Origin of the sequence: Chromobacterium sp. LK1 (genome assembly GCF_001043555.1) — a bacterium.
GTDB classification, from domain to species: domain Bacteria; phylum Pseudomonadota; class Gammaproteobacteria; order Burkholderiales; family Chromobacteriaceae; genus Chromobacterium; species Chromobacterium aquaticum.
In genome coordinates this window covers 1-56,093 of sequence record NZ_LDUI01000060.1, presented here as the reverse complement: position 1 = coordinate 56,093, position 56,093 = coordinate 1, and the positions used below count along the sequence as shown (strand labels likewise).

52 protein-coding genes and 3 tRNA genes (1 of these 55 running past the window's edge) are annotated in these 56,093 nt (G+C 65.0%); 28 read left to right on the top strand and 27 right to left on the bottom strand.

Features of this window, described 5'->3' with window-relative positions:
- A protein-coding gene (locus VI26_RS21845; RefSeq protein WP_048411874.1) for a GNAT family N-acetyltransferase crosses the window boundary here: on the bottom strand, positions 1-189 show its beginning. It extends 945 nt beyond the left edge of the window; the window shows 189 of its 1,134 coding nt (coding positions 1-189); its start codon is at positions 187-189; its stop codon lies off the left edge, out of view.
- Between the two features lie 74 nt (positions 190-263).
- On the opposite strand from VI26_RS21845, the gene VI26_RS21840 reads away from it, so the two are divergent.
- The 5 genes from VI26_RS21840 to VI26_RS21820 all read left to right on the top strand — a co-directional run bounded on the left by VI26_RS21840 (position 264) and on the right by VI26_RS21820 (position 5,765).
- On the top strand, positions 264-1,856 hold the full coding sequence (locus tag VI26_RS21840; protein ID WP_048411873.1) for an NAD+ synthase: 1,593 nt from the start codon (positions 264-266) through the stop codon (positions 1,854-1,856).
- 108 nt (positions 1,857-1,964) lie between these two features.
- The gene (locus VI26_RS21835) at positions 1,965-3,074 is read left to right on the top strand and encodes a hypothetical protein (RefSeq protein ID WP_048411872.1); all 1,110 of its coding nucleotides are present in this window, start codon (positions 1,965-1,967) and stop codon (positions 3,072-3,074) included.
- 257 nt (positions 3,075-3,331) lie between these two features.
- Positions 3,332-3,955: an outer membrane lipoprotein chaperone LolA gene (gene lolA / locus VI26_RS21830; protein WP_231581085.1), complete on the top strand. Its 624-nt coding sequence runs from the start codon at positions 3,332-3,334 to the stop codon at positions 3,953-3,955.
- Between the two features lie 288 nt (positions 3,956-4,243).
- Positions 4,244-4,903 carry a PadR family transcriptional regulator gene (locus tag VI26_RS21825; RefSeq protein ID WP_082151203.1) on the top strand — a complete coding sequence of 220 codons (660 nt, stop codon included), beginning with the start codon at positions 4,244-4,246 and terminating at the stop codon, positions 4,901-4,903.
- 55 nt (positions 4,904-4,958) lie between these two features.
- Positions 4,959-5,765 (top strand): siderophore-interacting protein, encoded by an 807-nt coding sequence (locus tag VI26_RS21820; protein WP_156183993.1) that lies wholly within the window; start codon positions 4,959-4,961, stop codon positions 5,763-5,765.
- 66 nt (positions 5,766-5,831) lie between these two features.
- On the opposite strand, the gene VI26_RS21815 is transcribed toward VI26_RS21820, so the two are convergent.
- The 4 genes from VI26_RS21815 to VI26_RS21800 all read right to left on the bottom strand — a co-directional run bounded on the left by VI26_RS21815 (position 5,832) and on the right by VI26_RS21800 (position 11,230).
- A complete protein-coding gene (locus VI26_RS21815; RefSeq protein ID WP_048411869.1) occupies positions 5,832-6,380 on the bottom strand; it encodes an RNA 2'-phosphotransferase in 549 nt (182 codons plus the stop codon).
- Positions 6,381-6,440: 60 nt separating this feature from the next.
- Complete coding sequence (gene ushA, locus VI26_RS21810; RefSeq protein WP_048411868.1) at positions 6,441-8,087, bottom strand: bifunctional UDP-sugar hydrolase/5'-nucleotidase UshA; 1,647 nt, start codon at positions 8,085-8,087, stop codon at positions 6,441-6,443.
- A 132-nt stretch (positions 8,088-8,219) separates the two neighbouring features.
- On the bottom strand, positions 8,220-9,905 hold the full coding sequence (locus VI26_RS21805) for a glutamine--tRNA ligase/YqeY domain fusion protein (protein WP_048411867.1): 1,686 nt from the start codon (positions 9,903-9,905) through the stop codon (positions 8,220-8,222).
- A gap of 470 nt (positions 9,906-10,375) precedes the next feature.
- Positions 10,376-11,230 (bottom strand): Kdo hydroxylase family protein, encoded by an 855-nt coding sequence (locus tag VI26_RS21800; RefSeq protein WP_048411866.1) that lies wholly within the window; start codon positions 11,228-11,230, stop codon positions 10,376-10,378.
- Positions 11,231-11,679: 449 nt separating this feature from the next.
- On the opposite strand from VI26_RS21800, the gene VI26_RS21790 reads away from it, so the two are divergent.
- The 4 genes from VI26_RS21790 to VI26_RS21780 all read left to right on the top strand — a co-directional run bounded on the left by VI26_RS21790 (position 11,680) and on the right by VI26_RS21780 (position 16,874).
- Positions 11,680-13,974 (top strand): YgiQ family radical SAM protein, encoded by a 2,295-nt coding sequence (locus VI26_RS21790; protein ID WP_048411864.1) that lies wholly within the window; start codon positions 11,680-11,682, stop codon positions 13,972-13,974.
- Positions 13,975-14,214: 240 nt separating this feature from the next.
- Positions 14,215-15,690 carry a YdiU family protein gene (locus VI26_RS21785; protein WP_048411863.1) on the top strand — a complete coding sequence of 492 codons (1,476 nt, stop codon included), beginning with the start codon at positions 14,215-14,217 and terminating at the stop codon, positions 15,688-15,690.
- A 521-nt stretch (positions 15,691-16,211) separates the two neighbouring features.
- Positions 16,212-16,433, top strand: a complete 222-nt coding sequence (locus tag VI26_RS24110) for a hypothetical protein (protein ID WP_082151202.1) — start codon at positions 16,212-16,214, stop codon at positions 16,431-16,433.
- Positions 16,434-16,619: 186 nt separating this feature from the next.
- Positions 16,620-16,874, top strand: coding sequence for a hypothetical protein (locus VI26_RS21780; RefSeq protein WP_048411862.1), 255 nt, complete (start codon positions 16,620-16,622; stop codon positions 16,872-16,874).
- A 108-nt stretch (positions 16,875-16,982) separates the two neighbouring features.
- On the opposite strand, the gene VI26_RS21775 is transcribed toward VI26_RS21780, so the two are convergent.
- Positions 16,983-17,492, bottom strand: a complete 510-nt coding sequence (locus VI26_RS21775; protein WP_048411894.1) for a GNAT family N-acetyltransferase — start codon at positions 17,490-17,492, stop codon at positions 16,983-16,985.
- 184 nt (positions 17,493-17,676) lie between these two features.
- On the opposite strand from VI26_RS21775, the gene VI26_RS21770 reads away from it, so the two are divergent.
- Both VI26_RS21770 and VI26_RS21765 read left to right on the top strand, forming a co-directional pair.
- Positions 17,677-18,456 carry an HAD family hydrolase gene (locus VI26_RS21770; RefSeq protein ID WP_048411861.1) on the top strand — a complete coding sequence of 260 codons (780 nt, stop codon included), beginning with the start codon at positions 17,677-17,679 and terminating at the stop codon, positions 18,454-18,456.
- A gap of 179 nt (positions 18,457-18,635) precedes the next feature.
- Positions 18,636-19,982: an HD-GYP domain-containing protein gene (locus VI26_RS21765; RefSeq protein ID WP_048411860.1), complete on the top strand. Its 1,347-nt coding sequence runs from the start codon at positions 18,636-18,638 to the stop codon at positions 19,980-19,982.
- A gap of 44 nt (positions 19,983-20,026) precedes the next feature.
- Here VI26_RS21765 and VI26_RS21760 read toward each other — a convergent pair whose 3' ends face one another.
- Positions 20,027-21,115: an agmatine/peptidylarginine deiminase gene (locus VI26_RS21760; protein ID WP_048411859.1), complete on the bottom strand. Its 1,089-nt coding sequence runs from the start codon at positions 21,113-21,115 to the stop codon at positions 20,027-20,029.
- Between the two features lie 182 nt (positions 21,116-21,297).
- Between VI26_RS21760 and VI26_RS21755 the strand changes: the two genes are divergently transcribed.
- Positions 21,298-22,122 carry an ABC transporter substrate-binding protein gene (locus VI26_RS21755; protein ID WP_048411858.1) on the top strand — a complete coding sequence of 275 codons (825 nt, stop codon included), beginning with the start codon at positions 21,298-21,300 and terminating at the stop codon, positions 22,120-22,122.
- A gap of 343 nt (positions 22,123-22,465) precedes the next feature.
- Here VI26_RS21755 and VI26_RS21750 read toward each other — a convergent pair whose 3' ends face one another.
- From VI26_RS21750 to VI26_RS21725, 6 genes are all read right to left on the bottom strand, one after another.
- A complete protein-coding gene (locus tag VI26_RS21750; RefSeq protein WP_048411857.1) occupies positions 22,466-22,966 on the bottom strand; it encodes a hypothetical protein in 501 nt (166 codons plus the stop codon).
- A gap of 291 nt (positions 22,967-23,257) precedes the next feature.
- Positions 23,258-23,650 carry a DUF4280 domain-containing protein gene (locus VI26_RS21745; protein WP_048411856.1) on the bottom strand — a complete coding sequence of 131 codons (393 nt, stop codon included), beginning with the start codon at positions 23,648-23,650 and terminating at the stop codon, positions 23,258-23,260.
- 61 nt (positions 23,651-23,711) lie between these two features.
- The gene (locus VI26_RS21740) at positions 23,712-25,418 is read right to left on the bottom strand and encodes a putative 2-aminoethylphosphonate ABC transporter permease subunit (RefSeq protein ID WP_048411855.1); all 1,707 of its coding nucleotides are present in this window, start codon (positions 25,416-25,418) and stop codon (positions 23,712-23,714) included.
- A complete protein-coding gene (locus tag VI26_RS21735) occupies positions 25,412-26,512 on the bottom strand; it encodes a putative 2-aminoethylphosphonate ABC transporter ATP-binding protein (RefSeq protein WP_048411854.1) in 1,101 nt (366 codons plus the stop codon). Before VI26_RS21735 ends, VI26_RS21740 begins: the two co-directional genes overlap by 7 nt.
- A 72-nt stretch (positions 26,513-26,584) precedes the next feature.
- Positions 26,585-27,607, bottom strand: a complete 1,023-nt coding sequence (locus VI26_RS21730; protein ID WP_156183992.1) for a putative 2-aminoethylphosphonate ABC transporter substrate-binding protein — start codon at positions 27,605-27,607, stop codon at positions 26,585-26,587.
- Positions 27,608-27,760: 153 nt separating this feature from the next.
- Entirely contained in the window at positions 27,761-28,459 is a 699-nt protein-coding gene (locus VI26_RS21725) for a DAPG hydrolase family protein (protein ID WP_231465212.1), read from the bottom strand.
- A gap of 97 nt (positions 28,460-28,556) precedes the next feature.
- On the opposite strand from VI26_RS21725, the gene VI26_RS21720 reads away from it, so the two are divergent.
- Positions 28,557-29,201, top strand: a complete 645-nt coding sequence (locus VI26_RS21720) for a TetR/AcrR family transcriptional regulator (protein ID WP_048411852.1) — start codon at positions 28,557-28,559, stop codon at positions 29,199-29,201.
- Positions 29,202-29,279: 78 nt separating this feature from the next.
- Positions 29,280-30,902, top strand: a complete 1,623-nt coding sequence (locus tag VI26_RS21715) for a GGDEF domain-containing protein (RefSeq protein ID WP_048411851.1) — start codon at positions 29,280-29,282, stop codon at positions 30,900-30,902.
- A 194-nt stretch (positions 30,903-31,096) separates the two neighbouring features.
- Here the strand turns inward: VI26_RS21715 and VI26_RS21710 are convergent, their stop codons facing one another.
- The 4 genes from VI26_RS21710 to phnF all read right to left on the bottom strand — a co-directional run bounded on the left by VI26_RS21710 (position 31,097) and on the right by phnF (position 33,555).
- A complete protein-coding gene (locus tag VI26_RS21710; protein ID WP_048411850.1) occupies positions 31,097-31,426 on the bottom strand; it encodes a hypothetical protein in 330 nt (109 codons plus the stop codon).
- 155 nt (positions 31,427-31,581) lie between these two features.
- Positions 31,582-32,151, bottom strand: coding sequence for a phosphonate metabolism protein/1,5-bisphosphokinase (PRPP-forming) PhnN (gene phnN, locus VI26_RS21705; RefSeq protein WP_048411849.1), 570 nt, complete (start codon positions 32,149-32,151; stop codon positions 31,582-31,584).
- Positions 32,141-32,833 carry a DUF1045 domain-containing protein gene (locus tag VI26_RS21700; protein ID WP_048411848.1) on the bottom strand — a complete coding sequence of 231 codons (693 nt, stop codon included), beginning with the start codon at positions 32,831-32,833 and terminating at the stop codon, positions 32,141-32,143. Before VI26_RS21700 ends, phnN begins: the two co-directional genes overlap by 11 nt.
- Positions 32,833-33,555 (bottom strand): phosphonate metabolism transcriptional regulator PhnF, encoded by a 723-nt coding sequence (gene phnF, locus VI26_RS21695; RefSeq protein WP_048411847.1) that lies wholly within the window; start codon positions 33,553-33,555, stop codon positions 32,833-32,835. Before phnF ends, VI26_RS21700 begins: the two co-directional genes overlap by 1 nt.
- Before the next feature lie 168 nt (positions 33,556-33,723).
- On the opposite strand from phnF, the gene phnG reads away from it, so the two are divergent.
- From phnG to VI26_RS21660, 7 genes are read left to right on the top strand one after another with little or no spacing between them, the layout of a single operon-like run.
- Positions 33,724-34,164, top strand: coding sequence for a phosphonate C-P lyase system protein PhnG (phnG, locus tag VI26_RS21690; protein ID WP_048411846.1), 441 nt, complete (start codon positions 33,724-33,726; stop codon positions 34,162-34,164).
- Position 34,165: 1 nt separating this feature from the next.
- Complete coding sequence (phnH, locus tag VI26_RS21685; protein WP_048411845.1) at positions 34,166-34,747, top strand: phosphonate C-P lyase system protein PhnH; 582 nt, start codon at positions 34,166-34,168, stop codon at positions 34,745-34,747.
- A 1-nt stretch (position 34,748) separates the two neighbouring features.
- Positions 34,749-35,837: a carbon-phosphorus lyase complex subunit PhnI gene (locus VI26_RS21680; protein WP_048411844.1), complete on the top strand. Its 1,089-nt coding sequence runs from the start codon at positions 34,749-34,751 to the stop codon at positions 35,835-35,837.
- Complete coding sequence (locus VI26_RS21675; protein WP_048411843.1) at positions 35,834-36,691, top strand: alpha-D-ribose 1-methylphosphonate 5-phosphate C-P-lyase PhnJ; 858 nt, start codon at positions 35,834-35,836, stop codon at positions 36,689-36,691. Before VI26_RS21680 ends, VI26_RS21675 begins: the two co-directional genes overlap by 4 nt.
- Entirely contained in the window at positions 36,688-37,461 is a 774-nt protein-coding gene (gene phnK, locus VI26_RS21670) for a phosphonate C-P lyase system protein PhnK (RefSeq protein ID WP_048411842.1), read from the top strand. Before VI26_RS21675 ends, phnK begins: the two co-directional genes overlap by 4 nt.
- Before the next feature lie 5 nt (positions 37,462-37,466).
- Positions 37,467-38,174 (top strand): phosphonate C-P lyase system protein PhnL, encoded by a 708-nt coding sequence (gene phnL / locus VI26_RS21665; RefSeq protein ID WP_048411841.1) that lies wholly within the window; start codon positions 37,467-37,469, stop codon positions 38,172-38,174.
- Positions 38,171-39,319 (top strand): alpha-D-ribose 1-methylphosphonate 5-triphosphate diphosphatase, encoded by a 1,149-nt coding sequence (locus tag VI26_RS21660; RefSeq protein WP_048411840.1) that lies wholly within the window; start codon positions 38,171-38,173, stop codon positions 39,317-39,319. The genes phnL and VI26_RS21660 overlap by 4 nt, the downstream gene beginning before the upstream one ends.
- Positions 39,320-39,589: 270 nt before the next feature.
- Here the strand turns inward: VI26_RS21660 and VI26_RS24745 are convergent, their stop codons facing one another.
- Both VI26_RS24745 and VI26_RS21655 read right to left on the bottom strand, forming a co-directional pair.
- Positions 39,590-39,736, bottom strand: coding sequence for a hypothetical protein (locus tag VI26_RS24745; protein WP_156183991.1), 147 nt, complete (start codon positions 39,734-39,736; stop codon positions 39,590-39,592).
- Between the two features lie 47 nt (positions 39,737-39,783).
- Entirely contained in the window at positions 39,784-40,056 is a 273-nt protein-coding gene (locus tag VI26_RS21655; RefSeq protein ID WP_048411839.1) for a hypothetical protein, read from the bottom strand.
- A 339-nt stretch (positions 40,057-40,395) separates the two neighbouring features.
- On the opposite strand from VI26_RS21655, the gene VI26_RS21650 reads away from it, so the two are divergent.
- The 3 genes from VI26_RS21650 (at position 40,396) to VI26_RS21640 (ending at position 42,396) form a co-directional block, all read left to right on the top strand.
- Entirely contained in the window at positions 40,396-40,620 is a 225-nt protein-coding gene (locus tag VI26_RS21650) for a hypothetical protein (protein WP_048411838.1), read from the top strand.
- Between the two features lie 625 nt (positions 40,621-41,245).
- Complete coding sequence (locus VI26_RS23450) at positions 41,246-41,953, top strand: winged helix-turn-helix domain-containing protein (protein ID WP_053074580.1); 708 nt, start codon at positions 41,246-41,248, stop codon at positions 41,951-41,953.
- The gene (locus VI26_RS21640) at positions 41,929-42,396 is read left to right on the top strand and encodes a hypothetical protein (RefSeq protein WP_156183990.1); all 468 of its coding nucleotides are present in this window, start codon (positions 41,929-41,931) and stop codon (positions 42,394-42,396) included. Before VI26_RS23450 ends, VI26_RS21640 begins: the two co-directional genes overlap by 25 nt.
- A gap of 206 nt (positions 42,397-42,602) precedes the next feature.
- On the opposite strand, the gene VI26_RS21635 is transcribed toward VI26_RS21640, so the two are convergent.
- The 5 genes from VI26_RS21635 to VI26_RS21615 all read right to left on the bottom strand — a co-directional run bounded on the left by VI26_RS21635 (position 42,603) and on the right by VI26_RS21615 (position 50,259).
- Positions 42,603-44,231 carry a lactate permease LctP family transporter gene (locus VI26_RS21635; RefSeq protein ID WP_156183998.1) on the bottom strand — a complete coding sequence of 543 codons (1,629 nt, stop codon included), beginning with the start codon at positions 44,229-44,231 and terminating at the stop codon, positions 42,603-42,605.
- Between the two features lie 238 nt (positions 44,232-44,469).
- On the bottom strand, positions 44,470-47,358 hold the full coding sequence (locus VI26_RS21630; RefSeq protein WP_082151201.1) for an FAD-binding and (Fe-S)-binding domain-containing protein: 2,889 nt from the start codon (positions 47,356-47,358) through the stop codon (positions 44,470-44,472).
- Positions 47,355-48,818 (bottom strand): LutB/LldF family L-lactate oxidation iron-sulfur protein, encoded by a 1,464-nt coding sequence (locus VI26_RS21625; RefSeq protein ID WP_048411835.1) that lies wholly within the window; start codon positions 48,816-48,818, stop codon positions 47,355-47,357. Before VI26_RS21625 ends, VI26_RS21630 begins: the two co-directional genes overlap by 4 nt.
- Entirely contained in the window at positions 48,815-49,522 is a 708-nt protein-coding gene (locus tag VI26_RS21620; RefSeq protein ID WP_048411834.1) for a lactate utilization protein, read from the bottom strand. Before VI26_RS21620 ends, VI26_RS21625 begins: the two co-directional genes overlap by 4 nt.
- On the bottom strand, positions 49,519-50,259 hold the full coding sequence (locus VI26_RS21615; protein ID WP_048411833.1) for a (Fe-S)-binding protein: 741 nt from the start codon (positions 50,257-50,259) through the stop codon (positions 49,519-49,521). Before VI26_RS21615 ends, VI26_RS21620 begins: the two co-directional genes overlap by 4 nt.
- Positions 50,260-50,422: 163 nt before the next feature.
- Here VI26_RS21615 and VI26_RS21610 point away from each other — a divergent pair, with 163 nt between their 5' ends.
- On the top strand, positions 50,423-51,190 hold the full coding sequence (locus tag VI26_RS21610) for an FCD domain-containing protein (protein WP_048411832.1): 768 nt from the start codon (positions 50,423-50,425) through the stop codon (positions 51,188-51,190).
- 376 nt (positions 51,191-51,566) lie between these two features.
- Here the strand turns inward: VI26_RS21610 and VI26_RS21605 are convergent, their stop codons facing one another.
- Positions 51,567-51,911, bottom strand: a complete 345-nt coding sequence (locus VI26_RS21605) for an H-NS family nucleoid-associated regulatory protein (protein ID WP_053074579.1) — start codon at positions 51,909-51,911, stop codon at positions 51,567-51,569.
- A 490-nt stretch (positions 51,912-52,401) separates the two neighbouring features.
- Here VI26_RS21605 and VI26_RS21600 point away from each other — a divergent pair.
- The 3 genes from VI26_RS21600 (at position 52,402) to VI26_RS21590 (ending at position 52,643) form a co-directional block, all read left to right on the top strand.
- Positions 52,402-52,477, top strand: a tRNA-Ala gene (locus VI26_RS21600).
- 7 nt (positions 52,478-52,484) lie between these two features.
- A tRNA-Glu gene (locus tag VI26_RS21595) sits at positions 52,485-52,560 on the top strand.
- 7 nt (positions 52,561-52,567) lie between these two features.
- A tRNA-Ala gene (locus tag VI26_RS21590) sits at positions 52,568-52,643 on the top strand.
- 56 nt (positions 52,644-52,699) lie between these two features.
- Here the strand turns inward: VI26_RS21590 and VI26_RS21585 are convergent.
- Both VI26_RS21585 and VI26_RS21580 read right to left on the bottom strand, forming a co-directional pair.
- The gene (locus VI26_RS21585; protein WP_053074578.1) at positions 52,700-54,322 is read right to left on the bottom strand and encodes a diguanylate cyclase domain-containing protein; all 1,623 of its coding nucleotides are present in this window, start codon (positions 54,320-54,322) and stop codon (positions 52,700-52,702) included.
- On the bottom strand, positions 54,319-55,758 hold the full coding sequence (locus VI26_RS21580) for a sensor histidine kinase (protein WP_231581084.1): 1,440 nt from the start codon (positions 55,756-55,758) through the stop codon (positions 54,319-54,321). Before VI26_RS21580 ends, VI26_RS21585 begins: the two co-directional genes overlap by 4 nt.
- Positions 55,759-56,093: the final 335 nt, after the last annotated feature.

The window sequence follows — 56,093 nt, the reverse complement described above, 5'->3', positions numbered from 1 at the left end:
GCGCAATTCTCCATCCAGCTCCAGGCTCAGCGGCAAGGGCAGCCAGCCGCTGGCCTCGCCCACGCAGCCGGCTTGTTCCAGCGCCTGCAGCCAGCGCCAGCCGGTGAACAGATTGCCGCCCGCCTCCAGCGCGGCCCATTGTTCCGCGCTCCAGGCGCCCACTCCCTCACGCAGTTGCAGTGACACCATGATTCCTCTCGGGCATTTGCGCCATCTATCAGGTAAAATTCCATCTATCTCGAAACATTCGGTTCCCTATCAAGATGCGTATCGCGCTCGCCCAGTTCAACCCCGTTGTCGGCGATATCACCGGCAACACCCGCAAAATCCTCGACCTCGCCCATGCCGCCATCGCCCAGGGCGCCGACGTGCTGGTCACGCCGGAACTGGCGCTGACCGGCTACAGCCCGGAAGACCTGCTGCTGCGCGACAGTTTTTACCGCGCCTGCGGACAGGCGTTGGACGAGCTGCTGGAACTGGACGGCATCACCCTGGTGATCGGCCACCCGGCGCGCATGGCCGCGGAACGCTTCAACGCCGCCACCGTGCTGCGCGACGGCAACCGCCTCGGCCAGTATCACAAGATGCAGCTACCCAATGACGAAGTATTCGACGAATGCCGCTACTTCACTCCCGGGGCCGCGCCGCTGGTGTTCCAGCAGGGCGATGCCAAGGTGGGCGTGCTGATTTGCGAGGACATCTGGTCGGTGGACCCGGCCGCCGAGGCCGCCGACGCCGGCGCCGACGTGGTGGTGGTGCTCAACGCCTCGCCCTTCCATCGCAACAAGATTGAAACCCGCCACGCAGCGCTGCGCTACCGCGCCGAGGAAACCGGCCTGCCCTTCGCCTACGTCAACCTGACCGGCGGCCAGGACGAACTGGTGTTCGACGGCGCCTCCTTCGCCGTCAACCGCGCCGGCGAAGTGGTGGCCCAGGCCGCAGCCTACGACGACGAACTGCTGATCGTCGATTTCGACGGCGGCGATCTGCTGCCCGGCGCCAAGGCGACGCTGCCCGGCCCGCTGGAAAGCGTCTACCGCACCCTGGTGACCGGCGTGCGCGACTACATCGGCAAGAACGGCTTCCCCGGCGCGCTGCTGGGCCTGTCCGGCGGCATAGACTCCGCGCTGACGCTGGCGGTGGCGGTGGACGCGCTGGGCGCGGACAAGGTGCACGCGGTGATGATGCCCTCGCGCTATACCGCCGATATCTCGGTGACCGATTCCCGTGACATGGTGAACCGCCTGGGCGTGAAATACGAGGAAATCGAAATCTGGCCGATGTATGAAAGCTTCGTGCAAGCGCTGGCGCCCAGCTTCGCCGGCCTGGCCGAGGACACCACCGAGGAAAACCTGCAGGCGCGCATCCGCGGCACCCTGCTGATGGCTCTGTCCAACAAGAGCGGCAAGCTGGTGCTCACCACCGGCAACAAATCGGAAATGACCACCGGCTACTGCACCCTGTACGGCGACATGGCCGGCGGCTTCGCCGTGCTCAAGGACGTGGCCAAGACCCTGGTGTTCGAACTGTGCCGCTGGCGCAATCTGCAAGGCGAGATCATCCCCGAGCGCATCATCACCCGGCCGCCGTCGGCCGAGCTGCGGCCGGACCAGACCGATCAGGACAGCCTGCCGCCCTATGAGGTGCTGGACGCCATCATGGCGCGCTATGTCGAGGAAAACCTGTCCGCCGACGCCATCATCGCCGAAGGCTATGCCGAGGCCGATGTGCGCCGCGTGGTGCGCCTGCTGAAGATCAACGAATACAAGCGCCGCCAGGCGCCGGTGGGGCCGCGCGTCACCCATCGCGGTTTCGGCAAGGACTGGCGCTACCCGATCACCAATAAATTCAGCTGAGCCCGTAGCGAAGCGCATGACATCGGCGATGCCGGATGCGTTAAACTGTCCGGCTCGCGCCGGTCCGCCACCCCGGAGCCGGCGCCGGACCTTCGCTTAGGAAATCGCATGCAACTAAAAAAAACGGGCCTCTGCGCCGCGCTGTGCGCACTGGCGCTGCTGGGCGGCTGCGCATCGCCGCTGACCAATAAGAGCGCGGACGAAGCCACCCGCAAAGTGGTGATCCAGAACTGGAACAGCCGCGGCTACAATATCGACGCCGACATCGGCTTCGACGAATTGCGCATGGCCAAGCCCAAGCACGCCGACGAAGAAGTCAGCGAGCTGGAAATGACCGAGGTGATGGATCAGGTCGCGCGCAGCATGCGCTTCAGCGTCAAGGGCGCGCTGGACGCGTCCGGCGGCAGACTGGAACTGATCCCGGCGCTGCGGCTGGAACGCCGCAATCTGCTGGTCAGCGTGCAACTGCCGCTGCAATTCCACGCCAAGGACATGTCGCTGCTGGTGGACCCGTCCGCCGCCTATCTGTTCCTGCCGGACCTGCGCCCCTATGAAGGCAAGTTCCTGCGCGTGCGCCTGCCGCAACGCGTGGCCGACAACTTCCCGCTCAAGGCCATGTACCAGGCGATGCCGAAGCTGCTGGACGAAGCCTACGCCAAGGTGGACAAGCAGGCGTTCAGCTTCCAGCCGCTGGATGAGCGCGCGCGCGAACTGGGCGCGCGCTACCAGCTGCGCATCGCCATGAACCATGCCCAGGAAAATCAGCTGGCCACCCATATCGTCGACGGCCTGATCAAGGTCGCGCAGCAGGAAGCCGCGCGCAAGCCGCAGCTCAAGCCCGGCCCGCTGGGCAGCGAAAGCCTGCTGCAGCTGATCAAGAGCCTGCTCAGCGTTACCGAGGCCAACCCGCTGAACAGCAATACCGTCAGCGATCTCTATGTCAGCCGTGGCGGCGACCTGCTCGCCATCCGCCAGACCATACGCTTCAACAGCCCGGACTTCCGCGGCCAGGCGCACGCCGACATCCGCTACAGCCATCTAGGCAAACCGGTGTTCGCCTTCCAGCCTGGCGCCGCCGACATCGTGGACCTGGAGCAGTTGGAGAAGCCGGAATGGCTGAAGCCGCTGGGCCTGGCGCTGCGCGCGCTCAACCAACCGCCGGCCGCCGCCGGCGAGGGCGCGGCCGAAACCTCCCCGGATGCGTCCGCCGCACAATAATCGCTAAGAACGTGTTTACGATCTCGCGAGCTAAGGCGAGACAAGGCGAAAACCGCTGAGAAAGCGGAATGTACAAGTGGTACATGAGCATTTCGAAGCGGTACTCACCGTGTCACGTCTCACGACGCGCAGCAGATCGTAAACAGGTTCTAACACAAAAGGCGCCGCCGCCGCGTCCACAACCGGAAACCGCGGCCGGCGGCGGCAGTCTCACCTGCTTTGCGACGGCCGCGCGCCGCGCCAAGGACCAGAACCGCATGAAGATGAAAACACTGATTTCCGCCTCTTTCGCCATCGCCGCGCTGGCCTTGCCCGCCGCCGGCCACGCCGCCGCCATCGCCCAGCTCAAGGCCTTCGTCAACGGCAACAAGACCCTGAGCGCCGACTTCAAGCAAGTGGTCAGCAACAAGGGCAAGCGCGAGGAAGCCAGCGGCCGGCTGGAAATCGCCCGCCCCGGCAAATTCCGCTGGGAATACAGCAAGCCCTACGAGCAATTGATCGTCGGCGACGGCAAGACGCTGTGGGTCTACGACAAGGACCTGGCCCAGGTCACCCGCAAGGCGCAGGGCGCGGCGCTGGGCTCCAGCCCGGCGGCGCTGCTGGCCGGCAGCAACGCCATCGAACAGAACTACCAGCTGAAGGAAGCCGGCAAGACCGGCGAGGTGGAATGGCTGTCCGCCAGCCCCAAGCAGGCCGACAACAGCTTCAGCGCCATCCGCATGGGCTTCAAGGCCAATATGCTGGTGGAAATGGAATTGACCGACAGCTTCGGCAACCACACCAAGGTCAGCTTCAGCGCGCCGCAGAAAAACCCGGCGCTGGCCGCCTCCCGCTTCGCTTTCGTGCCGCCCAAGGGGGTGGACGTGGTCAGCGGCGACTAAGCCGCCCCGCCGCCCTCCAGCCGCCTCCGGGCGGCTTTTCTTTTAGCGCCGCTTCATGCCCCCTTGCTCGCCGTGAGACGCTGCGCGGTGAGCAACGCCTTGAATGCTCATACGCCACCAGCGCCGTCCACCATCTCAGCCGTATTCCTATTGTCGCGCTCGCGAGAGCGTGGACAGATGCGGACATCGTGCCAAAAACGCCACAAATCATCGTTGTCCTTGCTGGGTCGGCTTGACTTTATCCTATCTAAAAACATATCTTAAGATATATTTTTCAGGAGAGCCGCCATGCATCACCCTCTTGGTACCCTGCTCCGCCAACTGAGCGGACGCAATGCACATCATCGTCTCCACGCGATGGCCCGCCACGGCCACGGCGGCGCTCATGGCCGGCATGGAGGCTTTGGCGGCTTCGGCGGCGGCGACGACGAGAACCTGACCCGCGGCCGCAAATTCAGCTCCGACGAATTGCAGCTGTTGTTGCTGGCCCTGCTGGAACAACAGCCCAGCCACGGCTACGAGCTGATCAAGGCGCTGCAGAGCCGCAGCAACGGCTTTTACAGCCCCAGCCCCGGCATGGTCTACCCGGCGCTGACCTATCTGGAAGAATTGGGCCGCATCTCGGTGAGCGAGGAAGGCAAGCGCAAATGCTATGCGCTGACGGCGGCCGGCCGCGACTACCTGGAACAGAACCGCGAGCAAGTGGAATGGATGATGGCGCGGCTGCAGCACATCGCGCGCAAGATGAACTCGATCCGCCGCGCGCTGACCGGTGAAATGCCGCCGCCGGACGATGCCGCCGGCAGCTGGATTCCAGAACTGACCCGGGCCCGCGGCGAACTGAAGCAGGCGCTGATGCGCACCGCCAACGTCGACGAAGACGAGCAGCGCCGCATCGCCGCCATTCTGCGACAGGCCTGTGAGCAAATTCTGGGCGATACTGGCTAGAGAGAGTGTTTACGGCTCCAAGCGCCCAGCCATGACTTCAAAGACAGGACTCCCGATGACCACATCCGATCTGACCGTTCAACGCCTGCGCCACCCGCTGCGCTTCCGCCTGCTGCAAGTGCGCGCCATCCGCCCGCTCGGCCCCACACTGCTCTGCGTCACCCTGGGCGGCGAGGAACTGGCCGGCTTCACCTCCGCCTCCTTCGACGACCACCTCAAGGTGTTTTTCCCCGAGCACCCGGACGGCAAGCCGGCGCTGCCGGCGCTGGTGGACGAAACCCTGATCTACCCGGAAGGCGAACCGCGCCCGACCGCGCGCGACTACACCCCCTGCCGTTTCGACCCGGAACGCCAGGAACTGGACCTGGAGTTCGCGCTGCACGAGGCCGGCCCCGCCACCAGCTGGGCGGCCCAGGCCAAGCCCGGCCAATACCTGGGCATAGGCGGCCCGCGCGGCTCCTTGGTCATTCCGGCGGCTTTTGACTGGCATCTGCTGATCGGCGACGAATCCGCGCTGCCGGCCATCCGCCGCCGCCTGGCCGAACTGCCGCCCACCGCCAAGGTCATCGCCCTGCTGCAAAGCAGCGAGGCGGGCCAAGACTGCGAACTGCCCGCCCACCCCAATGCCGACATCCATTGGGTGCACCAAGGCGCCGACGCCGAACCGGCGCTGCTCACCGCGCTCAAATCCCTGGCCTTGCCGGCGGGCGAAGGCTTTGTCTGGGCCGCCGGCGAATACCACGCCATCCGCGCGGTGCGCGTGCATCTGCGCGAGGAGCGCGGCATCGACAAGAGCCGCATCCGCGCCGCCAGCTACTGGCGCGAAGGCCGGGCCGCCAGCCACGAAACGCTGGAAGACTAAGCCGCGACCCAAACGACAAAGCCCCCTTGAAGGGGGCTTTGTCCAAGCCGCAACACAGAAGCCAGCTTATTTCGCCTGCAACATAATGAATTCGGCCGGCACCTCATCCGCCAGCCACACCATCTCATTGCCGTGATAGAACGCCGCTCCCGCCGCATAGGCGGCGGTGGCGTCCACCTTGAGCAAGACCGGCGCGGCGGCCTTGCGGCCACCCACCTGCATCGCGGTTGCCGTATCCACCGACAAATGCACATACTGCCGCCCCATCGGCCGCAGGCCTTCCCGCTGGATCAACTCCGCGACTTCCGGCGACGTTCCATGATAAAGCCACGCCGGCGGCGCGCTTTGCTGTTTTGACAATTTTCCCGGCAGCGAATGACCATAAAACGCACGGATGCGGTCACCATCGATCTCATGTCGCTTCTTCTCGGAGCGCGCGATCATTTCAAGCAGATCGGCAAGCCCCAGATCGCGCCACTCTCTACGCTCCACGCGCAGGGCCGCCAGCAAGGCTGTCAGCGGCACCCAGCCGGCATCGTCCAGTTCCAGTTCATATAGCCAAGGTTCGTGACGCAGCGCGTGTGACACGGTCCGGCTCAAGTTTTGGTAATCCATGATGCTCTTTCACATGGCAGCGACCAGGGCCGCGGCCTGACTATCCATGCAGGGCAGCACTCAGTTGCGCGTCACCGCGTCGCCCGGCGCATAAGCCGCAGCGTCGATGGGCGAATGCGCGGCGATGTACTCGCGCAGCATCTCGGCGTCGACGAAGCCGGTATTGACGAAGCCCGGATGCTTGTTCATCAGCGGGTAGCCGTCGCCGCCGGCGGCGATGAAGCTGTTGATCGCCATCCGGTAGGTCTTGGCCGGGTCGATGGGCTGGCCGCCGATCAGCGCCTGCTGCAACTGCCCACCGACGATGCGCAGCTTGACGCCGGCGAACTGGGCGAAGGCGCCGGCGCCGGGCGTCATGCGCGCGGCCGCTTTCAGGTAATCCAGCGCTTCCTGGCCGTTCAGGTCGACATAGACCAGGGTGCTGCCGAAGGGATACACCTTCAGCACATCGCGGTAATTGATCGCGCCAGCCGGCAGCGAATCGCGGATGCCGCCGGAATTATTGACCGCGAAGTCGGCCTTGACCTTGGCCATCATCACCTGGCCGATGAACACCCCCAGATTGGTGGGCTGACTGCGCACCGAGCCGCGGTCGCCGTCCAGCTTGGCGCTGCTCTGCCCCACCGGCACCTCCAGCGCCGCCTGGCCCTTGTTCTGATAATTCTGCAGGAAGTTGCGCAGCTTGCCGTCTTCCTCGATCAATTGGGTGTAGGGTACTTTCTGGTCCTTGCCGTCCGCGCCCTTGACCGTTTTCTTGAGGTTGACCGGCAGCAGACGGTACTGGGTCAGCTTGAGCGTGCCGTTGCGGAACTCGAAATCAGCGCGGCCCACGTATTTGCCCCATTCATGCGCCTGCACGATCCAGGCGCCGTTCTGGCGATCCGGCGCGCAGGGCATGCCCGGCACATAGGCGTCGTCGCGCAGGTTTTCCGCCTTCATGCACACCGGGTTCTGGCTATGGCCGCCAACGATCAAATCCAGCCCCTTCACCGCGCGCGCCATTTCCACGTCGCCCGGTGCGTTCACGCCGTGCTGGCCGTCGGTATAGTGACCCATATGGGTGGCGGCGATGACGATGTCGGCGCTCTGGCGCAGCTCCGGCACCAGCTTGCCGGCCTCGGCGATCGGGCTGCGGAACTCGATGCCCTTGACCTGCTCCGGGTTCACCATCTTGGCGGTGTCGTCGGTGGTCAGGCCCAGCACCGCCACTCGCACGCCGCCCAGGTTGAACATCGTGTACGGATCGAACATGCGCTGGCCGTCCTTGTAGATATTGGCGGACAGCATGGGGAAGTTGATCCACTGGCGCTGTTTCATCAGCACCGGCACCGGCTTGTCGAACTCGTGGTTGCCCACCGCCATCGCGTCGTAGCCGATGCGGCTCATGCCGCGGAAATCCGGTTCCGCGTCCTGCAGATCGGACTCCGGCACCCCGGTATTGACGTCGCCGCCGGACAACAGCAGGGTGTAGCCGCCAGCGGCCTTGACCTCGGCGCGCACCTGGTCCACCAAGGTTTTCTGCGCGGCCAGGCCGTATTCGCCGTCGCTATTGGGCCAGAAGCGGCCATGATGGTCGTTGGTGTGCAGGATGGTGATCTTGTAAGTCTTGTCTTCGACATAATTGCCCTTGCCGGGGGTGGCGGCGCAGGCGGAAAGCAGGCTGGCCGCCAGCAGGGACAGGGCAAGCGGTTTCACGGACAGTTTCATCGTTAATCCTTGATTTTTATTGGCATGCGGCGGCGCGGGTGCGGGCTGCAAAAATGGCGGACCCACGGGCCCGCCATTGCTGAAAGTCATGTCCTCGCCGAACGCACGGAACATCCGGCCAGGCGCTCGAGCTTACTTGCTCCAGCTGTCCTTCAGGCCCACGCTGCGGTTGAACACCGCCTTGACGCCAGGCTGGTGCTCGTAACGGTCGGTGACGAAATAGCCCAGGCGCTCAAACTGAAAGCGCGATTCCGGCGCCGCCTGCAGCACCGAGGCCTCGACATAGGTCGGCACCAGCTTCAGCGATTCCGGGTTCAGGAACTGGCGGAAGTCCACGTATTCGCCATCCTCGCCGCGCACCGCGTCCGGGCGCGGCTCGGTGAACAGGCGGTCATACCAGCGCACATCCGCCTCAATCGCGTGTTCCGCCGACACCCAGTGGATCACGCCCTTGACCTTGCGGCCTTCCGGGTTCTTGCCCAGGGTGTCGTGGTCGATCGAGCACTTCAGCTCGATGATCTCGCCAGCGGCGTCCTTCACCACTTCCTCGCACTTGATCACATAGGAGTAGCGCAGGCGCACTTCGCCGCCGGCGGTCAGGCGCTGCCACTTGGGCGGCGGCACTTCGGCGAAATCGTCGCGCTCGATCCAGATCTCGCGGGCGATGGGCACTTCGCGCTCGCCGAACTCCGGATGATGCGGATGGAAAGGCGCGCTGCGGCTGGCGGTGACGGCGGCGTCGTAATTGCTCAGCGTCACTTTCAGTGGATTCACCACCGCCATCACGCGCGGCGATTCGTTTTCCAACGTCTCGCGCACCGCGCCTTCCAGGATGGCCATGTCGATGATGTTCTCGCTCTTGGACACGCCGATGCGCTGAGCGAACAGCTTGATGCCGGCCGGGCTGTAGCCGCGGCGACGCATGCCGGCAACGGTGGGCATGCGCGGATCGTCCCAGCCGCTCACCGCGCCTTCGTTCACCAGCGCCAGCAGCTTGCGCTTGGAAGTCAGCGTGTACAGCAGCTCCAGCCGCGAGGATTCATACTGGCGCGGGTGGCAGCCGATGCTGATATTGTCCAGCACCCAGTCATACAGCGGGCGGTGATCTTCGAATTCCAGCGTGCACAGCGAGTGGGTGATGCCCTCGATGGCGTCGGAAATGCAATGGGTGTAGTCGTACATCGGGTAGATGCACCACTTGTCGCCGGTACGGTGATGGTGAGCGCGGCGGATGCGGTAGATGGCCGGATCGCGCAGATTGATGTTGCCGGAAGACATGTCTATCTTCAGGCGCAGCGTCTTGCTGCCGTCCGCGAACTCGCCGTTCTTCATGCGCGCGAACAGGTCCAGGTTCTCCTCCACGCTACGCTCGCGGTAGGGGCTGTTCTTGCCCGGCTCGGTCAGGCTACCGCGGTACTGGCGCATTTCCTCGGCGGACAGATCGTCCACATAGGCCTTGCCGGCCTGGATCAGCTCCACCGCGTAACCGTACAGGCGGTCGAAATAGTCGGAGGCGAAGCGCACGTCGCCATCCCACTTGAAGCCCATCCAGCTGATGTCGTCGATGAAGGACTGCACATACTCCGGCGACTCTTTCTCCGGGTTGGTGTCGTCCATGCGCAGATTGCACTTGCCCTGGTAGTCCTCGGCCAGGCCGAAGTTCAGGCAGATGGCCTTAGCGTGGCCGATGTGGGCGAAGCCGTTGGGCTCCGGCGGGAAGCGGGTGACGATGCTGCTGTGCTTGCCGGAAGCCAGATCCTCGTCAATGATGTTGCGGATGAAATTGCTGACAACCGGCGCGTTGTTTTCCGTGCTCATTCGTTTTGTGCCGTGCGATTTATGACTAATCGAAGATTGTAACCGATTTTTGCCCAATACTTGAGACCCCGCACGCCAACGTTTTTGCTACCTGGCAACGCGTCAATTCCGCCTATCGGCAAACATTGAATAATCGTAGTCGTCCAGGTTCAAACCGGATGCATCTCCCAATACCGACCCACCAAAACCGCAGTCCGGATTCGGGCAGATCGCGGAACGGCCATCATCCTGCCATCTCAGCACAGCAGAGGGAGGGAAGCGGAAGTAGCACGCGGTACAGATGCACTCCCGACTGGCCATCACTTCATCACGGTTGTCCCAAACGTGATCATCAGCAGCCTCCCCCAAACAACGCAGCCGCTCCTCACTGAACCCTTTCGGATTCGTTGACAGTTTGGTGGATATTTCGGATACAGGCACCGCACACCCACTCAACCATTCTTTCAGCCACCTAAACACCATTTTCATCCTCAAACCAGTGACTTGCCGATCATGCCTTCCAACAAACTCAGCGGGGAGCGTTTCGAATCGCTCATCGCCGCCGCCGGCAGCCAGAAGGTCTGCTCCAGCATGAACTGGCCGGACATCACCGCGTGCGACGCGTGGTCGGAAAAGCACACCCAGGCGCAGCCGGGTGGAAACGGCATGGTTTCCTGCGGACATTGGCCCTGGTACTCCAGATCCGCCTTCATCGCGTCGTGCAGATGCAGCATGATGTGATCGTAGGCGCTGCGCTTGCGCTTGGTGATTTTCAAGGCCGCCAGCAAGGCCGCCGAGCCCGGCCACTGCCGCGGCACCCTCGGCAGCATGCGCCGCGCCATGTCGGCGAAGGGCTCGCCCACCCGCCACACCCTGGGCTCGCCATCGGGATTGATATTGCAGAACACCCGCAGAATGCGCTCGCCGTAATTGGGACGCGATGGAAACGCGTCCACGTGCAGCCGGCTGTCGTCCTTGCGCCAGGAAGTCCGGCGCCCCTCCACCCGCAACAGCCGCAGGCTGGTGGGCGCCGCGCGCAGCCTGCCCTGGTACTCCGGCAGCAGCCGCGCGGCCAGATCGGCGGCGGCCCGCTGATAGCGCGCGATCAAGCCGCGCACCGCGGCCTCCCGCTCCGCGCCGCCCACCACCCCGTGCAGCGCGCCGTTGTCTGGCTCCAGGCTGATGTTCTTGCGCTTGGGATCGGCGATGGCCGGGTCCAACAAACCCCGCTCCTCGTCCAGCAGCCTGAAATCGAAACTGGGCAGATACAAGACCTTGCCCTGCTCCAGCTCATCCACATAGCGGCCTGGCGCCGCATCCTCCACCCATACGATCTGGCTCGCCATGATCGGCTCCCCGCTCCAACAATGGATCACAAGAAGCGGCTGCAAAGCTCGCCGGCCCACACCGGCGCAGCCATGAGAACCTGTTCAAAATCTTTTCCACGCCCGGCATCCGCACAAGCGACGGACGCCGACGAAACAAGACTTTGAATAGACTTTATAGCCGCCCACCTCCAGCGGCGCTCAGCGCCGCCGCCCTCGCCGGCCACGACCGCGGCAGCGAAATGGGCGGCCAGCATACGCCCGCGGCGCGGCAAAGTCATGCCGGCGGCGTCCGGCCAGTCCCTGTGGACAGGCGGCGCAGCGCCTTGATTTGACGGAAAAATCCGGCCGCCTGGCAAAACCCTACTCCAAACCCAGGCAATTCCCAATAAAAAACAAGCGCTTATTCCACAAGCAAGCCGCAACTATGGCATAATGTCGGGTTGCTCGAACTTCAGTCCATAGCCAGCATGACGACCGCACACGCCGCCAAACCGATCACCTCCTACCGCAAGTACTGGGCCAGCCGCTTCGGCGCCGCCCCGTTCCTGCCGATGACCCGCGCCGAGATGGACCAGCTGGGCTGGGACTCCTGTGACATCATCCTGATCACCGGCGACGGCTATATCGACCACCCCAGCTTCGGCATGGCGCTGGTGGGCCGGCTGCTGGAAGACCAGGGCTTCCGCGTGGGCATCATCGCCCAGCCGGATTGGCACTCCGCGGACGCCTTCCGCGAGCTGGGCAAGCCCAATCTGTTCTTCGGCGTCACCGCCGGCAATATGGACTCGATGATCAACCGCTACACCGCGGACCGCCGCCCGCGCTCGGACGACGCCTACACCCCGCACGCCGCGCCCAACAAGCGCCCGGACCGCGCCGTCACCGTCTACGCCCAGCGCTGCCGCGAAGCCTATCCCGGCGTGGGCGTGATGGTAGGCAGCATCGAAGCCAGCTTGCGCCGCATCGCCCACTACGACTACTGGAGCGAGAAAGTGCGGCCGTCGGTGCTGATCAACTCCAAGGCCGACCTGCTGCTGTACGGCAACGCCGAACGCGCGCTGGTGGAAGTGGCGCACCGCGCCGCCAGGGGCGAAAAGCTCAGCGAGATCCGCGATGTGCGCGGCACCGCCTTCATCGTGCCGCACGGCTGGCGCCCGGACGAAGAATGGCAGGAAATGGATTCCAGCGTGGTGGACCTGCCGGGCAAGGTGGACGTCCACCTCAACCCCTACCAGGAAATCCCGGAACAGGCGGCCGAAGCCACCAAGGACCAGGACCCGTCCAAGCCGCAGGTGATCCGCATCGAATCCCGCGAAGAACGCCTGGCCAAGCGCCGCGCCGAACGCGCCAAGACCGTGATCCGCATCCCGGCCTACGAGGCCGTGGCCCACGACCCGGTGCTGTACGCCCACGCCAGCCGCACCCTGCACCTGGAATCCAACCCCGGCAACGCCCGCGCGCTGGTGCAGATGCACGGTGAGCGCGACGTGTGGCTGACCCCGCCGCCGATTCCGCTCTCCACCGAGGAAATGGACCACGTCTACGGCCTGCCCTACGCCCGCAACCCGCACCCCAGCTACGGCGACGCCAATATCCCGGCCTGGGAAATGATCAAGTACTCGGTCAACATCATGCGCGGCTGTTTCGGCGGCTGTACCTTCTGCTCCATCACCGAGCACGAAGGCCGCATCATCCAGAGCCGTTCCGAGGAATCCATCCTCAAGGAAATCGAGGAAATCCGCGACAAGACCCCGGGCTTCACCGGCCATATCTCGGACCTGGGCGGCCCGACAGCGAATATGTACCGCCTCTCCTGCAAGGACCCGAAGATCGAGCGTTCCTGTAGGAAGCTGTCCTGCGTGTTCCCGGACATCTGCGAAAACCTGAACACCGACCACAGCCACCTGATCCAGCTTTACCGCAAGGCGCGCGCGCTGCCGGGCGTGAAGAAGATCAACATCCAGTCCGGCCTGCGCTACGACTTGGCCGTGCGCTCGCCCGAATACATCAAGGAACTGGTGCAACACCATGTGGGCGGCTATCTGAAGATCGCCCCGGAACACACCGAGGACGGCCCGCTGTCCATGATGATGAAGCCGGGCATGGGTGCATACAACAAGTTCAAGGAACTGTTCGAACGCTTCAGCCGTCAGGCCGGCAAGGAACAGTATCTGATCCCCTACTTCATCGCCGCCCACCCCGGCACCAGCGACGAAGACATGATGAACCTGGCGCTGTGGCTGAAGAAGAACAACTTCCGCCTGGATCAGGTGCAAACCTTCACCCCCACGCCGATGGCGATGGCCACCACCATGTGGCACACCCGCCGCAATCCGCTCAAGCGCCTGAGCCGCAGCTCGGAAAAAGTGGACGTGGTGCGCGACGGCTACCGCCGCAAGCTGCACAAGGCCTTCCTGCGCTACCACCACCCGGACAACTGGCAGATCCTCCACGACGCGCTGATCCAGATGGGCCGCAGCGACCTGATCGGCCACAGCAAGCACTGCCTGATTCCGCCGACGCCGCCGGGCGACAAGGCCGCCGCCGTGCGCCACCGCATGGGCGCGCCGCTGTCGCGCAACAAGGCTCCCGGCCAGCGCACCGCGGCCCCCGCCGGACACGGACAGCGCGGCAAGCCCGCGCAGGCCAAAGCCATGGCCAAGCCCGGCGCCGGCCAAGCGCCGGCCGGACGCGGCAAGCCCGCGAACAAACCGGGCAGCAAACCCGTCAGCAAACCGGCCGGCAAGGGCCGCAGCCGTTGAATCCAGCCGCCCACGGGCGGCTTTTTGCCGGCCGGCGGCCGGGCACTTTGCCGCGCCGCCGGCGTCTCAGAACGTGTTTACGATCTCGCGAGCTAAGGTGAGACAAGGCGAAAACCGCTGAGAAAGCGGAGTGTACACACGGTACATGAGCATTTCGAAGGGGGTTTCAACGCCGTATCACCGACGCGCAGCAGATCGTAAACAGGTTCTCAACCCCATACTCCGCCCAGCGAGCCCGCCATGATCCACATCGACTTCGACCACAGCTACGCCCGCGACCTGGCCGACGCCTGCGCGCCGGTGCAACCCGAACGCCCGCCCGCGCCGGCCCTGCTGTACTGGAACGCCGAACTGGCGCAAGAGCTGGGCCTGGACAGCGCCCAGGCCGACGCCGCCGAGCTGGCCGCCGCCTTCTCCGGCGCCGCCTTGCCGGCCGGCGCCAAGCCGGTGGCCCAAGCCTATGCCGGCCACCAGTTCGGCGGCCTGTCGCCGTCGCTGGGCGACGGCCGCGCGCTGCTGCTGGGCGAAATCATCGACCGCAACGGCCAGCGCCGCGACATCGCCTTCAAGGGCAGCGGCCGCACTCCGTTCTCGCGCCGCGGTGACGGCAAGGCCGCGGTGGGGCCGATGCTGCGCGAACTGATCATCGGCGAAGCCATGCACGCGCTCGCCATCCCCAGCACCCGCGCGCTGGCCGTGACCGCCACCGGCGAAACCGTCTACCGCGAACAAGCGCTGCCCGGCGCGGTGCTGACCCGCGTCGCCGCCAGCCATCTGCGCGTCGGCACCTTCCAGTACTTCGCCCTCCGCGGCGAGCGCGACATGCTGCGCCGGCTGGCCGACTACACCCTGGCGCGCCACTACCCCGAACTGGCCGGCGCCGAACAACCCTATCTGGCGCTGCTGCAAGCGGTGGCGGAACGCCAGGCGGAACTGATCGCCCGCTGGATGCACGCCGGCTTCATCCACGGCGTGATGAACACCGACAATATGGCGCTCAGCGGCGAAACCATAGACTACGGCCCCTGCGCCTTCATGGACGTCCATCATCCGTCCACCGTGTTCAGTTCCATCGACAGCGGCGGCCGCTACGCCTACGGCAACCAGCCGGCCATCGCCCAATGGAACCTGGCCCGGCTGGCGGAAACCCTGCTGCCGCTGCTGGACCCGGACGAACCCAAGAACGCGGTGCCGGCGGCCACCGCCGTCATCGAAGACTTCGCCGAACGCTACCAGGCGCATTGGCTGCGACAGGCGCGCCGCAAGCTGGGCCTAAGCCAGGCGCAGGACATCGACCAGGAACTGGCCGAAGACTGGCTGGCGCTGCTGGCGCGCCAGGACGCCGACCACACCCTGGCCTGGCGCCGGCTGGCCGACGCCGCCGAAGGCCAAGACCAAACACTGACTCAGCTCTTCAACGACCCGGCCGCCGCCGCGCCGTGGCTGGCGCGCTGGCGCCAGCGGCTGGACGCCGAACCGCAAGCCGGCGCCGAACGCGCCGCCGCGCTGCGCCAGGCCAACCCGCTCTACATCCCGCGCAACCACCTGGTGGAAGAAGCGCTGGCCGCCGCCAGCGATCATGGCGACATGGGCCCGACACTGGCGCTGCTGGACGTATTGCGCCAGCCCTTCACCGAACGCGCCGGCCTGAAGCGCTACACGCTGCCGGCCGCGCCGGAAGTGGCGCAGGGATATCGGACCTTCTGCGGCACCTAAGCAACTCCCTAGAACCTATTCCCGATCTTTGCGGCCCGAGGGTATTGCTCAAGGTAAGACATCGAATCCGCTACGCGGATGATGGTTTTCATTGCCGGGGCTGCCCGGCAAGCAGGAAGAGGGTATTTGCTTGGCCAAATATCCTCTTCACTTAAAGGCCACCCTGCAAGCCTGGCCTACGGCTACCCGCCGGGACCCGTCAGGTCCGAAGCGAGGCTGGACGCGCGATTTGCTAACGTCAAATCGCTCAAACAAAACAGCCGCTTAAAACCTCGGACCTGCCACCCGTCAGCAGGCATGAAGGGAGTTGGGCCACATCGAAAGCATGCCGTCCTTTGCGTTTAGCCTAGTTCATCAACCATGCAGCTGATCACCCACCTCTAAAAAAACGTGAGCGGGATGAACCTTCCGACCATCAAAATATGACAAAAAGCTTACCAAAGAGGTACCCTACCTCTAAGTGCACCACACTTTAAAACCAGCCTACTTAAACTTAGCCTCGTAAAAAATGGAGATGGTTTATGGCTCATCAAGTACTTTTAAACCTGAGTGAAAAAATTATTCTTCACAAAGACGTTGAGATCGAAGTTAAGGTTGATAGCACAAGACTTGGCAAGCTATTGATCAGCAAAGGCAACATCGAATGGCTTCCCTCAGGTAACTCGGTTAACAAACATCGTCTCTCGTGGACAAAATTTGCTCAACTAATGGAAACTCAGGGCAAGCCAACCAAGGTGAAATAGCTGCACCTGATGGAGGCGATAAAATATTGCCTCCCATCGCTTTACCCATTCCTATTCATTCTGCTAGATTCCCTCTTGGTGCTGAACACACCTGTCAGGCGGAACCCGCGCTCGTCAGTCGCGGCTTCTCAGTCATATTCCCCATCCCGCCAATGCGGACGAGGAATGCCATGCCAGGAGTTCATCATGGATAAACATCCCATCCCCACTGCCACTCTCTCCAAACTCGAAACCGCGGACGCGCTGGCCAATGGCCTGGAAGCGCTGAACCTGTTGCGCCCGCTGCTCGCCAGCATGCGCCAGCAGATCACCGTGCCGCAGCCGGACTTGGAACAGCTGAAAGGCTTGTGCCAAGCGGCCAGCTGGATCGCCGACGAATACCACAACTACCTGGACGCGATGTGGCGGGACGAAGCCCGCGCCAAGGCCACGGCGTCCTAGAACTAACCGTCACCGCGCCCCCAGCACCTAGGCGCTGAAACGCAAACAGCGCAAGGCCCATCGCCTTGCGCTGTTTTCCGATCCGCGTTCGCGACGAACGCTGGCGCCTCAAGCCAAGCGCTTCGCCATCACATAATCGTCCATCACGAAGCCGTTGCCGATATCGAACACCGCCTCCTCCCGCAAGGTAAAACCACGCTGCTTGTACACCGCGATAGCGCCGGCATTGTGCTTGTTCACCGTCAGCACCAAGGCATGGCAGCCGTGCCGGCGCGCCGCGTCTTCCGCCGCGTCCAGCATGTAAGCGCCCAGGCCGCGGCCACGCGTCTCCGCCAATAGATACAGCTGCTCCAGCTTCATCTCCCCCGGCGTCGCCGTCAGCGCGTAACTGCAATAGCCCACCGCCCGGCCATCCAGCTTCAATAGCCCGAACCAGCGGTCCGGCGCGTCCAGATAAGCGGACAGCTTTTCCGGGACATAACGGCCGGCCAGCATGTATTCGATCTGCTCGCGGCTGATCATGCTGATGAAATGCTGATGCCAGATCTCGCCGGCCAACTCGGCCAGCACGGGAAAATCGGCGGGGGTCAATGGCTCCAGACAAACGTTTTGGCTCATGCGCGGCATACTCCGGGTTTCATGGGATCACCTACAGACAATGCGGACAACTGCCGGCATTCACAAGCCCGCGGCCCGCCAGTTTGTCGCGGCGGCTTCACCCGAGCAGGTGAGACAGTTAGAATACAAACATCATAAAGCGGCGCTAAAACCCGCCGCCGCCACCTCCCCGCAGCGAGACCTCATGCACTTCATCTTCGATATCGACGGCACCATTTGCTTCAACGGCAGAACCATCAGCCCGGCCATCCAGGACGCGCTGGACAGCCTGCGCCAGCGCGGCCACCAGCTGGGCTTCGCTTCCGCCCGCCCCTACCGCGACATCCTGCCCTTGCTGGATGCCCGCTTCCACGACGCGCTGATCATCGGCGCCAACGGCGCGATGAGCCACCGGCAAGGCCAGCTGCACCGGCTGACCCCCATCCCGGACCCGGTGTTCGCCGACATCACCCAGTTGGCGCAACGCTTCGCCGCGTCCTACCTGGTGGACCTGAGCTGGAACTACCACTACAGCGGCGATGCCAGCCATCCCTTCCTCAACAAGGTGGACCCCGGCAAACTGGCCAGCCATGTCGGCGCCGAAGACATCCGCCAACCAACCAAGCTGCTGATCACCGCCTGCGCCGACGTCCCCGGCCTGCGCCAGGAGCTGGACGCCCACGCCGGCGTGGAGCTGCACCACCATTCCGACGAACAGATCTTCGACATCACCGCCGCCGGCGTCAGCAAGATGGCCGCGCTGCGCCAATGCGGCATCGCCGCCGAGGAGCTGATCTGCTTCGGCAACGATAGCAACGATGTCAGCATGTTCCTGGACGCCGGCCACTCGGTACAGGTGGGCGCCCATCCGCGGCTGGCGGAACTGGCCAGCGAGCGCTTGCCGCTGGACCAGGACATCGAAACGCGGCTGGTGGACGTCATCGCGCGGCTGAGCCGCGAACGCGCGCCGGCGCGGCGGGATTGAAAAAGCACGCGTCGCCGAGGATAAATAGGGTAGCGCCGCTCACAGAGATGCCGCGCGGCTCCGGCTTGCCGTACTCAATGTACTGTCCGCGCCAGCGCGGCTTGCCCCCGCGTCTCTGCAAGGTTTTGTGAGCGGCTTCGCCGCCCCTCCCCCGCCCGCCTCAACCCCATGGAGCACGCATGATCGCCACCCTGAAGCTGTCAGAACTGATCAGCTCGCTAAGCTACGCGCTGGACATCACCGAAGGCCAGCCGGAGGGCCACTGCGTCCGCAGTTGCTGGATAGGCATGCATATCGGCCAAGACATAGGCCTGCCGCCGCAACAGCTATGGGATTTGTACTACTCCATCCTGCTCAAGGACCTGGGCTGCAGCAGCAATGCGGCGCGCATTTGCGAGCTGTACCAAACCGACGATCGCAGTTTCAAACAGGACTTCAAGCAAGTGGGCGCCAGCCTGCCGCAGATGCTGGGCTTTGTGTTCAAGAACACCGGCACCCACAGCGAGGGCTGGACGCGGCGCGCGGGCTCCATTCTCAAAGTGCTGCGTCACGGCAAAGCCATGGCGGACGAGTTGATCAATATCCGCTGCCACCGCGGCGCCGACATCGCCCGCCAGCTGCGCTTCAATGAAAGCGTGGCGCAGGGCATCCAGTCTCTGGACGAACACTGGGACGGCTCCGGCCGGCCGCTGGGGCTGCGCGGCGACGCCATCCCGCTGAATTCACGCATCGCGCTGCTGGCTCAAGTGATAGACGTGTTCCACATCACCCACGGCCGCCACGCGGCACTGGAGCAGGCGCTACACCGCTCCGGCGGCTGGTTCGATCCGGAGCTGGTGGCCGCCTTCCGCCGGGTGAGCGCCCGGCCGGACTTCTGGCGGCAGTTGGAGGCCGACGACATCGACCAGGCGGTGCTGCGGCTGGAGCCGGCCCAATGCGCGGTGCCGCTGGACGAGGACTATCTGGACGAGATCGCCGAAGGCTTCGGCCAGGTGGTGGACTCCAAAAGCCCGTTCACCGCCGGCCACAGCCAAAGAGTGGGCCATTACGCCGACCAGATCGCCGCGGAGCTGGAACTGGGCCTGGAGCGACGGCGCTGGCTGAAACGCGGCGCGCTTCTGCACGACGTGGGCAAGCTGGGGGTCAGCAACTCCATACTGGACAAGCCCGGCAAGCTGGAGGCGGATGAATGGGAGGCGGTCAAACGCCACGCTGGCTACACCGAGGCCATTCTGGGCCGCATCGAACACTTCGCCGAACTGGCCTGGGTGGCCGGCGCCCACCACGAGCGCCCGGACGGCGGCGGCTACCCGCGCGGCCTGTCCGGCGACGCCATCGCGCTGGAAACCCGCATCATCACCGCCGCGGACATCTTCGACGCCATCAACGCGGAACGCCCCTACCACCCGGCCACCCCGGCGCCGCAAACCCTGGACATCATGCGCCGGCACCTGGGCAGCGCCATCGACGCCACCTGCTTCGCCGCGCTGGAACAAGTGCTGCGCCAGGAAGGCGCGCTGTCTTGAGCGCGTGAAAAAGCCGGCCCCGCGGGGCCGGCTTCCACGCCGATTCAAGCCGGCTGCTGCTGTGTCGCGCAGTGGATGCCGCCGCCGCCGGCGGCGATGCCGTCTATATTCAGCTGCACCACCTCTCGCTGCGGAAACAGCTCGCGCAGCGCCGCGCGCGCGTTGCGGTCGGCCTTGGCGTCGCCGAACTCCGGCGCGATCACCGCGCCGTTGCAGACATAGAAATTGATGTAGCCGGCGGCCATCTCGTGGCCTTCGTACTCCGGCCGTACCCGCTCCGGCCCCGGCAACACCACCACCTCCAGCTTGCGGCCGCGCGCGTCGCGCGCCTGGCGCAGCAGGCTCAGGTGATGGCGAGTGACCGCGTAATCGTAGGACTGCGGGTCCGTGTCCAGCCCGGCCACCACCACGCCGGGACGGACAAAACGGGCGTAGAAGTCGGTGTGGCCGTCAGTGATGTCGCGGCCGGCGATGCCGGGCAGCCAGATCACTTTTTCCACGCCCAGCAAGCGGCGCAGCTCGCGCTCGCACTGCGCCTTGCTCCAGCCGGGATTGCGGTTGGCGTTGAGCACACAGCTTTCGGTGATGATGGCGCTGCCTTCGCCATCCACCTCGATGCCGCCTCCTTCCAGCACCAAGCGGGTAGACACGACGGGCACGCCGGCCTTGGCCGCCACCGCGGCGGCCACCTTGGCGTCCCTACGGTGCGCCTGCTTGCCGCCCCAGCCGTTGAAGTTGAAATCCACCGCCGCCGCCCCGTCCTTGCCCTTGACGAAGATCGGGCCGCTGTCGCGTATCCACAGATCGTCCAGCGGCTGCTCCACCAGTTCCACCTTGGGGCCGCACAGCTTGGCCGCCAGCGCCATGTCCTCGGCCCGCGTCAGCATGCGCACCGGCTCGTGGGCGGCGATGGCCTGGGCCACTCGCGCCAAATCCCGCCGCACCACCGGCAGCAAACTCGTGCCCCACACCTCCAGGCTGGGACCGAAGGCCATCCAGGTGGCGGCGTGGCCTTCTCCCTCGTCCGGCATGCGATAGCCGGCCGCGCTCGGCTCCGCGCTCCAAGCGCGGGCGGCCATCATGCCGCCCGCCGTCAACAGGCTTGCGCCCAGGAATTGTCGTCTAGTGCTCATCGCCGTGTCTCCAAGGCCGGTTTCCAGCCACATGGCCGTGCTTGGCATTGTGCAAGCGGACATGCATTTAAAAAAGCGATGAATTTTGCGGAAACCTATCAATTTCTATCATGCATTTGCCGCCGCCGCGCGCTGGCGGGAAGAATGACATAAGCTGAAGACGGAATACAGGAGGGACCGGCATGCGTCTCGCGCTTTGCATCATCATCGCCGTCATCGCGGCCCAGGCCCGCCTGGCCCTGGCGCAAGATCCGGAACTGGTGATGGGCTACCGCACCAATGAACGGCGTCCCTATATCGACGACGACAACGACGAAGGCATCTATAAAACCCTGTACAGCCGCGCCTGCCAAAGAATCGGCTGCACGCTGAAAGTGGTGCGCCTGCCAAAGAAGCGCTTGCTGCAAGCGCTGGCGCAGGGCGAGGTGGACTTCTATCCCGGCTACACCTACAACGCGGAGCGCGAGCCCATCGCCCTATTCCTGCCCAACGGCCTGCGCGAGCGCCATGTCGTCATTACCCGCGCCAGCCACCCCGCCGTACGCGGCTACGCCGATCTGGGCAATGGCGTGGAACTGCGCAACCTGGGCAACCCGGACCTGATTCCCCTGCTGTGGCAAGCGCGCATCAAGGTACTGCAAGTGCCCGAATTGGATGTGGAACGCGCCTTCCGTCTGATCAGCGCCGGCAAGGGAGATTTCTACATCTACGACGAACTCACGCTGCGTTTCTACTGGGAGCGGCTGCGGCCCACCGGGCTGACGCTGCACCCGTCGCTGGAGCCCTGGCAAGCCATGCATATGGGCTTTTCCAAACACTCCCGCTTTTACCGCGCGCAGCCCAATCCGGATTACCGCGCCGACCAGCCCTTAAGCCCGGACAACTATCCGCTGCGGCTGGACCCGGCCTCGCTGGCCGGCAGACTGACGGCCGCCTTGCAGGCGATGAAGCAGTCCGGCGAAACCGAACGCATCGTCGAGCGCTTTCTCCAGGCGCCGGCCCGTTGAGAGCGCCCGGGCTTCTGTTTGGACAAACGCCACGGACAAAACCCCTGACGCCGTCTTGCGATGCGCAGGGGTTTTCCGGTAACGGAGAGCCTATTCAAAGTCCTGCACACTAGGGCATGACGAGGCGGAAACCGATGAGAAAGCGGAATGTACAAGCGGTACATGAGCATTTCGAAGCAGTACTCACCGTGTCACGTTTCACGACGCGCAGCAGATCGTAAACAGGTTCTAAGAGCCGCTAACAAAACCGCGCAGCGCACCTGAGCCAAGGCGCGCCGACGCAGGCAGTACAAGTAGTACGACAAGGAGGCGCAACGCAGGATCAGGGGTTTTGTTAGCGGGTCTAAGGCGTGACCCGCATATACGGCGTAGTACTCAGCGTCGCGCTGATGGTACAACCGCCGGACAACTGCGCCGCGTCCAGGCCGATCACGGTTTCACTGCCATTGTCGGCGACGCTGCCGACAATCTTGCTGGGCCCGCACAGGCCGCCGGCGATCGGCGATTTGACGTTCACCGCCACATTATCCAGCGTCAACTGGGTGGCGGTATCCACATGGCCGGTCCACGGCGCGATGACCGAGGCTGTGGGCTTGATCAGCTTGCACAGCGCGCCGCCGCTGAAGGAGGCACTGGTGATGGCGACATTGCCATAGCCGTCCACGGTGCCGCTGAACACCGCCTTGCAGTCCAGATCGATGCCGAACTTACCCACCTTGGCCGGCCCCACCGCGGAAAACGGCATAGGCGCGCCGCCGGGTCCGGGCGGAGTGATGGTGACGGCAAAGGCGGATGCGGTGGCCAGGCTGAGCGCGGCGATGGCGAGACGATGGGATAAGGTCATGATGGCTCCTTGCTTGAGAAGGTTGATTCATGCCAATCGGCAAGAAGCCAATAAATTAATATTCCAATTGAATTGAACGTTTGATTTCAATCAAGCCGCGGCCCGCGCCGGCCCTGGCCTATGGGCTGATGCACAAGCGTCAGCTGTCGGCGCCGACGCGCACGACCATGGGCAAGAACAAGACAAGGCCTTGCGGCTGAAGAAGCGGAATCTGCAAGTGGTACATAAGCATTCCGAAGCGGAGCTTACCGTATCGAATCTCACGAAGCGCAGCGGGCTTTGAACAGGCTCTCAGGGAATCATCACCGTGAACTGGCCGGGCGCGTTGATCTTGATCACCCCGCCCCAGTTGCACATCAGCATGCTGTTGCTGTCCAGCGCCGGCATATTGGCGATCAGCACCGTGGGCGCGCCCGGGGTCCATGGCGCGGCGGTGACCGGGATGCAGGGCATGGGCGTCAGCACGCCCATCGCGGCGGCGGTGGCGGCCGCCACCATAGGGTTGGCCGGGCTTTGGCACATGCCGAAGGGCATGATGTTGAGCATGGGCACGTGGTCCATGATGTTGGCGGCCGGCACGCCGCCGGCCATCACTCGATTGACCGGCAACACCACCAGGCTGCTGGGGGCGACGCCGAAACTGCATTGCAGCATCGCGCCCATGCATACTTGCGGACATCCCATGCGGCGTCTCCTCGCTCTGGCGGAAAATGAAATGACATCGTCACGCCAAAGCCCAGTGCCGTCAAGCGCGGCCGCGCCAGCGCTGGCCGCGCCGGCCCAGCACTCGTTCCAGCCCCAACAGCAGCAGCGACACCGCGGCCGAGCTCAGCGCGATCAAGCTGGCCATCGCCGCCGCCGCCGCGGTGTCGCCGGCATCGTCCATGGTGACAATGGCCACCGCGGCCAGGCTGTTGTCCGGGCTGGCGATGAAGATCAGCGCCGACAACGTGGTCATCGCCGACACGAATAGATAGCGCATCACGTCCAGCAGCGCCGGCAGGCACACCGGCAGCGTCACCCGCCGCAGCGTCACCCAGAACGGCACTTTGAGCGAGGCGGCCACTGCTTCGAATTCGCCGTCCAGCTGTTTGAGCGCGGTGCTCATGGTCAGGTGGGCGGTGGTGTAGAAGTGGGCGATGGTGCAGGCCGCCATCAGCGTCATGCCGCCGTAGAGCGCATGCAGCGGATTGGCCGGGTGGTTGAAGAAGAACACATAACCCAGGCCCAGCACCAGGCCGGGCACCGCCATCGGCAGCATGGCGAAGAAGCGCAACAGCGCGCGGCCCAGCGGCGCCGCCGGCAGCTTCTCGCAGGCGTAGGCACCGGCGAACACCAGCAGGCTGCCGATGCCGGCAGTGATGGCGGCCAGCTTCAGGCTGTTGAAATAGGCGCTCCAGCCGCCGCCGTCTACGCTGTCGAACTGGTAGTGCGCCAGCGTCAGGCTCAAATCGTAGGGCCAGTATTTGATGAAGGAGGCGACGATGCCGACGCCGAGCAAGGCCAGCAGCGGCAGCGAGATCACCGCTAGCAGCAGCCAGGCGGCCAGGTCGCGCCATAAGCCGCGGCCCGGCGAAAACGGCACCGCGCGCGCGCTCAGCGCCGCCTGCTGGCGGCGCGCCATGCGCCGTTCGATGAAGAAGGAAAACACCGCCGGCAGCAGCAGCATCAGACCCACCACCGCGCCGCGCGGGAAGTTCTGCTGCCCCACCACTTGCTTGAAGGCTTCCACCGCCAGCACATTGTAGTCGCCGCCCACCACCTTGGGCACGCCGAAGTCGGTGATCACCAGGGTGAACACCACCAGGCCCGCCGACACCAGCCCATAACGCGCGCCCGGCAGGGTAATGGTGAGGAAGCGGCGCAGCGCGCCGGCGCCCAGCGCGCGGCCGGCCTCGTACAAGCGCGCGTCCGACGCCGACAGCGCGGTCAGCAGGATCAGCAGCGCGTGCGGAAAAGTGTAGAAGGCTTCGCCCAGCACCATGCCCCAGAAGCCGTAAATGCTGGCGCCGGCCAGCCAGGATTTGAGCAGACCCTGGTTGCCGAACAAATACACCAGCGAGATGGCCGGCATCAGGGACGGCGCCAACAGCGGCGACAGGGCGATCTGGCGGAACACGCCGCCGCCCCAAACGCGGCTGCGGCTCAGCCCCCAGGCGAAGGCGAAAGCCAGCGGCAGCACCAGCGCGGTGACAGTCAGCGCCAGCCACAGGCTGTGGCGGGCGGCGCGCATCAGGCCGGGGCTGTCCAGCACCTGGACGAAGTTGGCCAGGCCGACGAAGCCGTCGTCCATGTCCAACACCGATTTGCCGAAGATGAACAGCAGCGGCAGGCCCAAGGCCAGCGCCAGCAGCGCCGCCAACGTCCACACCAGCGCGGAAGCCAGCCGCCGTTCGCCATTGGCGGCGCCGGCCGGCGCGGCGCGCCATCCGTTCAAGGCGCGGCTCAGCATGCGCCCTCCCCGGCATAGGCCCGCAACAAGGCGGCCGGCAGTTCCACCGGCACCACTTCGCCCGGCGCCAGCGGCTGGCGCTGCAACATGGATGGGCAGATTTCGGCATGCAACACCAGGCCGGGCATGGCTTCCGGCTGCAGGCGCAGCCGGGTCATCGCACCGCCGAAGCTGACGTCGTCCACCCGCGCCAGCAAGGTGTTGGGCGCGCCGTCCCAGCGCGCCTTGACGATGATGTCTTCCGGCCGCAGAAACAGGGTCAGCGCCTCGCTGTGCGGCAGCCGCGTGTCCAGCCGCAGCAGGCAATTGCCGACGGCGGCGCTGTGCGCGTCCCGCCGCCGCGCCGGCAGCCAGTTGGCGGCGCCGACGAATTCGGCGACGAAGCGGCTGGCCGGCCGGCGGTAGATTTCGGCCGGCGTGCCGATCTGCTCGATGCCGCCGGCGTTCATCACCACCACCCGGTCGGCGATGGCCAGCGCCTCGGCCTGGTCATGGGTCACCATCAAGGTGGTGACGCCCAGGCGCTTTTGCAGGCCCTTGAGTTCGTCGCGCAGCTTGTCGCGCACCCGCGCGTCCAAGGCGGACAGCGGTTCGTCCAGCAGCAGCAGGCCGGGCGAGGTGGCCAGCGCGCGCGCCAGCGCCACCCGCTGCTGCTGGCCGCCGGACAGCTGGGCCGGGTATTTGTCCTCGGCGCCGGGCAGGCCCACCAGATCCAGGAGTTCGCGCACGCGGCGAGCGTGACGCGCGCCGCCGCCGCGCGGCTTGAGGCCGTAGGCGATATTGTCGGCGACATTGAGATTGGGGAACAGCGCATAGCTCTGGAACACGATGCCGTAATCGCGGCGCGCCGGCGGCTCGCGGGTGATGTCGCGCTCCAGCAGATGAACGCTGCCGGCGTCCGGCTGGTCCAGCCCGGCGATCAGGCGCAGCAAGGTGGTCTTGCCGCAGCCGGAGGGGCCCAGCAGGCAGACGAATTCGCCCTTGCGTATGGACAGCGATACGCCGTCCAGCGCGGTGAAGCCGCCAAAACGGCGGCTGAGGCCGCGGACGGACAGGTGTTCGGACAAGCCGCTGAGGCTATCGGCCGGTTTCATGCGCAACTCCAGGATGTCTTGCAATGGGACGACGCCGCCCGGCGGACGGGCGGCGTGACAGAGGAAGCCGGATCAGCTTTTGGGTTCGGCCTTGCTTTCATAGCGGCGCGACCATTCCTGCAGGATGGCCTCGCGCTGCTTGGCGGCCCAGGCGAAGTTGTTCTTGCTCAGGCGCTTGGCGTAGTCGGCGGGGATGAAGGGATTGGGCTTGGCCACGCCGGGCATGGCCAGCACCGCGTAGTTCTTTTCATACAGGCGCATCGCCGGCAGGCTGACCGAGAAGTCCGCCAGCTTTTGCGCGGCGGCCAGCTTCTTGCTGCCCTTGAGAATGGCGGTGGCCTCCAGGTCCCAGCCCAGGCCTTCCTTCGGGTAGATCAGGTCTATCGGCGCGCCCTTTTCCTTCAGTTGGGCGCCGCGGTATTCGAAGGAGATGCCTATCGGGTACTCGCCGGCGGCGGCCATCTTGCACGGCTTGGAGCCGGAGTGGACGTACTGGGCCATATTGGCGTGCAGCTTGTCCATATAATCCCAGCCCTTTTTCTCGCCCATCATCTGCAGCCAGGCGGACACGTCCAGATAGCCGGTGCCGGAGGACGCCGGATGCGGCATCACGATCTGGCCCTTATAGGCCGGCTTGGTCAGATCCGCCCAGCTCTCGGGCTTGGGCAGGTTCTTCTTGGCCGCTTCCACGGTATTGAAACAGATGGTGGCCGCCCACACGTCCATGCCGGTCCACTTGGGCGGCTTGGCCTTGTCCACGAAGGCCGGGCTCAGCTTTTCCACGCCCTTGGGCGCGTACGGCTGCAGCATGCCCTGCTGGTCCAGGATCATCAGGCTGGTGGCGGCCAGGCCCCACACCGCGTCGGCCTGCGGATTGTTTTTTTCGGACAGCAGCTTGGCGGTGATGATGCCGGTGGATTCGCGCACGAAGCGGATCTCGATGTCCGGGTTGGCCTTCTCGAAAGCCTCCTTGTATTCCTTGACCTGGTCCGCTTCCAGCGCGGTGTACACGGTCAGGGTGGTGGCGGCCTGCGCCAGCGGGGCCATCAGGCCGGCCAAGGCCAGGCCGGCGGCCAGGACAATCTGCTGTTTCATCGACATCGCTCCAATGGGTTTAGATGTATAGACCTTATGGTCCGCACACCATCCGTGAATCAGCCGCCACCTTACGACGCGTCGATGACAGCGCGGTGACGGCCGGGTGAAGCTTGTCTTGCGCAGCTGGATGTCCTGCCGCCGGCAAACAGCCTACCAGGCCAGCGGTCCTTTCTCGCCGTTGGCGTGCTCGCCGTAATACAGCGATGGCAAGAGCCGCGCCAGGCAGCTGAACTCGTTGTAGCAATGGCGCATCAGCTCCAGGCCCAGTTGCTCCGGCACCGCTTCGCCGCAGCCATCGGCCGCGCCCAGCAGAAAGCGGCTGCGCAGCACCGCGCCATGGGCGGTGTCGCGCGTCAGGTGCACCATCTCCCCGTCCAGCGGATCACCATCGGCGCTGAGCCGCGGCTCGTCGCCAAAGGCGATGCGCGCACACACCGCGGCCGAAACATCGCCGCAAGCGCGCGCCGCCTTGAGCAGGCCGGCGCCGAAAAAGCTTTCCGCCGGGTGGAATTTCAGCACCGCCGACACCGGCGGGATCTCGCCCAAGGCCTCCACCGCGCGCACCGTGGCGCCGACATAGCTGCCGCTCTGCCGGCGCGACTCGCTCCAGCCGTGCAATTGCACATGATCGTGCGGATGCCACCAGCGGATATGCTGGGTGGTGTCGAAGAAGTTAAACCACCAGTCGAACATGCGGCCGGCGCAGCCGGGCAGCTCGGTGCGCACCGCCACCAACAGCCTGCCGTCGTCCAGCCGGCGCACGCCGGTTTCCAGGGCCAGCGGGCCCGGCTGCAGCAATTCATCGTAAATGCCCGCATGGCGCGGGCGTGTTTCCGTAGTCTGATTCACAGTACACTCCTTGGACAGGTAAAGACCATGGCGCGGCGACGCGCCTCCACAAATTAAGAAACGTTATGCGTTTCCATATTGAGGAAAGCTCATTCAGATGTCAAGCCAGGACCAGGCGCCGCGCTCGCGCGGCCGCCCCGCCGTGCCGGAACAGGAATTGCGCCAACAGGTGCTGGACGCCGCCACTGAACTCTTGCTGAACCAGGGCTATCAGGCCGCCACCATGGCGGCGGTGGCGCAGCGGGCCGGTGTGGCCAAGAAAACGGTGTACCGTTTCGCCGACAACAGCGAGCAATTGCTGGGCGCGGTGATCCACGACTGGACCGATGACTTCGTCGCGCCGATGCAGGCGCCGCTGACGGACGCCGCCGATCTGCCGCAAGCGCTGGAAGCCTTGCTGAACACAGTGGCGGCCAAGGTGCTGTCGCGCGAAGCGGTGGGACTGTTCCGCTTATTGGTGGGCGATTTTCCCGGCAAGGAGCGGGCGCTGGAACAATACGCCGAGCACGGGGTGCGGCGCTGCGCCGCCTTGCTGGCCGGCTGGCTGGAGCAGCAGGCCGCGCGCGGCCTGATCCGCTGCCCGGACCCGATGCAGACCGCCGAACTGCTGCTGGCGCTGACCATCGCCGAGCCACTGCGCCAGATGGCGCTGGGCCTGACCCCGCCGCTGCCGGACAGCGACCTGGGCGCGCGCACCCGCGCGGCGGTGGCCTTGTGCTGCGTCGGCCTGCTGCCGCGCTGATCGCCAGCGGCGCATGTCCAACATACAAAACGCAAAGTCTGGCCTAGACTATGCTAATGACTACCATATTTTGCGACCATGAATCTGCGCAGCATCTTCGCTAGCATCGTGACCCGCCTGCTGCTGCTGGCGCTGTGCATCGTGACCCTGGGCGCGGTGGCGCGTTACTACGCGCTCAGCCATTTCCTGCGCGAAGATCTGAGCTCGGTGGTGCAGAATCAGCAGATGGCGCTGGCCAGCTATGTCGCCCGCGACCTGGACTTCAAGATAGAGCAGCGCCAGGCGCTGCTGCGGCGCCTGGCGAGTACCCTGCCCGCCGCGCTGCTGCAACGGCCGGCCGAGCTGCAAGCCTGGCTGCGCCTGCATTGCGATTTCCAGTGCCCGTTCTCCCAAGGTTTGTTCGTGGTGACGCAGGAGGGCCGCGCCATCGCCGATTACCCGCCCTTGCCCGGCCGTGTCGGCAGCGACTTTTCCGACCGCGACTATATCAGCGCCGCGCTGTCCGCCCCGGCCAGGCTGGACCGCATCGTCATCGGCCGCCCCGTCATCGGCCGCGCCAGCAAAAAACCGGTACTGCCCATGGCCGCGGCCTTGCCGTGGCGCGATGGCCGCCCGCAAGGCGCGTTGGCCGGCATCACCGCGCTGGCCGCGCCGGGCTTCATGGATTTGCTGCTGGCTTCCCACATCGGCAGGCCGAATAGCGGCTTTTTGCTGATCTCGCCGCAGGACAAGCTGTTCGTCGCCTCCTCTCAGCCGGACATGGTGCTCAAACCCACGCCGCCGGCGGGCATCAATCCCTTGCACGATCGGGCGATGGCCGGCTTCCGCGGCGTGGGCATCACCATCAACGCCAAGGGACGCGAGGAAGTGTCCGCCATCGCCTCGGTGCCCAGCACCGGCTGGTTCGTGGTGGCGCGGCTGCCCAGCAGCGAGGCCTTCGCCACCGTGGGCAGGGCGCAAGCCTTTCTGCTGAAAAACGCGGTGATCGCCATCCTGATCTTCGGCGTGGCGGCAGGCATCGGCCTCTATTTACTGTTCCGCCCGCTGTTCCGCGCCGCCAGCCACGCCGATCGCATGACCCGCGGCGAGCTGCCGCTGGAGCCACTGCCGCTGACGCGCAACGACGAGGTCGGCCATTTGATCGCCGCCTTCAACCGGCTGTTGAACAAACTCAACCAGCAACAGACCGAGCTGGCGCGCATGGCCCACCACGACGCGCTGACCGGGCTGCCCAACCGCGCGCTGCTGTCGGACCGCCTGAACATGGCGCTGGCGCGCGCGCAGCGCAATGAGAGAAAGCTGGGCCTGCTATTCCTGGACCTGGACGGTTTCAAGCTGATCAACGACAACTATGGCCACAAGGCCGGTGACAAGGTGTTGTGGCAGGCGGCGCAGCGGCTGAGCGGCATCGTGCGCCAGACCGATACGCTGGCGCGCATCGGCGGTGACGAGTTCGTATTGTTGATAGGCGACCTGGGCGCGGACGCGGAGGACGTGGCGCGCATCGTCGCCGCCAAATGCCTGGAAGCGATGCAGGAGCCGTTCGACATCGGCGGAGAACAGCGTCAGCTGGGCATCTCGATCGGCATTGCGCTGGGCGGCGGCGCCAGCAGCGCGGACAGCCTACTGCAGGCGGCGGATCAGGCGATGTATCGGGCCAAGAAGTCCGGGCGCAGCGGCTGCGAAACCATCACTCTGTAAGAACCAGTTTACGATCTCGCGAGCTAAGGCGTGACAAGGCGAAAACGGGCGAAAAAGCGGAATGTACTCGTGGTACATGAGCATTTTGAGCTTGGTTTCAACGCCCATTTCTATCCATCCCGCCGACGCGCAGCAGATCGTAAACAGGTTCTAAGCACCCGGCGGTCCTGCCAGGCCGCCGGAACAAGCCGTGGCTACACGATTTCCGGGATGTGCTCGATAAAGGCCACCCGCTCATTATTGTGCAGCACTTCCACCGATTTGTACGGCGGCGCGCCCGGCGGCAATACCCGGTCATAACGGGCGTGCGCCACCGCCAGCACCTGCGGCCACATGCCGGGTTTCTGCACCAGGTGCAGGTCAAGCATCAGGATGGCGGGGTTGATGCCCTGCGGCTCGCGCATGGTCAGCACCGCTTCCACCCCGGGATTGGCCACCACCACGTCACCTGCCACATGCAAGCTCTTGGGGTGGCCCGGCATCGCGTTCAGCCAGGCATGCCAGTTTCTTGATTGCAAAGCCATGTCCATTCTCCAGCCAATGGCGGAACGCGCTAGAGCGGCTGCGCCGGCCCAGGCGTTCCGCGGCGGGACCGGTGCGCGGTCCGCCGCGACGCTGCCGGCGAACTGCCCCGGTTATAGCAAGCGGCGGCGCCGACGCCGACGCCGTTTTCCCATCATTAAGTACAGTTCTCACTTAAACTGTCCGTCAGTAGCCGCAGCAGCCGCTCGCCGGCCTCGGCCAATTCGCCGTCGTTGCGCAACACCGCCGCGCCCGGCGGCGCTTGCAGCGCCGCCGCTTCTTCCAGCCGCGCGGCGATGCGCTCGGCCGATTCGCGGCCGCGGCCGGCCAGCCGCGCCGCCAGCACCTCGGGGCTGGCGACTATCCACACCGGGCGCAAGCCGGGAAAGCGCCGCGCCGCCAGCGGCAGCGCCGAACGCGAGCCATTGACCACCACGTCCAGGCCCTGCTCCAGCCACAGCGCCACCTCCACGCCCAGGCCATAGGCCAGGTCATGCCGCCGCCAGCTCAAGGCGAAACAGCCGCCCTGTTCGCGCTGTTCGAACTCCTCCCGGCTCAGCGCCACATGGTTCTCGCCGCCGGCGTCGGCCGGCCGGGTAATGTAGCGATGCGCGAACACCAGCCGCCCGGAGGCCGGCAACCGCGCCCGCACATAGGCGAGCAGGCTGTCCTTGCCGGCGCCGGACGGGCCGATCACATACCACAACACTCCGGGCTCAGACTTCATAGCGCGCCACCTGCCCGTCGAAACCGCAGTGCGCCAGATAGCGGAAGGCCTGGCCCGCCGCCGGCTCCATGAACAGCGCCACGCCGTCCACCCGCGCGCGGGAAAAAGCGGCGAACTGCCGCCGTGCAGCCTGCTCCAGCGCGCGCCCCGCCGCGCTGTCCGGCGCCAGCCGGCCGCTCAGCGTCAGGTGAAAACGGTACTGCTCGAATACATAGGGATAGCCCCAACGCAGGTTCAAGCGCTCCTGGCGCGGGTCCAGTCCGGCGCGCGCCTTTAGCGGCCGTTCGCGGTCGGTCAGCGCGTCCAGCTCGATCACGCAGGCGGCGGCCAGCTCGGCCAGTTCCGGCGGCGGCTCCGCCGGCCGCAGCGCCAGAAAATCCGCCAGCCAGGCCACCTCCAGCTCCAGCTCGAAGGGCTGGAAGCGTTGCGCCAGCGCCGCGGTGCGCTCCAGCAGCGCCGCCTCCTCCACCCCGGCGCGCAAGGCGAACGGCGCTTTCAAGGTGGCGTGCCAGCCATAGCGTGCAGGCTCCGTCGTCAGTTCCGTCAGGGTCTCGGCATCCATGCCCGGCGCGTGCGGCTGCAACACTTGCAGGCCGCTGTGCGCGTCCTGGCCCAGCCAGCCGCTGCCGGCGCGCCAGAAGGCGCTGTCCGGGCGCGGCGCGTAATACAGGGCGTAGCGCATCAAGCGTCCTCCATCACCAGTTGCACCAGGTCGCCGTTGAAACAGGTGACGCCGTACTGCACCGGCCGCCCCTGCGGGTCCACGTTCAAGGACTTCACATGCAGCACCGGCCGGTTCTTGGGAATGCCCAGGTAGTCCACCGTTTCGCTGTCCGGCAGCCGCGCGGTGACGCGGGAAAAACGCCGGGTGTAATCATCGATGCCGAAATGCGCCAACGCGCGCGTCACCGAGCGTTCGCGCCGGTAGATTTCCGGCAGGCCGGGAAAACGCGCCGCCGGAAAGAACAGCGTCGCCCAGTCCACCACCCGCAGTTCCACCCGGCTCAGGGTCTTGATGCGCAGCAGCGGCTCGCCCACCGCCACTTGCAGCAAGTCGGCTAGTTCGGCATTGGCCGGCACCGTGTCGCTGGCCAGGATATCGATGTCCGAGTTCAGGTTCTGGCTGGCCATGTTCTGGGAGAAGCGGGTGCGCTTGCTGATCGCGTAGTCGATCGCATTGTCCTGCACGAAGGTGCCGCGTCCCTGCTCCACCCGCAGCAGGCCGCGCTCCACCAGCGTGGCCACCGCGCGCCTGATGGTATGGCGGTTGACGCAGAAGCGCTCCGCCAGTTGCAGCTCGGTGGGCAGCCGCTCGCCAGCGCGCAAGGCGCCGACGGCGATCTGCTCGGCCAGGCTGTTTTCTATCTGCCGCCAGACGGCGACGCCGGAACCGCGTTCAATCATCTTTCAAGCCCTTTCTCTCCCGCGGCGGCCAAGGTCTAGCGCCGCCACCCAATCGTCACAAAACCTTCATCGCCGCATGCTGTTTGCGCTTGGTCACGGGCCATTATCATGGATACATCTATACGTTTATATGAATTTTTGTTGAAACCACATAGGGCGATACCCGATATGGAAACCTCGACCAGGCAAGACTGGCTCAGCCTGCTGGCCCACACTCCGCTACCGCGGCTGCGCCGGCTGCTGACCCCGCTGCTGCCGCCGGCGCCGCGGGTGGAATGGCTGCGCCGCGCCGAAACCGGACTCATCATGCTGCAAGGCCGCGCCGGCGGCAGCGGCACCCGCTTCAACCTGGGCGAGGCCAGCGTCAGCCGCGCCAGTTGCCGAATAGACGGCCGCCTGGGCCACGGCTGGGCGCTGGGCAGCAATGGCGAACACGCCGAACTGATCGCCCAGGCCGACGCGCTGTTGCAAGACCCGGCGCGGCAAGAACAACTGCTGGCGCAATGGATCGCGCCCTTGCGCGCCGAGCGCGCCGAGCGCCGCGAACAGGCTGCGCGTGAAGCCGCCGCCAGCAAGGTGGAGTTCTTCACCCTGGTCAGGGGGGAATGAAATGAATGAAATGCGCGCCGCCTTCGCCGATCCGGTTCACGACAGCCAACGCTGCTTCCGCGCCACGCTGGCCGCGCTGGCCGAACCCCTGCAACCGCAGACGCTGCCGGCGCTGCCGGCCGAACTGCCGGGCCTGATGCCGGCCACCGCCGCCCTGCTCTACACCTTGCTGGATCAGGACGTCAGCGTCTGGCTGCCGCCGCTGCCGGCGGACACCCTGGCCAGCCTGCGCTTTCATACCGGCCTGCGCCTGGCCACCGCGCCGGAACAGGCCGACTTCGTGGTGCTGCCGCTGGGCGCGCCGCTGCCGCCGCTGGCCGCGCTCAAGGCCGGCGAGCCCGAATACCCCGACCGCTCCGCCACCGTGCTGCTGGAAACCGCCGGCTTCAACGCCGAGCAGGTGGAAGCCTGCGGCCCGGGTTTCGCCGCGCCGCGCCGCTTCGGCATGAACGGCGCGCCGGACGATTTCTGGCGGCAGTGGCGGGACAATCACGCCCGCTTTCCGCTGGGCGTGGACATCTTGCTGATCAGCGGCGAGCGCGTGGCCGGCCTGCCGCGCAGCACCCGCGTCAAGGAGGGTTGATATGTATGTAGCCGTCAAAGGCGGAGAAACCGCCATCGCCCGCTCCTGGGACTTGCTGGCCGCCAAGCGCCGCGGCGACGCGGCGACGCCGGAACTGAGCCTCGCGCAGATCCGCGGCCAATTGCGGCTGGCGCTGGCCAGGGTGATGCAGGAAGGCTCGCTGTACGACGAGGAACTGGCGGCACTGGCGCTGAAGCAGGCGGCCGGCGATTGCGTGGAAGCGGTATTCCTGCTGCGCGCCTTCCGCACCACCCTGCCGCGCTTCGCCGCCAGCCGGCCGCTGGACACCGCGGCGATGCGGGTGCGCCGCCGCGTGTCCGGCACCTTCAAGGATGTGCCCGGCGGCCAAGTGCTGGGCCCCACCGCAGATTACACCCAGCGGCTGCTGGACTTTGACCTGGCCCAGGCCGGCGAGCCGCCGCTGCCGACGCTGGCGGACGCACCCTTGCCGGAACGGCTGCCCTGCGTGCTGGACACTCTGGCGCAGGAAGGCCTGATCGAGCCGGAAACCCCGCCGCCGGGCGATCCGGAACCGGCCGACCTGACGCGCGAGCCGCTGCTGTTCCCGGCCGGCCGCGCCGCCCGGCTGCAAAACCTGGCGCGCGGCGACGAGGGCTGGCTGCTGGGCCTGGCCTATTCCACCCAGCGCGGCTACGCCGAAAGCCACCCCTTCGCCGGCGAAATCCGCATGGGCGAAGTCAGCGTGACGGTCTGCCCGGAAGAACTGGGCTTCGATATCGATATCGGCGAAATCACGCTGACCGAATGCCAGATGATCAACCAGTTCGCCGGCAGCCGCAGCGCGCCGCCGCAATTCACCCGCGGCTACGGCCTGAGCTTCGGCGAAGCCGAGCGCAAGGCGATGGCGATGGCGCTGGTGGACCGCAGCCTGCGCGCCGCCGAGCTTGGCGAAACGGCGCACGCGCCGGCACAGCAGCCGGAATTCGCGCTGTGCCACAGCGACAACGTCGAAGCCTCCGGCTTCGTCCAGCACCTCAAGTTGCCGCACTACGTCGATTTCCAGGCCGAGCTGTCGCTGATACGCCAGTTGCGCCGCGAGCACGCCGCCGACAAGGAGAAACAGGCATGAGCACCGCCACGCAATGGGCGTACAACTTCGGCTTCCTCGATGAAAACACCAAGCGCATGCTGCGCCGCGCGCTGCTCAAGGCGGTGGCCATTCCCGGCTACCAGGTGCCGTTCGGCAGCCGCGAAATGCCCTTGCCCTACGGCTGGGGCACCGGCGGCATCCAGCTGACCGCCAGCGTGATTGGCCGCGACGACGTGCTCAAGGTCATAGACCAGGGCGCCGACGACACCACCAACGCGGTCAATATCCGCCGCTTCTTCGCCCGCGTCGCCGGCGTGGCCACCACCACCCGCAGCGCCGAGGCCAGCCTGATCCAGACCCGGCACCGTATCCCGGAAACCCCGCTGCGCGCCGGCCAGGTGCTGGTGTTCCAGGTGCCGGAGCCGGAGCCGCTGCGCACGCTGGAAGCCAGCGAGCAGGAAACCCGCAAGCTGCACGCCCACCAGGAATACGGCCTGATGCACGTCAAGCTGTACGAGGACATCGCCCGCTACGGCCACATCGCCACCAGCTACGACTACCCGGTGCTGGTCAACGGCCGCTACCTGGCCTCGCCCTCGCCCATTCCCAAGTTCGACAATCCCAAGCTGGACATGAACCCGGCGCTGCTGCTGTTTGGCGCCGGCCGCGAAAAGCGGCTGTACGCGATCCCGCCGCACACCCGGGTGGAAAGCCTGGCCTTCGACGACCATCCGTTCCAGGCGCAGCGCTGGGAACAGGCTTGCGCGCTATGCGGCGCCGACGACAGCTATCTGGACGAAATCATCACCGACGACGCCGGCGCGCGCCAATACGTCTGCTCCGACAGCGACCACTGCCAGCAACGCCGCGACACACAGGAAAGCCCGCAATGAATCCGCCCCTACTCAGCGTCCGCGGCCTCGGCAAGGACTACGGCAACGGCAATGGCTGCTTCGGCGTCGATTTCGAGCTCTACGCCGGCGAAGTGCTGTGCGTGGTCGGCGAATCCGGCTCCGGCAAATCCACGCTGCTGGCCGCGCTGGCCGGCAAGCTGGCCGCCGACGCCGGCAGCGCGCGCTTCCGCGACCGCGACGGCCGCGAGCACGAACTCACCGCCATCGCCGAATCCGAGCGCCGCCGGCTGGCGCGCAGCGAATGGGGCTTCGTGTCCCAACACGCCCGCGATGGCCTGCGCATGGACGTCTCCGCCGGCGCCAATATCAGCGAGCGGCTGATGGCGCTGGGCCAGCGTCACTACGGCCGGCTGCGCCAGACCGCCGGCGACTGGCTGGAACGGGTGGAAATCGGCCGCGCGCGGCTGGACGACGCGCCGAGCGCCTTTTCCGGCGGCATGCAGCAGCGGCTGCAGATCGCCCGCAGCCTGGCCACCCATCCGCGGCTGGTGTTCATGGACGAACCCACCGGCGGCCTCGATGTCTCGGTGCAGGCCCGCTTCCTGGACCTGACCCGAAGACTGGTGCGCGACAGCGGCATCGCCGTCATCATGGTCACCCACGACCTGGGCGTGGCCCGGCTGCTGGCGCAGCGCACGCTGGTGATGCAGCGCGGCCGGGTGGTGGAAGCCGGCCTCACCGATCAAATCCTGGACGATCCGCAGCACCCTTATACCCAGCTGCTGGTATCCTCCATTCTGCAGGCCTGAACGCGATGAACTTGTTGATAGACGCTAGCCGTTTGAGCAAAACCTTCACCCTGCACCAGCAGGACAGCCTGGCGCTGCCGGTGCTCGACGATGTTTCGCTGCAAGTGGCCGCCGGCGAATGCGTGGCGCTGGCAGGTCCTTCCGGCGCCGGCAAGAGCACCTTGCTCAAGGCGCTGTACGCCAACTACCTGGTGCAAGGCGGCAGCATCCGCATCCGCCACCGCGACGCCTGGCTGGACATGGCCGCTGCGCTGCCGCACGAGATCGCCGACGTCCGCCGCCACACCCTGGGCTATGTCAGCCAATTCCTGCGCGCCATCCCGCGGGTGGCGGCGCTGGACATCGTCGCCGAGCCGCTGTGCGAATGGGGCATGGACGCCGATGCGGCGCGACGCGAGGCCGGCGCCTGGCTGGCGCGGCTGAACATCCCGGAACGGCTGTGGCGGCTGCCGCCGGCCACTTTTTCCGGCGGCGAGCAGCAGCGGGTCAATATCGCGCGCGGCATGATAGCGCCGCGGCCCATCCTGCTGCTGGACGAGCCCACCGCCTCGCTGGACGCCGCCAACCGCGCGGTGGTGATTGAATTGATGCGCGAAGCGCTGGCGCGCGGCGCGGCACTGGTGGGCATTTTCCACGACGAGCCCACCCGCGACGCCGTCGCCGACCGCGTGTTCGAAGTCCCGCTGGCAAACAAACCGGAACACCAAGCATGAAACGAATCCTGAACAATGCCCGGCTGATCCTGGCCGACGGCGTCGTCGAGCGCGGCGCGCTGGAAATCGACAACGGTGTGATCGTCGCCATCCATGCCCAGGCGCTGAGCGCGCCGCCGCCGCACAGCGAAGACCTGGACGGCGACGATCTGCTGCCCGGCCTGGTGGAAGTGCACACCGATAATCTGGAAAAACACCTGATGCCACGCAACGGCGTGCTGTGGCCGACACTGCCGGCCGTGGTCACCCATGACGCGCAATGCGTGGCCGCCGGCATCACCACGGTGCTGGACGCGCTGTCGGTGGGCGATCTGGAAGGCGACAGCGTGCGGCTGGACACCTTGCAAAGCGCCTTCGACGCGATAGACGCCGGAATGCGCCAGCGCGTGTTCCGCGCCGAACACCTGTTCCACCTGCGCTGCGAGCTGGCCTATCCGACGCTGCTGGACGCGCTCGCGCCCCTGCTCGACCACCCGGCGGTGCGCCTGGTGTCCTTGATGGACCACACCCCCGGCCAACGCCAGTACCGCGACCTGGCGCAATACCGCAAGTATTACGCAAAGAAGAACGTCAGCTGGAACGACGATACCTTCCTCGCCGCGGTGGAGCAGCGCAAGCTCAAGCAGCGGCAGTACGCCGGACGCCATCGCCAGGCGGTGGTGGAACTGGCGCGCGCGCGCGGCATCGCGCTGGCCAGCCATGACGACACCGAACTCGGTCATATCGACGAAGCGGTGCGCGACGGCGTGGCCATGTCGGAATTCCCCACCACGCTGGCCGCCGCGCGCGCCGCGCGCGAACAGGGCCTGATGACGGTGATGGGCGCGCCCAACATCGTGCGCGGCGGCTCCCACTCCGGCAATGTCGCCGCCTTGGAGCTGGCCAGCCACGGCCTGCTGGACATCCTGTCCTCGGACTATGTGCCGGCCAGCCTCTTACACGCGGCCTACTTGCTGGGCCGCCAGCCGGACTGGAACCTGAGCCGCGCCATCGCCACCGTCAGCGTCAATCCGGCGCGGGCGGTGGGGCTGGCGGATCGCGGCGCCATCGCCGTCGGCCAGCGCGCCGATCTGGTCCAGGCGCGCGAGCAGGACGGCATCCCTTTGGTGCGCCAAGTGTGGAACGCCGGCCGGCGCGTATTCTGAGAAGCTGTTCAAAGTCTGCTACGCTTCGGCGATACGGCGTTGAAAACAAGCTCAAAATGCTCATGTACCACGTGTACATTCCGCTTTTTCGCTCGTTTTCGCCTTGTCTCGCCCTTGCTCGCGAGACTTTGAACAGGCTCTGAGCATCATCCATGCAAAGGGCCGCGTTATCGCAACGCGGCCCTGTTTGCATTTCCCATTCCAAAATCGCTGACTCTTTATTCTCCGTCGGCCGCGCGCGGCGTGCTGCCACAAGCCGCGCGCCTGCGATCAACTGCGCTGCGACAGCGCTTGCTGCGCGCCTTCCTTGCCTAAATGCAATAGCAGCAGCAAAACACCGATACCCAGCGTTTTCATCACGCACCAGAACAGAGCAATGCTCAATACCCGATAACAAACAAAACTGACCAAAGACATTATTTATCGACTTCCATTCAGCAATAAGAATCGACCACTACGCCAAACTACACCGAAAATGACTCCGACTTCACCGCCCAATAAATATCCAGCCGCTCTTTGCGCGTCAAATACACCTTGCCGCCGGCACTACTACTTTTCAACGCCACGCTGCAGATTCTCAAGGCCCGATATAAGCTGGGCACCACCGCGCCCATTGCGCTGGTTTTGCGAATCAGGTTTTCAATATAAATAGCCAGACTTTCCAAATCGCGCGACCAAACCACCGCGCTCCCTCGCGCCAGGCTTTCCAAAATTCTCGAACCGCTCGCTGCCGGCATGACTTTTTGCTCCAAAAATAATTGAAGGCCATCCTATCCGGCATTGATACTGAAAGTCTTTATCTAAACAAGAACAATTCTTTGCGTTTTATTAGAAATGATTATCGTTTGCCCCGCATCCAAGCATCCGCAACGGCCAGGAAAGCCATACGCCGCCATGCGTCGCGGCGCGCGGCAATCATTACCATTCCTTATCGCCCCTGTCCAAAAGCTTAATTTACCGGGCTGACAGCCCCTGCCATCCAAGCGGCATGCTATGATTTCGCCTCGGTAGCACTGGAACGGCGACAGACCGCTTCCAATCCGTGTATTGAACAACAACACCACATCATCATACGCATGCAATATAAAAACAAAGACCAAAACCAGGCCGGCGCATCCATGCTCGACTCCATCGCCAATACCGCAAAACTATCCGCCTTGCTGATGTGCCTGGACCAGGCACAGTTATTGAGCGAGCAGTTATTGAGCGAGTTGAAAAGCCGGGACAAGCAAATCAATGCCATAGAACAGGAATTAGAAACCGCCAGGCAGGAAATTCAGAATTTGCGCTCCACGCATTAAAGCGCCGCACGATTTTCTTCTCCGGCAAGCCAATACGGCCGGCGCCCATTCATTCCCCATGGGTTTTGCCGCCGGCCGTTCGCCGGATTCAATCCTGCCCCGATGGCATTCATCGCCCTCGTTCCGACGCTGTAATCGGCTTGCTACAATTCCGACGGCGTTGAAATAAGCTCCGATCCGGCCAGCTTTAGCCCGGATTTCCCCTCCTCGTTGCGCTCAGACAACGGCGGTTTTCCAGGCCCCCCCGATACCTCATTCAGCGCTGCAGCCCAAGTCAGGCCTGAACTCCAGCGCCAAGCCCGCATTTTGTCCGCCACCGCAGTCGGCGCGCGGCAGCGCCATCCTCTTGAACCTGGCCACATTCTGTTGGAGAATGAACCGCATCAAATCAAGAGCGCGCCCAGCGCTCTTGTCATTTTCCGCTCATCTTCTCGGATTCACGCAACTCCACTTTGCAAGGCGCTGCTTGGCAGCGGAATGTTGCCGCCTATAATCCATCTAGAGCAAATTATCTAGCGAGCCATTTAAAATATCGCCAAATCAAGCGCCATCGGCGCGGCCGCCGGGACAGCGGCGCGCCGGCTTTGAAGGTTTAAGCCTGGCGTAAATAAGAAAGATTATAAGAATGAGATTTCATATCGAGGACAAGGTGATATTCGATCCCGACTCGGGCAGCCTGCAGCCCGGCGATCAGGAAAAAATTATCCTGAAATACAATGAGGCGCAGTTGTTGAAACTGCTGTTGTCCGGCCTGTTCGAGAAGAACGAGCTGATAGACAAGGTGTGGGGCAAGACCGTCGTCACCGACTCCAGCTATCACAAGCTGGTGTTCGACCTGCGCGCGCAGTTGGAAAAAAGCGGGCTGGACCCCAAGATCGTCAAGACCATTCCACGCCGCGGCTGCCAGTTCGTCGGCGTCTTCACGCCGCTGGACGATGCCCCGGCCACAGCCGACAACGACACGCCCCCGGCCGAGGACGCCGCCGCGCTCGCCGAGCCGCCCCCCGCCATCCCTTGCCCGCCGCAGCGGCCGCGCCGATGGCCGGTTTTCCGCATCGGCCGCGGGCTGGCCGCCTGCTGCGCCGGCGCGGCGGCGCTGGGCTTGGTGGCCGGCTGGCATTTGTCCTGGCTGATCCCGCAGATGAATATCCACAAAATGCCCGATGGCGCGCGCAGCCTGTTCGTGGTGGGCAATGTCTACCGCGACGCGCCCAAGCTGCCGGAAAGCGGCGGCGACGCGTTTTTCATCAAGAGCGGCAAATGCACCGCCAGCTATCTGTGCGATAAAAAATACGGGAGCGATCTCAATTGCAAAAACAAAATCGTGTTCTGATCGTGCTCGGCCTGTTCCTGCTCACGCTTTACCTGGGCTATGCCGGCCACAACTACATCATGGACAGCCGCACCCTGTGCACCGCGCGCATTTCCGAGCTGCGTTTCCCGCGCCACAGCGGCGAAATCGCCACCACCAGCGGCTTCATCGACCTGGACATGAAGAACGAGACCATCCATTTCTTTCTGCATTCGCCCACCGGCGACTACATCAACCGCCTGCTGCAATTCAACACCAGTTACGGCTGGAACGGCGAAGCCAACGCGGTCACCATCGTCAAGAAAACCAAGTCGCCGTCCGAGTACGGCAGCCTGGCCAGCGAATACCATATCTTCGACATCGGCACCCGCCACCTGATCAATATGGTGCCGGTGACCCGGCACGTCACCCAGGTCAACTTCGACTCGATCAGCTTCTTCTGCGAAACCCAGGAAATCCTGTGAGCCCGGCCCGGCGCGTCCACGCCGCCGGGCCTTGAGCCGGACTATCAGAACCTGTTTACGATCTCAGAACCTGTTTACGATCTCGCGAGCAAGAGCGAGACAAGGCGAAAACGGCTGAGAAAGCGGAATGTACATATGGTACATGAGCATTTCGAAGTCGTTTTCAACGCCGTATCGCCGCAGCGCAGCAGATCGTAAACAGGTTCTCAGAAATACGCCATCGCGTAAGTCATCGCCCCCACCAGGCTGCAAAAGATCAGACTGTGCTTGAGGGTGAAGCGGAACAGATCCGCCTCCTTGCCCACCAGCCCCACCGCCGCGCAGGCCACGGCGATGGACTGCGGCGAAATCATCTTGCCGGTCACGCCGCCGGTGGTATTGGCCGCCACCAGCAGGATGTCCGACACGCCCAGTTGATGCGCGGTGGACGCCTGCAAGGCCGAAAACAAGGCATTGGACGAGGTGTCGGAACCGGTCAGGAACACCCCCAGCCAGCCGAGGAAGGGCGAGAAGAAGGGAAAGGCCTTGCCGGTGTTGGCCAGGCACAAGGCCAGCGTGCTGGACATGCCGGAATAATTGGCGACAAAGGCGAAGGCCAGCACCATGCCGATGGACAGAATGGGCCGCTTCAGTTCAAGCAGGGTTTCGCCGAAGGCGGCGGCGGCCTGCGCCGGGCGGAAGCGCAGCAGCAACATGGACAGCAAGGCCGCGACAAAAATGGCGGTGCCCACGGCGGACAGCAGGTCCAGCTTGTACAGCGCCTCGTAGGGCTTGTCCGCGGCCACGATGGGCGCGGTCTTGATCACCAGATTGTCCAGGTGGGGCACATGAAACTTCAGCACCCAGTGCTCCAGCGCGCCGCCCTTGGCGAACAAGGCCTTGAACGGCTTCAAGCTCCACAGCGTCACCAGCGCGGTCAGGATCAGGAACGGCCCCCAGGCGCGGGCGATCCGCCCCAGGCTGAAGCCGGAAGGCTGGCGCGGGCTGGGCGCGCGGCGGCCGGCGAAGGTGAAGATCTCGCGCGGCTGCCACACTTTCAGGAACAGCGTCAGGCACACCAGGCTGACCAAGGCCGAGGTGATGTCCGGCAGCTCCGGTCCGATGTAGTTGGAAGTGAAATACTGGGTAATGGCGAAGGAGCCGCCGGCCACCAGCACCGCCGGCCAGGTCTGGCGCACGCCCTTGAGGCCGTCCATCATCATCACCAGCCAGAACGGCGCCAGCACCGACAGAAACGGCAGCTGATGTCCGGCCTTGGCGCCGATGGCGAAGGGATCCAGCCCGGTGACCTGGCCGGCGACGATGATGGGGATGCCCATCGCGCCGAAAGCCACCGGCGCGGTATTGGCGATCAGGCACAGGCCGGCCGCGTACAGCGGATTGAAACCCAGGCCCACCAGCAGCGCGGCGGTGATGGCCACCGGCGCGCCGAAGCCGGCGGCCCCCTCCAGGAAGGCGCCAAAGGAGAAGCCGACCAGCAGCATCTGCAGGCGCTGATCCTCGGTCACCGACAACACCGAGGCGCGGATGATGTCGAACTGCCCGGTCTTGACGGTGATCTTGTACAGGAACACCGCGGCGATGATGATCCAGGCGATGGGCCACAGACCGTAGGCGAAGCCGAAACCGGCGGCGGCCAGCGCCATGCCCGCCGGCATGCCGTAGAACAAGATCGCCACCAGCAGCGCCAGCAGCACGGTCAGGCTGCCGGCGACATGGCCCTTGAGCCGGAACACCGCCAGCGCCAGGAAAAAGAAAATGATGGGCAGCGCCGCCATCAGCGCCGACAGCGCCATGCCGCCGGAAGGGAAGTAGTTTTGGGTCCAGATCATGATGTCTCCTCTGCAGTCTCTCCTTCTTCTTGCGCGCACAAACATCCGCGCGGCGGCGGAGCTAGCCGCGGCCGTGTGGACGGAATGCGTTCAGGGAAGGATGTTTACGGGCGTTTCAACTCGGCGCCGGCCGCCCGGGCGGCGGCGCCATCAATGCGGCCTTCATAGCGGGCCGCTTTTAGAACCTGTTTACGATCTGCTACGCGTCGGCGATACCGCGTTGAGAACGTCTTCGAAATGCTCATGTACCATCTGTACATTCCGCTTTCTCAGCCGTTTTCGCCTCGTCTCGCCTTAGCTCGCTAGATCGTAAACACGCTCTAGGGGTGGTGCAAAAATCCAGCAGCGCTTCGATGCTGCGGTATTCAAAGCCGGCGTGTTCGCTCAGGCCGATCTGACAAGTGCGGCTCATCGACACACCGTGGCGGCAGCCCTGGGGCAAGGCCGGCGGCAGCCGTCGCAAGCTGTGCGCGTTCAGTTCCGGCACGGTGAAGCCCTTGTCGCCGGCAAAACCACAGCAGGCGATGTCCGGCGTCGTCAGCCGCTCGGCGCAGCGGCCGGCCAGCCGCTTGAGCGCGTCCGCCGCGCCCATCTCGGCGGCGCTGCAAGGGATGTGCAGCGCCAGTTGCGCCAGCTTGCGCGTCACCGCCAGCCGCGGCGCGACGAAGGCGTCCAGGAAGCGGGCCGCGTCGAACAGACGCAAGCACGCGTCCAGCCGGCCTTGGCGCTGAGCGGACAGGATGCGCGCCGCGCACGGCCCGTTGTCCAGGTAAACCGGATGGCGGCCGTCTTCGCTGGCGGCCAGCAAGGCCAGGTTCAGCGCGTTCTGACTGATGTCCAGCGCCTCCGCAGCATTGGCCGAAGCGAAGGGCTGGCCGCAGCACAGGCCATCCTGGCCGGACGGATAGCGAGGGCTGAAACCGGCGCGACGCAGCAAGGCCAGCGTGGGCGCGGCGGCGTTGCCGCCGTCGGCGTCCGCGGCCAGCGCGCGGTTGACGCAGCTGAGGAAGAGCACCACCGGCTCGCCGTCGCCGCCGGCGGCGGGCAGACGGCCGGCCGGCCGCGGCAGCTGCGCGGGCAGCAAGGGAATCACCTTGTGGCGGCGACGCAGCCGCAAGCTGATGCGGTGCAGCCGCTCCGGCCCGAATAGATGCGCCAGCGCCAGGCCGGCGCGGACGACGGACGCGGCGGCGCCGATATGGCGGGCGGCGAAGCGCGCGGCGCGCGGCCGCGGCGACGGTCCTTGCAAGCGCTTCATCAGATCGCCGGTATTGATGCCCACCGGACAGCGCGTCGCGCACATGCCGGTGGCGGCGCAGGTGTCGATGGCGCGGTAGCGGAAATCGGCGCGCAGCGCGGCCAGCTCTTCCACCGCGCCGCCGTCGCGGCTCAGTTGCTGGATGCGGCGCCAGGCGACGATGCGCTGGCGCGGACTCAGCGTCAGCCCGTGCGACGGACAAGCCACCTCGCAAAAGCCGCATTCGATGCAGCGGTCGACGATGGGATCGGCCGCCGGCAAAGGCTTGAGGTTTTCCAGGTGCAGCCGCTCGTTGTCGGTGATGATCACGCCGGGATTGAGCAGGCCGTCCGGGTCGAACAAGGCCTTGATGCGGCGCATGATGTTCCAGGCGGCGTCGCCCCACTCCTGGCGCACAAAGGGCGCGACATTGCGGCCGGTGCCGTGCTCGGCCTTCAGCGAGCCGTCGTATTCGCCGGCCACCAGCGCGCTGACGTCCTGCATGAAGGCGTCGTAACGCGCCACCTCGCGCTCGCTGTCGAAACTGGGCGCAAACACGAAATGCAGATTGCCGTCCAAGGCGTGGCCAAACAACAAGGCCTCGTGATAACCGTGGCGATCGAACAAGGCCGTCAGCCTGGCCACGCCGTCGGCCAACTGCGGAATCGGAAACGCCACGTCCTCTATCACCACGGTGCTGCCCAGCGGCCGTACCGCGCCCACCGCTGGAAACAGGCCCTTGCGCAAAGCCCAATAGCTGTCGCAGACCGTGGCCTCGCGGCTGAAGCCGCTGGACAGACGCGGCGCGAAACCGGCCAGCAGTTGGTCTATCGCCGCGCAATGGCGCGCCAGTTCCGCCTCGGAACCGGCGCGCGCCTCGATCAGCAAACAGGCCTCCTCCGGACCGAACGGCCGCGCCAGGAAATCCGGCAGCCCCGGCTTGCCGTGCAAGGCGCGCAGGCTGCGGCTGTCTATCAGCTCCACCGCCGCCACGCCGTGGGCGTTTGCGGCCGCGCTCAGCGCCGACACCGCTCGGCAACAGGGTTCCAGTGCGTCGAACAGCAGCAAGGCCGAGGCCTTGTGCGGATGCTCGATCACGCTGTGAAAAGTGATTTCGCTGATGAAGCCCAGCGTGCCCTCGGAGCCGATCAGCACATGGCTGAGCATGTCCACCGGGTCGTCGAAATCCAGCAAGGCGTTGATGCCGTAGCCGGTGGTGTTCTTCAGCCGGTATTTGCGGCGCACCCGCTCGGCCAGCGCCGCGTCGGCGCGCAGTTCGGCCGCCAGGCCGGACAAGCCGGCCAGCAGCGCGGCGTGAGACTGGCGGAAAGCCGCCACGCTGGCGGCGTCGCCGGTGTCCAGCGCGGCGCCGTCCAGCAGCAGCAGGCGCATCGCCGCCAGCGTGTGATAACTGTTGTCGCGGGTGCCACAGCACATACCGCTGGAATTGTTGGCGGCGATGCCGCCGATCTTGGCGCTATTGATCGACGCCGGGTCAGGGCCGATCTTGCGGCCGTAAGGCGCCAGCAAGGCGTTGGCGTGGCTGCCTATCATCGCCGGCCCCAGCCGGATGCGCGCGCCGTCGTCCAAGACCTGGCCATGGTTGAAGCCATCGCCCAGCAAGACCAGCACCGAATCGCTGACCGCTTGGCCGGACAAACTGGTGCCGGCGGCGCGGAAGGTCAGCGCCACCCGGTGACGGCGCGCCAACGCCAGGATGGCCGCCACTTCCGCCTCGCTGTCGACGCGGGCGACGATTTGCGGCCGCAGCCGGTAGAAGCTGGCGTCGGTGCCGTAAGCCAGCGTGGACAGCGGATCGGTGTAGATGCGCGCCGCCGGCATCGCCGCCAGCAAATCCTGATGGAAAGCCTGATGCGCCGGGCTCATGCTCATGGCCGCTCCCCGGCGGCGCGGCGCGCTTCGCGTTCGCGCACCAGCTCGTGCAGGGTCTTGGGCGCCGGCGTCAGCGGCGCGTGGTTCTGGGTCCAGCCCAACTGGCCGCCAAGCGCGAGCTTGCGCAGCCGGGTGGCGCCCCAGCCGAACCAGCGGTATAGCCGCGGCGAAGCGTTGACCTGGCGCCAGCCCTTCCAGGCCAGCCGCTCCGCCGCGCTCGCCGCCGCGCCCTGGCCGCGCAGCGGATGGCTGACCGCCTCCTCGGCCGGGCGCTGGCTTTCCTCGCGCAGCCGCATCAGCATCTCGGGGATGGGGATCTTCACCGGGCAGACCTCGCCGCAAGCGCCGCACAGGCTGGAGGCGGTGGGCAGGTCGCGGGTGTTTTCCAGGCCCAGCAGATGCGGCGAGATGATCTCGCCTATCGGCCCCGGATAGGTGGTGCCGTAAGCGTGGCCGCCGATGCGGGCGTAGACCGGGCAATGGTTCATGCAGGCGCCGCAGCGTATGCATTGCAGGGTCTTGCGCAATTGCGCGTCGGCGTAGGCCTGGCTGCGGCCGTTGTCCAGCAGCACCAGATGCACTTCACGCGGACCGTCTTTTTCGCCGGCGCGGCGCGGGCCGCTGATCATATTGAAATAAGTGGTGATGGGCTGGCCGATGGCGGAGCGGGTCAGCAGGCTGTACAAGGGCGGCACGTCGGCCAGCTTCTCCACCACTTTCTCGATGCCGGTGATGGCGATGTGCAGGTCCGGCACCGTGGTGCACATGCGGCCGTTGCCTTCGTTCTCCACCAGGCACAGCGTGCCGGTTTCCGCCACCGCGAAGTTGACGCCGGATAGGCCGACGTCGGCGTCCAGATAGAGCCGGCGCAGCGCGCCGCGGCCTATCTGTATCAGCTCGTCCACGTCCTCGGTGTAGGGCGTGTCCGGCAGCTTGTCGTGGAATAAGCGCGCGATGTCGGCCTTGGTCTTGTGTATCGCCGGCATGATGATGTGGGTGGGCTTTTCGCCGGCCAGCTGCACGATGTACTCGCCCATATCGCTTTCCACCGCGGCGACGCCGCGCGCTTCCAGATAATGGTTGAGTTCGATTTCCTCGCTGACCATGGACTTGCCCTTGACCATCAAGCGGCCGGAACGCGCCTCTACCAAGCCGTGGATGATGCGATTGGCCTCGTCCGCGGTCTCGGCCCAATGCACTTGCACGCCGTTGGCGCTCAGCCGCGCCTCCAACTGCTCCAGCAAGTCCGGCAGCCGCGACAGGCAACGCTGGCGAATGGCTTCGCCCAATGCGCGCAAGGCGTCCAGTTCCGCCGGATCGTCGAAGGCAGACAAGCGCTTGGCCATCAGGAAGTCCATCGCCCCGCGCAGGCTGTGGCGCAGTTCGCCGTCGGCCAATGCCGCGCGCGCCTGCTGCTTGAATTGGCGCGAGGGATAAAGCTCGATCTTGTGCTCGCTCATGGTCGGGCCTCCTCCGCCTGCTCCAGCTGCGCCGGATCGATGTGCTCGGGCAGCTGCGCCAGCACCAGCAGTTCACGCGGGCCGTGCGCGCCGTAGGCCAGCGTCAGCTGGATGTCGGCGGTCTTGGACGGACCGGAAATCAGCAAGGCGTTGGTAGGCATGCCGTCCTGCCAGTTTTCGCAACGCATCGCGCTGTAGAAGTCCGGATAGAGCGTGGCGGTGTCGAACAGGACGATGTGCAGCGGCGGCACCAGGCTCATGGTTCGCGGCTCCTGCGCGTCCGGCCACAGCACCAGGGTGCCGGTGGCGGCGATGCCGCAGCGCGCCGCGGTGAACGCGGCCTCGATCTCGAACAGCTCGGCCTTCCAGTCGTCGACGGCGCGGTCGAAGAAACGCAGCGCCGGCGGCGTCGGCAGGCCTTGCAGCACCGTCTCGGCGCGGCGGCCGTGCGCGGTGTCGGACAGCAGCAAGGAAGCAGGCCGCCTCTGCGCGATCCACACCGCCAGCCGGGTGTGCCAGTCGTCGGCGCGCACCCATAGCACCTCGGTCTTCACCGCCCGCATCGCCCGCGCCCAGCCGCGCAAGGCGTCCAGGCTGTGCTGCGGCGGCGTAAAGCGCCGGAAATGCGCGTCCAGCTCCGGCCGCGGCAACTCCTCGCGCGGCGCGGCGCGCAGCTTGGCCAGAATGGCGTCGCGGGCGCTCATGCCTTGCCTCCCACGCGCTCCAGCAGAAAGCTGGCCAGATGCCGGCCCCGAAACGCCCCGCCCTCCTTGGCCAGCTTGCCGTTGATATTGAGCAGACAGCCGCCGTCCGCGGTGATGAACTCCACCGCGCCGCTGTCCCGCAGCGCGGCGGCCTTGTCCGTCACCATCGCCCCGGCGATGTCAGGATGCTTGATCGAAAAAGTGCCGCCGAAACCGCAGCACTCGGATTCATGGTCGTGCACCACCCGTTCCACATTGGCCAGCCGCTCCAGCAAGGCCCAAGAGGACAGATGCACATTCATTTCGCGGCGGGCGGAACAGGAGGTATGCACAGCCACCTTCACCTTGGGCCCCTGATCTTGCGGCCGCCAGTCCAGATGATTGAGCAGAAAATCGCTGAACTCCACCACCCGCGCGGCCACCGCGCAGGCGCGCGCCTCGTCCGGCTGGCCGGCGAACAGCTTGGGCCAGTGATGTTTGATCATGCCGCCGCAGGAACCGGACGGCACCACGATGGGCCAATCCTCGGCGAAACAGTCCAGCTGCACCCGCGCCACCGCCAGCGCTTCCGCCGGATGGCCGCTGGTATAGGCCGGCTGGCCGCAACAGCTTTGCTGCTGCGGAAAGTGCACCCGCAAGCCCAGCCCTTCCAGCAAGGCGATGGCGTCGACACCGGCCTGAGGCAAAAACAGGTCGAGCAAGCAGGTGCCGAACAAATAAACGTTGGCAGGCTTCATCCGGTTTCCTTTGTAAATTGGTAAGACCAATTATTTTTATCAAAACAACTCTAGAGTGATTGCTTGAATCCGTCAATATGACAGCGCGGATTCCAGCGCCGGCTGTGGTAAGCTGCACCCACTCTGGTCTGACCAATTTTTCCGAAGCGACAAGCCCGGCGCCATGGCCTATCCCAAACTGAACATCCCCAAGCTTTCCGACGTCATCGTCGAACAACTGGAAAAACGCATCCTGGACGGTGTGCTCAAGCCGGGAGACCGCCTGCCGCCGGAACGGCAGCTGGCCGAGGAATTCGGCGTGTCCCGTCCCTCGCTGCGCGAGGCGATTCAGCAACTGGCGTCGCGCGGCCTGCTCAGCAGCCGCCAGGGCGGCGGCACCTGGGTGACGGATCGGCTGGAAACCGCGTTTTCCGACCCCTGGGAAAAACTGCTGAACCAGCATCAGGACTTGCACGGAGACTTGTTGGAGTTCAGACGGGTGCTGGAAGGCGCGGCGGCGCGCGGCGCGGCCACCCGCGCCACGCCGGCCGATCTACTGCGCCTGGAACATTGCGTGGACCAATTGCAGAACGCCTACGATGGCGGCGACCTGGCCCAGCAGGCGCAGGCCGATGTGCGTTTTCACCAGGCAGTGGCCGAGGCTTCGCACAATGTGTTGTTCGCCCACCTGAGCGGCAGCCTGCTGGCCATGCTGCACCGGCACGTCAAGGACAATATCGCCGACTTGTTCGCGGTGGGCGAAGTGGCGGAAGAACTACGCGCTCAGCATTTGGCCATCTGGGAGGCCATTCGCGACAAACAGCCGGACGCCGCGCAACAGGCGGTGGAAACCCATCTGGACTTCGTCGCCACCACGCTGCGCACGCAGCAGCGGCAGGCCGAGCGCGATGCCAAGGCGCGGCTACGCTTGGAACAGCTGGACCTGCCCTGAGCGAGAAATCCAAGCACCCGGCCAACCGCCCTTAGAACCTGTTCATAGTCTGCTGCGCTTCGTGAGACGTGGCACGGTGAGTACCGCTTCGAAAGGCTCATCTACCACGTGTACATTCCGCTTTCTCAGCCGCAACGCCATGTCTCGCTCTTGCTCGCGAGACTTTGAACAGGCGCTTAGTTCAGGACACAAGCAAGAACCGCCCACGCCGCTTGGAGCCGGTTCAAAGTCGCCCCGCCCGCGGCGGGATATGCAACGGCTCAGCGGGCACTGGCGCTCTCGCGAGCCAGCGCGGGACCAGATGCGGCGGCGGAGCATTCAAAGCCGCACTCACCGCGCCACAATTCGCGACGCGCAGCGTATCGTGATCCGCGGCTTAGCCGGCGTTGATTTTTTTCTGCCTTTTGATGGCGAATTTTTCCCTATCCTCGCCGCGCGCTTCCGCCTCGACCAGCCAAACCGGCGGCCGGCCGCGGCCGGACCAGGTCTGATGCGGCATCGCCGGGTTCTGATACTTGGGCGTCACCCCGTTCTTGGCGTACAGCTTGGGCAGAATCAAGCCGTAAGCCGTGGCCAGCCGTTCGATTTCCTCTATGCCTTTTTGCTGGCGCAGCTGAATGCGATCCGTCAGCGTATTCAACAGAAAAACCGCCGCGTCCTTCAGCGTTTGGTCCGAGCATGAAACCAGCAGTTCCTCGTTGATCAGCACCTTCTTATCCATAACACCTCCTTAAGCATGCCAAGCCGCCGGCCTTCTCCAGCCGGCTGTTGTCATTGCAAGCCCATGTCTACGCCATACATCGTTGCAGTCGCTTTTCAGCAGACATTAACGCCCGTCCATGCACTAAAACTTTGTGCGAATCTCGGGCCTGAACTGTTTTTGATTATTTTATCCTTTACTCCCCAATGACTTGGAATAGGAAAATCCTTATTTTTCCAAGAAAAATGCGCTGGCCTAGCGCGCGCCCATCGCCCCGCGATGATTGGGGCGAAACATCGGCGAGGATGGCTGTCCGCAAACAGGAAAAAATCAAAAAACGCCGTTTTCAGGCCGGATATTCTCGGAATCGTCCAAAGGCGCATTCTTCCCGCCGCCGGGCTCTGAAAATATTTTTCAAAAAACCTTGCGCGGCCGGAAAAGCCTAGGTATAGTTCGCTTCCTGTCGAGACCGAAGGGTCCCGAGAGAAGCCCGGAAGGGTGCAGTATCTGTGGGGGTATAGCTCAGTTGGGAGAGCGCTTGCATGGCATGCAAGAGGTCAGCGGTTCGATCCCGCTTACCTCCACCAAAATTCAGTCCCCATCGTCTAGAGGCCTAGGACATCGCCCTTTCACGGCGGTAACCGGGGTTCGAATCCCCGTGGGGACGCCAGCATACCGGGGGTATAGCTCAGCTGGGAGAGCGCTTGCATGGCATGCAAGAGGTCAGCGGTTCGATCCCGCTTATCTCCACCAAATATAAAAGCCGAAATCGAAAGATTTCGGCTTTTATTCATTTCATCGCCATCTCTTCATGATGCCGCCGCCCCGTTCCCCGCCAACCTGAATTCATTCTTGCCCGCGCGCTTGGCCTCATACATGGCCCGATCCGCCGCATGCAGCAAGTCGGCGGGCTCCCCACCGCTATCGGGGAAAAAGGCCACGCCTATGCTGGCCGACACCGTGCAGACACCAACGCTCAAGGCCACGGGCCGCGCCAGCATCGCCAGCAGACGCCGCACCATCACGCCACAGGCATCGCCCCGCTCCAGACCCGGCGCCACCACCAGGAACTCATCCCCGCCCAAGCGCACCACCACATCCTCGGCGCGCACATGCTGACGCAAGCGCTCCGCCACTTCCACCAGCAAGGCATCGCCGGCCTCGTGACCCCAATCGTCGTTCACCGACTTGAAGCCATCCAGATCAATGAACAGCAACGCAATGCATTCATTGCGCCGCTTGGCCCTGGCGATCTCCTTTTCCAATTCCACCTGCAGAAAATGGCGATTGCCCAAGCCGGTCAGTTGATCGTGATACGCCAGGAAATGGATATGCGCCTCCGCCGCGCGGATCGCCGAAATATCCGAGATCGCCAGCACATAATGACTAACCTTGCCCTCGGCATCGCGCACCACAGACGCATGCTGCCAGCATGGGAAGGTTTCATTGCGCCGCCGGCACAACACCTCGCCCTGCCAGAATCGACGCTCCCCCTCCAGGCGGCGATAGAAACCCTCGTCATGCGGCTCCACATGCAGACACTCGTCCGGATCGCGCCCCAGGGCGGACTCCGCGCTCAAACCGGTCAAGCGATAGAAGGACTCGTTCGCCGACACGATGCGCCGCAGATGGTCCAACACCAGAATGCCTTCCGCGCTGGCCTGAAACACCACGCTGGCCTGACGCAGACTGGCGGCGTTCAAATGCGCCTCGGTCACATCCCGCGCCACCCCCACCCAGCGCGCCGGCTCGCCCTTGGCGGCGAAATTGCGACCGCACAACTCCACCCAGCGCCCCACGCCATCCCTACCCACTCGCACCGTGCGCTGCAACACCTGACACACCTCCAGCTCGCGGGACAGCTCCATCGCCTCGGCCTCGGCCAAGCCCGGCAAGCCCAGCGCCTCGCCGCCAGCGGAGGCAAACGGAAACGCATCCGGGAACTCGCGCTCCCACTCCATCCTGCCCTCCACCCCACTCCACTCCCACACCCCCAGCCGCGCCGCCTCCACCGCCATGCGCAAGCGGCGGCGCTGACGCTCCTCCTCGCGCTCCGCCCTGCGTCGCGCCAGCCCCATGCGCACCGATGCGTTCAACTCACGCAACTGGTAGGGCTTCAATAAATAACCGTAAGGCGCGCTGCTCTCCGCATTGCGCAGCATGTCCTCCTCGGCATAGGCGGTCAGGAAGATGGACGGGATCTGAAAACGCTCGCGAATCACCCGCGCTGCCTCGGTGCCCGGCACCTCGCCGTCCAGGTGGATATCCATCAGCACCAAGTCCGGTCGCAGCGCTTCGGCGCAGCGCACCGCGTCGTCGGCATTGGCGCACACGCCAAGCACCCGGTAGCCCAGCGACTCCAGGCTGGTGCGCAAATCCAGCGCCACCACGCCCTCATCCTCGACAATCAGCAAGCCATTGCCAATGCTCATTCCTGATTCTCCGGCTCATCGCTGAACGCGATTTCCACGCAGCCGCCGCCCGCCTCCGGCCGCAACAGGCTGGCAACCCCTTTCAATTGCCCCACCAGGATGGGGATCAGGCGAAAACCCAGCGAACTGACCTCTCCCAGCTGGACCGACTCCGGAATGCCGACACCGTCGTCCGACACCAGGATCCGGCAGCGCCCATCCTCGGCCCGCTCCAAAGCCACCTCCACCGTGCCGCGCCGCCCGGGAAAAGCGTGCTTGAGCGCATTGGTCACCAGCTCGTTCACCAGCAGACCGCAGGGAATCGCCCGTTGCATGCCAAGGTATACCGCCACCTCCATGCCGCGGCAGCGCACGCGCACCCCGCTTTCGGACGCGCTGCCGCTCAGCAGCTGGGTCAGACGCTCCAGATAAAGTCCAACATGGATGCGGGAGAAATCGCCGTGCTCGTACAGCAATTGATGGATCAGCGCCATCGCGCGGACATGGTTCTGGCACTCCACCAGCACCGCCACAGCCTCCGGCGGCGCCGAACGCGTTTGCAGATTCAACAAACTGGAAATCACTTGCAGATTATTCTTGACCCGATGGTGCACCTCGTTGAGCAAGGCGGTCTTTTCCTTCAAGGCCAACTCCAGGCTGGCTTGCGCCGCCTTGCGCGCGCTGATGTCGGTGATGGTGGCCAGCACTTGCACTTCCTCGCCATTGCGCACCGGAGTCAGGCCGATCTCCGCTGGAAACTCGCCGCCGTCGCGACGCTGGCCAAAGATTTCCTGCTGCCGCGCCATCTCTCGCGCCTCCGGATGACGCATATAGCTCTTCATCAAGCGGCCATGGCCATCTCGAAACCGCTCCGGCACCAGACTGGCAATCATCATGCCCTCCATGCCGACGCCTTCGTAGTCGAACATCACTTCGGCGCGATGATTCGCCATCAAGATGCAGCCACCCTGGTCTATCATCACCAGCCCGTCCAGCGCCGAATCCACCACCATGCGCAACCTAGCCTCTCCCTCGCCGCGCAAGCGCTCGGCCAAGCGCTCGCCGGCCACATCGCGCACCACCGCCACCACCCCAACCACCTCCGCCGCCACGGAATACGGCAGATAACTGATCTGCCATTCCCGCCGCGCCACCCTGCCGCCGGCATCCACCCAGGAGTTGACGCAAAAATCGATCACCGGCTCGCCACTGGCGATGACTTGACGCATCAGCGACTCCAGAAACTCACCTATCAGCGGCAACACCTCCGCCACGCGCCGCCCCAGATGATCGGCACAGGGCAGGCCATTGGCCTCGGCCAGACGCTCATTGATCAATCGATAGCGCATTTCTCCATCAATCAGCGCCACCCCCACCGGAACCGCCTCCAGCACATTGGACAGCACCTGCTCGATACAACCCAGCGCACCACCTTCGTCCATCAGGGACCCAGCCACCCAGCCTCCTCGCTCCGCCCCGCCTCGCGCCGCGCGCGAACGGCGCGCAAACAGGGCAGACAGGGCGATAAACTTGTTACCAGCTTGTGTTATATGACGGATGGAAAAGGAAACATACTGTTAAAATTGCTTAGAACCCGTTCAAAGTCTCGCGAACAAGGGCGAGACAAGGCGAAAACGAGCGAAAAAGCGGAATGCACGCGTGACACATGAGCATTTTGAGCTTGCACTCACCGTGCAAGGCCTCACGAAGCGCAGCAGACTTTGAACAGGTTCTTAGAACCTGTTTACGATCTTTTTGTAAGCGATAATGAGCTAGTGAAGAGAAAATCCTA

Excerpts from the sequence above, each read along its gene's own strand:
- VI26_RS21840 (WP_048411873.1), top strand. The coding sequence starts at position 264 with ATGCGTATCGCGCTCGCCCAGTTCAACCCCGTTGTCGGCGATATCACC.
- VI26_RS21835 (WP_048411872.1), top strand. The coding sequence starts at position 1,965 with ATGCAACTAAAAAAAACGGGCCTCTGCGCCGCGCTGTGCGCACTGGCG.
- lolA (WP_231581085.1), top strand. The coding sequence starts at position 3,332 with ATGAAGATGAAAACACTGATTTCCGCCTCTTTCGCCATCGCCGCGCTG.
- VI26_RS21825 (WP_082151203.1), top strand. The coding sequence starts at position 4,244 with ATGCATCACCCTCTTGGTACCCTGCTCCGCCAACTGAGCGGACGCAAT.
- VI26_RS21820 (WP_156183993.1), top strand. The coding sequence starts at position 4,959 with ATGACCACATCCGATCTGACCGTTCAACGCCTGCGCCACCCGCTGCGC.
- VI26_RS21815 (WP_048411869.1), bottom strand. The coding sequence starts at position 6,380 with ATGGATTACCAAAACTTGAGCCGGACCGTGTCACACGCGCTGCGTCAC.
- ushA (WP_048411868.1), bottom strand. The coding sequence starts at position 8,087 with ATGAAACTGTCCGTGAAACCGCTTGCCCTGTCCCTGCTGGCGGCCAGC.
- VI26_RS21805 (WP_048411867.1), bottom strand. The coding sequence starts at position 9,905 with ATGAGCACGGAAAACAACGCGCCGGTTGTCAGCAATTTCATCCGCAAC.
- VI26_RS21800 (WP_048411866.1), bottom strand. The coding sequence starts at position 11,230 with ATGGCGAGCCAGATCGTATGGGTGGAGGATGCGGCGCCAGGCCGCTAT.
- VI26_RS21790 (WP_048411864.1), top strand. The coding sequence starts at position 11,680 with ATGACGACCGCACACGCCGCCAAACCGATCACCTCCTACCGCAAGTAC.
- VI26_RS21785 (WP_048411863.1), top strand. The coding sequence starts at position 14,215 with ATGATCCACATCGACTTCGACCACAGCTACGCCCGCGACCTGGCCGAC.
- VI26_RS24110 (WP_082151202.1), top strand. The coding sequence starts at position 16,212 with ATGGCTCATCAAGTACTTTTAAACCTGAGTGAAAAAATTATTCTTCAC.
- VI26_RS21780 (WP_048411862.1), top strand. The coding sequence starts at position 16,620 with ATGGATAAACATCCCATCCCCACTGCCACTCTCTCCAAACTCGAAACC.
- VI26_RS21775 (WP_048411894.1), bottom strand. The coding sequence starts at position 17,492 with ATGAGCCAAAACGTTTGTCTGGAGCCATTGACCCCCGCCGATTTTCCC.
- VI26_RS21770 (WP_048411861.1), top strand. The coding sequence starts at position 17,677 with ATGCACTTCATCTTCGATATCGACGGCACCATTTGCTTCAACGGCAGA.
- VI26_RS21765 (WP_048411860.1), top strand. The coding sequence starts at position 18,636 with ATGATCGCCACCCTGAAGCTGTCAGAACTGATCAGCTCGCTAAGCTAC.
- VI26_RS21760 (WP_048411859.1), bottom strand. The coding sequence starts at position 21,115 with ATGAGCACTAGACGACAATTCCTGGGCGCAAGCCTGTTGACGGCGGGC.
- VI26_RS21755 (WP_048411858.1), top strand. The coding sequence starts at position 21,298 with ATGCGTCTCGCGCTTTGCATCATCATCGCCGTCATCGCGGCCCAGGCC.
- VI26_RS21750 (WP_048411857.1), bottom strand. The coding sequence starts at position 22,966 with ATGACCTTATCCCATCGTCTCGCCATCGCCGCGCTCAGCCTGGCCACC.
- VI26_RS21745 (WP_048411856.1), bottom strand. The coding sequence starts at position 23,650 with ATGGGATGTCCGCAAGTATGCATGGGCGCGATGCTGCAATGCAGTTTC.
- VI26_RS21740 (WP_048411855.1), bottom strand. The coding sequence starts at position 25,418 with ATGCTGAGCCGCGCCTTGAACGGATGGCGCGCCGCGCCGGCCGGCGCC.
- VI26_RS21735 (WP_048411854.1), bottom strand. The coding sequence starts at position 26,512 with ATGAAACCGGCCGATAGCCTCAGCGGCTTGTCCGAACACCTGTCCGTC.
- VI26_RS21730 (WP_156183992.1), bottom strand. The coding sequence starts at position 27,607 with ATGAAACAGCAGATTGTCCTGGCCGCCGGCCTGGCCTTGGCCGGCCTG.
- VI26_RS21720 (WP_048411852.1), top strand. The coding sequence starts at position 28,557 with ATGTCAAGCCAGGACCAGGCGCCGCGCTCGCGCGGCCGCCCCGCCGTG.
- VI26_RS21715 (WP_048411851.1), top strand. The coding sequence starts at position 29,280 with ATGAATCTGCGCAGCATCTTCGCTAGCATCGTGACCCGCCTGCTGCTG.
- VI26_RS21710 (WP_048411850.1), bottom strand. The coding sequence starts at position 31,426 with ATGGCTTTGCAATCAAGAAACTGGCATGCCTGGCTGAACGCGATGCCG.
- phnN (WP_048411849.1), bottom strand. The coding sequence starts at position 32,151 with ATGAAGTCTGAGCCCGGAGTGTTGTGGTATGTGATCGGCCCGTCCGGC.
- VI26_RS21700 (WP_048411848.1), bottom strand. The coding sequence starts at position 32,833 with ATGCGCTACGCCCTGTATTACGCGCCGCGCCCGGACAGCGCCTTCTGG.
- phnF (WP_048411847.1), bottom strand. The coding sequence starts at position 33,555 with ATGATTGAACGCGGTTCCGGCGTCGCCGTCTGGCGGCAGATAGAAAAC.
- phnG (WP_048411846.1), top strand. The coding sequence starts at position 33,724 with ATGGAAACCTCGACCAGGCAAGACTGGCTCAGCCTGCTGGCCCACACT.
- phnH (WP_048411845.1), top strand. The coding sequence starts at position 34,166 with ATGAATGAAATGCGCGCCGCCTTCGCCGATCCGGTTCACGACAGCCAA.
- VI26_RS21680 (WP_048411844.1), top strand. The coding sequence starts at position 34,749 with ATGTATGTAGCCGTCAAAGGCGGAGAAACCGCCATCGCCCGCTCCTGG.
- VI26_RS21675 (WP_048411843.1), top strand. The coding sequence starts at position 35,834 with ATGAGCACCGCCACGCAATGGGCGTACAACTTCGGCTTCCTCGATGAA.
- phnK (WP_048411842.1), top strand. The coding sequence starts at position 36,688 with ATGAATCCGCCCCTACTCAGCGTCCGCGGCCTCGGCAAGGACTACGGC.
- phnL (WP_048411841.1), top strand. The coding sequence starts at position 37,467 with ATGAACTTGTTGATAGACGCTAGCCGTTTGAGCAAAACCTTCACCCTG.
- VI26_RS21660 (WP_048411840.1), top strand. The coding sequence starts at position 38,171 with ATGAAACGAATCCTGAACAATGCCCGGCTGATCCTGGCCGACGGCGTC.
- VI26_RS24745 (WP_156183991.1), bottom strand. The coding sequence starts at position 39,736 with ATGTCTTTGGTCAGTTTTGTTTGTTATCGGGTATTGAGCATTGCTCTG.
- VI26_RS21655 (WP_048411839.1), bottom strand. The coding sequence starts at position 40,056 with ATGCCGGCAGCGAGCGGTTCGAGAATTTTGGAAAGCCTGGCGCGAGGG.
- VI26_RS21650 (WP_048411838.1), top strand. The coding sequence starts at position 40,396 with ATGCAATATAAAAACAAAGACCAAAACCAGGCCGGCGCATCCATGCTC.
- VI26_RS23450 (WP_053074580.1), top strand. The coding sequence starts at position 41,246 with ATGAGATTTCATATCGAGGACAAGGTGATATTCGATCCCGACTCGGGC.
- VI26_RS21630 (WP_082151201.1), bottom strand. The coding sequence starts at position 47,358 with ATGAGCATGAGCCCGGCGCATCAGGCTTTCCATCAGGATTTGCTGGCG.
- VI26_RS21625 (WP_048411835.1), bottom strand. The coding sequence starts at position 48,818 with ATGAGCGAGCACAAGATCGAGCTTTATCCCTCGCGCCAATTCAAGCAG.
- VI26_RS21620 (WP_048411834.1), bottom strand. The coding sequence starts at position 49,522 with ATGAGCGCCCGCGACGCCATTCTGGCCAAGCTGCGCGCCGCGCCGCGC.
- VI26_RS21615 (WP_048411833.1), bottom strand. The coding sequence starts at position 50,259 with ATGAAGCCTGCCAACGTTTATTTGTTCGGCACCTGCTTGCTCGACCTG.
- VI26_RS21610 (WP_048411832.1), top strand. The coding sequence starts at position 50,423 with ATGGCCTATCCCAAACTGAACATCCCCAAGCTTTCCGACGTCATCGTC.
- VI26_RS21605 (WP_053074579.1), bottom strand. The coding sequence starts at position 51,911 with ATGGATAAGAAGGTGCTGATCAACGAGGAACTGCTGGTTTCATGCTCG.
- VI26_RS21585 (WP_053074578.1), bottom strand. The coding sequence starts at position 54,322 with ATGAGCATTGGCAATGGCTTGCTGATTGTCGAGGATGAGGGCGTGGTG.